This is a genomic window from Shinella sp., from assembly GCF_049651085.1.
Lineage (GTDB): Bacteria > Pseudomonadota > Alphaproteobacteria > Rhizobiales > Rhizobiaceae > Shinella.
Genome location: NZ_JBASBL010000026.1, coordinates 169,887 through 226,342 on the forward strand (window position 1 = coordinate 169,887; position 56,456 = coordinate 226,342).

The window sequence follows — 56,456 nt, forward strand, 5'->3', positions numbered from 1 at the left end:
TGAATCGGCTGCCCTCCTCCACCCTCGTGCGGTCCGCCGGGCTGCTGTTCGCCGGCCTGGCCCTGCTCACCGCCTGCAGCGAGGAAAAACCGGCTGAAAAACAGAAGGCAGAGGCCAGCCGCAAGGCGTCGCAAGCACAGGCGCAGCTTCCGCGCGGCAAGGGGTTCGACTTCTACGTCCTGTCGCTCTCCTGGTCGCCGACCTGGTGCGCAGAAAACGATTCGGCGGGCAGGACACAGCAATGCCGCCGCGGCGAGAACAACGGCTTCATCGTGCATGGCCTCTGGCCGCAGAACGAGCGCGGATACCCGGAATATTGCTCGACGCGCGAGCCGGACCGGGTGCCGGAATCGCTTGGTCGCACCATCCTCGATATCATTCCCTCGATGGGCCTGATCGGCCACCAGTGGCGCAAGCACGGCAGTTGCTCGGGCCTTGGCCAGAGGGATTATTTCGCCGTCACCCGGGCGGCCTTCGAGCGCATCCGCATTCCCGCCGGGCTGGAAGCACAGCGCGGCATGGCCCGCCTGTCACCCGACGCCGTCGAGGAAACCTTCATCGCCGCCAATCCCGGCCTCGACCGCAGGAGCATTGCCGTTACCTGCGAGGACGGGCGGCTCGAGGAGGTCCGCATCTGCATGACGGCGGACCTCTCCTTCCGTGCCTGCCCCGCCGTCGATCGCGCCGCCTGCCGTGCCAAATCCATCGAACAATTGCCCATCCGCTAAACAGGACACAGCCGATGAAGATTTTCTATTCCGCCAACTCGCCCTACTCCACCAAGGTGCGCATGGCCGCGCTCTATGCCGGACTTGCGCCGGAAGAAATCGCGGTCGATACAAGCGCCGACCCCGCCGAACTGCTCGCAGCCAACCCGCTGGGTAAAATTCCTGCGCTCCAGACCGATGACGGCCTTGGCGTTTACGACAGCCGGGCCATCATGAACTATATCGACCGCCAGACACGCGGCTCGCTCTATCCGCGCAATGCGGTCAAGCGTACCGAGGTCGACATTCTGGAGGCGACGGCCGACGGCATTTGCGACAGCCTGCTCTCCATCGTCTACGAGCGCCGCATGCGGCCGGAGGAAAAGGTCTATCAGCCGTGGATCGACCGGCAATGGCAGAAAGTCGAGCGCGCGCTCGATCATCTGGAGGCCAACATGCCGCGCCTCGGCAAGAAGCCCAATGCCGGCCATTTCGCGCTGGCCGCCATGCTGCGCTACATCGAGTTGCGCTTTGCCGGAAAGTGGCAGCGCGGCCGGCCGAAGCTGAAGCGCTACCTGACACGCTTCGAGGCCGTCTTCCCCGAATTCGCCCAGTTCAAGGACTGAGCACAAACAGAAAGGCCGGGCGCAAGCCCGGCCTTCTCAATTGTCCAAACCGTCAGGCTTAGAACTTCACGCCGAGACCGACGCGAACGCTGTGGTCTTCTGCAGCAGCGCGAACGCGGGTGCCGCCGACATCGTAGTTCTTCTTCTGGTAGTCGGTGTAGCGGTATTCGACGCGTGCCGTGATGTTGTTGGTCACGAAGGCTTCCGCACCGACGCCAGCCGTCCAGCCGAGCGCATTGCGATCGTCCTTGGCACCGGCGTTGTTCTTCACTTCGACATTGGCGGCGGCGAGACCGGCCGTGCCGTAGAGAAGAACCGGGTTGAGGTCGATACCGACGCGGCCACGGAGCGAGCCGTTGACGCCCTGCTTGGTGGTCAGGCCGGCGGCGCGGTTGTGGGTGTCGACGCCCGAGTAGTTCAGGTCGGCTTCACCGCCGTAAACCATCTGGCCGTTCTGCATGTTGTAGCCGCCGTAAACGCCGCCGCCGAGGGAGTTGCCCTTGGCGCCGCCCATTTCGCTGCGCTGCCAGCTGGCCGTACCACCGGCATAGCCACCGGCCCAGTTGCCGCTTGCAACCGGCTCGGCATAGTCAGCGGCCGGAGCCTGCGGAATGTCGTCGATTGCGTCGGCAGCGTGTGCGGCCTGGAAAGCAGCGATGGAAACGGTCGAAGCGATGAGGGTAGCGATGAGTGTACGCATGATATTCTCCTATACTAAACGACGCCCTCTTTATGGGAGGCTGTCGGGCGTCGTCATTCCAATTAGTCCCGCCCGGTTGAGGTGGAAATTGAATAAAGATTGAGGAAATGAAAGAGCCAAAATGTGAAATGATTGTGGCAGAGGCGCGGCACAAATTGGATGTGTCTTTTAAGCGACAGGTAATTTGTTAACCATGATTTCACTATCGGCAGATTATCGTAAAATATACTTCAAATTACTCCGGAAGTGCTTTTGCGGTTAAATTTTCCGAAACCATTCTTCAGGGGAGTTTAAGCCTGCGCAGAGATGTCTATATCTGAAGCCGGTTAAACGAATGAATCGGCAGGACGGACTTTCCTTGAAGAAAACCTTGAAGACAGCCCTCGTGACGGGCGGCGCAAAACGCATCGGCAAGGCCATTGTGGAAGATCTCGCGGCCAATGGCTTCGCCGTCGCCATCCATGCAAACGGCTCCATGGAGGAAGCGGAAGCGATCGCCCGCACGCTCAACGGGCGCGGCCTGAAGGCAGCCGCCGTCCATTGCGACCTGGCAGACGGGGCGGCGACGGCGCGGCTGATTGCGGCGGCGAGCGATGCCGTCGGCCCGCTCGACCTCCTCGTCAACAATGCCTCCCTCTTCAAGCCGGACACCGTGGCAGCCTTCGACGATGCGCTCTGGGACCAGCACTTCGCCGTGCATGTGAAAGCACCGTCCATCCTCGCCCGCGATTTCGTGCGCCAGCTTCCCCATGGCGTGGCGGGTTCGATCGTCAACCTTATCGACCAGCGGGTCTGGAACCCGACGCCGCGCTACTATTCCTACACGCTTTCCAAATCGGCGCTGTGGATGGCAACACGCACCATGGCGCAGAGCTTTGCGCCGGGGGTGCGCGTCAACGCCATCGGCCCCGGCCCCTCCCTGCCGAACGAGCGGCAGGACGATGCCGACTTCCAGGCGCAGGTGAAGGGCCTCATCCTGCGGCGCGGCCCGGCGCTTGAGGAATTCGGCCGCACAGTTCGCTTTTTGTTCGACACGCCATCCATTACGGGGCAAATGATAGCGCTCGATGGCGGGCAGCATCTCGCCTGGGAAACACCGGATGTCGCGGAGATCGAGGAATGAACGGCCGGAAGGTAGAGGACGGCGGCGTCCTCTATGACGAGAACGAAACGGACGACGAGGACGAGCTTCAGGAAAGCCCTGTCGGCAGCACCGTCGCGCCCGGCAGCGCCACTCCGGAAATGGACTGGAACGAGGGCGGCGACGTGCCGGAAGGCATCAGCGGCGCCGAACTGATCCAGGTCTTCGTCAAGCGCCTGCCCAACAGCCCGGGCGTCTACCGCATGTTCAATGCGGATGGCGACGTTCTCTATGTCGGCAAGGCGCGCAGCCTGAAAAAGCGCGTGACGAACTATGCGCAGGGTCGCGGCCATTCCAACCGCATCACGCAGATGATTCGCCAGACGGCAAACATGGAATTCGTCACCACGCGCACCGAGACAGAGGCGCTGCTGCTCGAGGCGAACCTCATCAAGCGCCTGCGCCCGCGCTTCAACGTGCTTTTGCGCGACGACAAGTCGTTTCCCTATATCCTCGTGACCGGCGACAGCCGGGCGCCCGCCATATTCAAGCATCGCGGCGCGCGCAGCCGCAAGGGCGAGTATTTCGGCCCCTTCGCGTCTGCCGGCGCGGTCGGGCGCACCATCAATTCGCTGCAGCGGGCCTTCCTGCTGCGCACCTGCACCGACAGCGTATTCGAGACGCGCACGCGGCCGTGCCTGCTCTACCAGATCAAGCGCTGTTCCGCTCCGTGCACCCATGAAATCAGCGACCGGGACTATGCCGAACTGGTGCAGGAGGCGCGCGACTTCCTTTCCGGCAAAAGCCAGAAGGTCAAGGCGCATATGGCCGACGCCATGAATGCCGCCGCGGAAGATCTCGATTTCGAGCGCGCCGCCGTCTATCGCGACCGGCTGGCGGCGCTCAGCCACGTCCAAAGCCACCAGGGCATCAATCCGGCCGGAGTAGAGGAAGCAGACGTCTTCGCCATCCATCACGAGGGCGGCGTTTCCTGCATCCAGGTGTTTTTCTTCCGCACCGGGCAGAACTGGGGCAACCGCGCCTATTTCCCGAAGGCCGATCCGCAATTGACGGGCGCGGAAGTGCTCAACGCGTTCCTTGCCCAGTTCTACGACGACAAGCCCTGTCCGCGGCAGATCCTGCTGTCCGAACCGGTCGAGGAAATCGACCTCCTCTCGCAGGCGCTGTCCGAGCGCTCCAACTACAAGGTCTCGATCGCCGTGCCGCAGCGTGGCGAGAAGAAGGACCTCGTCGACCATGTGGTGGCCAATGCCCGCGAGGCGCATGGCCGCAAGCTGGCCGAAACGGCCTCGCAATCGCGCCTTCTCGAAGGCCTGGCCGCGACCTTCAAGCTTCCTCACGTGCCGCGCCGCATCGAGATCTACGACAACTCGCACATCATGGGCACCAATGCCGTCGGCGGCATGGTGGTGGCGGGGCCGGAAGGCTTCGTGAAGGGGCAGTACCGCAAGTTCAACATCAAATCGACCGACATCACCCCCGGCGACGACTTCGGCATGATGAAGGAAGTGATGACCCGGCGCTTCTCCCGCCTCATCAAGGAAGAAGGCTTGCCGGAGCGCAATGCCAACCAGGGTGCGGAGGCGGCGGACCAGCCCTTCCCCGCTTGGCCCGATGTCATCCTCATCGACGGCGGCCAGGGCCAGATGACGGCGGTGCGGGCGATCCTCGAGGATCTCGGCATTACCGATCAGGTGATCGCCATCGGCGTCGCCAAGGGCGCCGACCGCGAGGCCGGTCGCGAGCGCTTCTTCATGCGGGGCATACCGGATTTCTCGCTGCCGCCGCGCGACCCCGTGCTCTACTTCGTGCAGCGCCTGCGCGACGAGGCCCACCGCTTCGCCATCGGATCGCACCGGGCGCGGCGCAAGAAGGAAATGGTCCGCAACCCGCTCGACGAGATCGGCGGTATCGGCCCGACGAGAAAGCGCGCCCTGCTCCAGCATTTCGGCACCGCCAAGGCTGTCTCGCGCGCGGCGATGGCCGACCTCATGGCCGTCGAGGGCATTTCGGAAAGCGTCGCCCGCGTCGTCTACAACCATTTCCATGACGATGCGGCGGGATAGCCGGACGGTAGGCCGTCGACACAAGCGATCCTGCGGAAAAATCAGCTTTTTTTCGCCTCGAACAGGGGATGAACCGCCTTATTGGCCAGCGCTCCGTAAATTCGCCACCAATTGCCGGAAACAATGGTTGACGGCACCGTCACAAAGACCTCATCTAGCCGCAAAGACAGTCGAGACAGAAAATCCATGGCTTCCCGCGCATACAGCATCCCGAACCTGCTCACTTACGCCCGCATCGTGGCCGTTCCCCTCATCGTGTTCTGCTTTTTCATCGAGGGCCGCCTGCAATCGTCGGACTTCGCGCGCTGGACGGCGTTCGGCCTGTTCGTCGTGGCGTCGATCACCGACTATTTCGACGGCTACCTTGCGCGCATCTGGAACCAGACGTCGAATATCGGCCGCATGCTCGACCCGATCGCCGACAAGCTGCTGGTCGCCTCGGTGCTGCTGCTGATGGCTGCGGACGGCACAATCGCCGGCTGGACCATCTGGGCGGCGATCATCATTCTTTGCCGCGAAATGCTCGTTTCGGGCCTGCGCGAATATCTGGCGGACCTCAAGGTCAGCGTTCCCGTCACGCGCATCGCCAAGTGGAAGACGACGATCCAGATGCTCGCCATCGGCTTCCTGCTGGCCGGCCCCGCCGGCGACAAGGTGCTGCCCTATACGACCGAGATCGGCATCGGCCTGCTCTGGGTCGCGGCAATCATCACCATGTATACCGGCTACGACTATTTCCGCGCTGGCCTGAAGCACATCGTGAACGGATAGGATCATGAAGCTCGTCTATTTCGCCTGGGTGCGCGAGAGGATCGGCAAGGGCGAGGAAGAGATCGACCTGCCCGCCTCCGTAAAGACGGGCGGCGATCTTCTCCGGCACCTGAAGACGCTCGGCGAGGACTACGCCCACGCGCTGGAGCACGAGAACGTCATCCGCATCGCGATCAACCAGGAGCATGTCGAGCACGACGAGTCGATTGCCGGTGCCCGCGAGATCGCCCTCTTTCCGCCGATGACGGGGGGCTGAACGTGGCTCGCGACGCCTCGGCTCCGGTCATCGTTCGCGTCCAGCACGAAGATTTCGACGCTGCGGCCGAGACGGCGCGCCTTACGGCCGGGGGAGCCGCCGCCGGCGCCATCGTGGCCTTCACCGGCCTTTGCCGCGATGAGGGCGGAAAACTTGCCGCGCTGGAGCTCGAACACTATCCGGGCATGGCGGAGGCCGAGATCGGCCGCATCTGCCACGAGGCAGTGCAGCGCTTCTCGCTTCTCGGCGTCACCGCCATCCATCGGGTCGGCAAGATCGCGCCGGGCGACAACATCGTTCTCGTCATCGCCGCCGCGCCGCACCGCCACGCCGCCTTCGACGGCGCATCCTTCGTCATGGATTACCTGAAGACTTCTGCCCCCTTCTGGAAGAAGGAGCACTTTGCCGATGGCCGTACCGGCGGCTGGGTCGACGCCAAGGAAAGCGACGACCGGGCGCGGGACAAGTGGGCGTAGCCTGCGCTACGGCACCAGCCGCTCCCGCCGAAAAATCACCAGCAGCAGCACCAGCGCGGAAAAGATCACCAGATCGCGCCACAGGAAATCGCCATAGGCGCTCCAGAGCGTTTCCGCCAGGCCCATGGCCGCGCCGCCGAGCGCCGATAGCAGCGGCGCCCCTGCCCCGCCGATGGCGGCGATGAATAGCACCTTCACACCGAAGACGAGGCCAGCGCCGAAATCCATGTTGCCGTAATAGGAGACGGCGAGGATGCCGGTCAGGCTGGCGATCAGCGCCGCGCCGGCATAGGCGGATAGATAGACGCCCGCCGCATCGACCCCGCACAGTTCCGCCGCCAACCTGTCCTGCGACACCGCCCGCCAGCGCCTGCCCCAGGCGGAGCGGGCGAGGAAAACGTGGCCGATCGCGACGATGGCCGCCATGGCCAGCGTGTTTGCCAGTTGCAGCACCGTCAGCGCCACCGGAAAGGCGGGGTCGTTCCAGAGGACCACCGGCGTGGAGAGCAGCGGCGGTAGCCAGAGGCTGCGCGTGTCCGAGGCAAGCCGCGCTGTCTCCATCAGCACCAGCACGACACCGAGGGCCGCGACCACGACCGTATTGTCCGAGGAGAAGGCGAGCGGGCGTATGACATGGCGGCCGATCACGAAGCCGGCGCCGACGCTGTAGACAAGCGCGATCACCGCACCGAAGGCGAGCGCCGCCGGCAGCACGAGCCACAGCTGGTTCCAGCCATAGCCGGCGAAGAGCACGAACATCTGCGCTGCGAAGGCAAAAAGCCCGCCGTAGCCGATATCCGCCCGGCGCGTCACAGCAAAGGCGATGGAATAACCGAATGCAAGCGCCGCATAGAGCGCGGCGACCGGCACGGCATTGGCGAGCTGTTGTAGGAAATAGGCCATGGGCGTTCCAAGCGTCCCGCAAATTATAACTGGCAATATTGGATTTACCAGTTAGAATATTTCATGACCTTCTCCTGGACCCCGCATCGATTTTCCGGCGGCGCGCTCGCGCTCGATGTCGCGAATTCGATCGTGCTACGCGCCGATCCCGAACGGCGGATCGACCGCTTCGCCGATGCCTCGGTGATGGACGCCTTTCCGGGTGGCGCAAACCGGCATGGCGCCGAGCGCGCCCTGTTCGGCCCGCTCGAACCGGTGACGAACGACGCGCGCCTGGGGCTGATCGATCTTCGCGAGGCGATCGACCGGCATTTTCGCGCGGAAATTCTGGGGGCGGGAAAACCGGCGCTGCTCGCCGACCTGCTGGAGGCCATCGCGGCGGTGCTGCGCCGCTCCGGCGAACGGCCGCAGGCGCTCGACACCGCCACCGCCCGTTCCGCACTTCTGCTGCTCGCGCGGCCGGAGCCGGACAGGCTGAAGATCTGTCCGAACTGCAATTGGCTGTTCCTCGATCGCAGCCGCAATCGCTCGCGGGCCTGGTGCGACATGGCGGTCTGCGGCAACCGGGTGAAGGCCAGCCGCCACTATCGTCGCAATCGTGAGGACCCCCGGCCATGAAACGGGCGCTGCTTATCCTGCTGCCGCTTGCACTGTTCCTGGCCGCTTGCCAGCGCGAGACGGGGCCCGATCCGCTGAAGCTGACCGGAAAAATGTTCGTCTTCAACTACCGGCTCGCCTACGCGACCTATCTCGTCACCCTGGAACAGACCGAACCATTGCCGGAGGGCTCCGTCGTTAAGGCCGAATTCGAGAACCCGGCCGGCGGTGCGCCGCTGACGCTGGAGCGCAGGATTTTTCCCAACCTGCCGCGCGTGGTGCTGGAGAGCCCGGACATTACCTGCGTAAAGAAGGACCGGCCCTACAAGGTCACGGTCGCGGTCGTCGGCCCGGATGGCAAGCGGCTACAGCTGCTGGAAACGCAGGTGACCTCCAATGTCGACCAGAGCATTCTTCCGGCAAAGCCGCTCGTCGTCGGCCCCGGCTACGACAAGAATCCCGACGTCTTCAAGGACGGCAGGACGCCGGAGCATTTCGAAATGGCGCGCTGCCCGTTCTGACGCCAAAACGAAGAAACCGGAGCCTTTCGGCCCCGGTTCCAGAGTCTTTTCAAAGACTTCCGGCCTCAGCCGGACAATCCGATTCAGCCGACGATTTCGGTGTCGGAGAACCAGTACTTGATTTCCTGGGCAGCGGTTTCCGGAGCGTCCGAACCGTGGACCGAGTTCTCGCCGATGGAGAGAGCGTGGGTCTTGCGGATCGTGCCTTCGTCGGCATTGGCCGGGTTGGTGGCGCCCATGATTTCGCGGTTCTTCAGGATGGCGTTCTCGCCTTCCAGAACCTGGACGATCGTCGGGCCCGAGGTCATGCCTTCAACGAGTTCGCCGAAGAAGGGGCGTTCCTTGTGAACGGCGTAGAAGCCTTCGGCTTCGCGCGTGCTCATCCAGACGCGCTTGGAAGCCACGACGCGGAGGCCCGAATCTTCGAGCATCTTGGTGATCGCGCCGGTCAGGTTGCGCTTCGTCGCGTCCGGCTTGATCATCGAAAAGGTGCGTTCAATCGCCATTTTCCGGTTTTCCTTGGTTTTGCTGTGAAAGTGGCGGTTCAATAACCGCCCGCGTCCCGCAAAACAAGGGGGTGGCGGCGTTTGGCGATCTCAGCGGCAAACTTTCATGCAGCCGTCACATGATGGCCGACCCCGCCGTGCAGGTCGAGGCAGCGGCGGAACCAGAGCGCGACCGCGTCGTCATCCTCCAGCACCCTCGTGCCCGCCGTGGTGCGCAACCATTGCAGCGCACCGAAGACGATGTAGTCCGGGAAAAGCGGCCCCGCGCCGCCGATGAAGGGCTGGACCTTCAGCATGTTGCGCAAGGGCTGGAGCTTTTTCGCAAAGCCCTCGATCTCCGCCCTGCCCGCAGCCGCAATGTCCTCCAGCGAGGCGCCGAGCCTCTCCTCGCGGCTGTGGCGGAAGTACTCCCGGTCCGCGGCCCCGAGAAGATTGTGGATGTCGAGGATCGCAATGCGGGTGACGGCCATATGCAGCGTCGATTGCGACCAGTTCTCGATAAAGCGGGCCATCGCCTTGCCGCCCTCGCCGCCGAACAGCGACGGCCGGTCCGGATAGGTCTCGTCGAGATAGAGCGCGATATCGAAACTGTCGCGGACCAGTTTTTCGCCGTCGCGCAAGAGCGGCACCGTCGCCGTCGCGCCGCCCTCGATGGCCGCGATCGCGGTGAAGCCGACCGGCACCGTCTCGTAGTCCAGCCCCTTGTGGGCGAGCGACATCACCGTCTTCCAGACATGGGGCGAAAACTGGCGGGCCGTGTCGACCCCCGCAAGGGCATAGAGCAGTCGGGTCATGAAAGCCTCGTCGTTCTGGTCGCCCATTGGAGCGCAGGGCGGCCGCGAGTGCAAATCAGATAATTTCATGGGTCGCATTCGTGCAGGCGATGGCAAGCCGTCCTATACTCGCGACATCGAAGGAGAGCCTCCAATGCTCAACCATTACCGCATGTTCGCCGCCTACAATGCCTGGGCCAACCGCGCGCTCTACGAGGAAGTCGGCAAGCTCGACGACGACGCCTATCGCAGGAATCTCGGCGCCTTCTTCGGCTCGCTGCACGGCACGCTGAACCATCTGCTCACCGCCGACCGCATCTGGTTGAAGCGCTTCATCGGCCAAGGCGATGCGCCCCGGAGCCTCGATACCGTCCTCCACGAGGATTTCGCGGACCTCTGGGCCGCGCGACAGGCTGAAGACGCGCGCATCGTGGCCTTCATCGGCTCGCTGACGGAGGAGAGGATCAGGGCGGACATCACCTATAGCCCGCTCACCAATCCGGCGATCGTCACCCACCCGCTCGGCGCGGCGCTGACCCATGTCTTCAACCACCAGACCCACCATCGCGGTCAGTGCCATGCCATGCTGACGGCACTCGGCGGGCCGAGCATCACGCTGGACTTGATCTATTTCGTTCGTACCGAGGGCAAGGAATTCCTATAAATTTTAGGGTGAGTACCATCTTCCTGTTCCTGCAACAGTAGTGATACAGTGAAGGTGTATGGAAGTGCTCGACATCGATTTAGGGGGCTGCTCCGCCCTGTCACCCAGGTGACAGGCACGAGCGATCGGTGATGGGATAGTCGCTGCCATTGGGGCTGACGCCGAACGGCGCATGCCTCGCCCGAAGAGAGGATTTATGATGGCAAGAACGAGCGAAGAGTGGGCAGCCCTGCTCGGCAGTACGCTTTGCAAGATGGCGCGCGTCTACGGCACCGACGCCCCGAACGCCTACCTGCCGGAGGAGTGCTACCCCGTCATCGAAAAGACGCTCGACGTGGCGCTGCAGGAGGCGCGTGCCGAGGGTTATGCCGCCGCCATGCGCGATTTGCAGCAGAACCGTCCTGCCCGCGCCGCCAAGGTGCAGCGCCTGACGGTGATCGGCCAGGTCATGCGGGCGATCCCGCTTGCCCGGCGCATCGCCTGACAAGAACTGCCCACGAGGGTTGGCGGCGGTCGCCAACCCGGCGGGACAAGCGCCTTTGCGCCTGTGGTTGAACCCCTGATTCAGCACACGTAAAATTAACCGCCCGATCCGATAGTTGCACCCGTGACTTCCCAGCGCGCAGGCCGCTTGCGCCGCGCCCGACCGGACGGCGTTTCATGAACAGCAAAGCCACCCCTGCCCGCCAAGACGCCCAACCCGCCGTTTCGCCGATCATGGCGCGCATCGCCCATACCATGGCCAATTTCGGCATCGCCCCCCTGCCGCGCAACTACGAACTGCTGTTCGAGGCATTGAACGGCAATGCGCGCGTCGGTCGCGAGATTGCGGCCCTCGGCAAGGCACCCGAGCAGGCGGCCCTCGATGCGCTTGCGCTGCGCCATTCGTTACCGAGCCACAATGTGCTCGCCGCCGGACAGGCGGCCGGGGAAGCCGTGCGGGTGCTTTCCGAAATATCCAGGGCGTCGGCGGAGAACCACCGCCACCGCGCCGCCGCCATGCAGGAACTGGAGGAGATCGCCGCCCGCATGGACCGAGATCCGGTGCTGGGCCTCTCCGATTTTGCCAGCGATACGGTGCGCCTGCTGTCCCTCGTCCGCGGCATTCTCGGATCGGACAAGGCGACATCCGCGCGGATCGACGATCTTCAGGCCCATCTCGACGGCCTGCGCTCCGGCCTGACCATCAGCCGCGAGGCCTTGACCCATGATCCGGTAACGGGCCTTGCCAACCATGCGGCCCTGCTCGGCCATCTGAAGACCGTCTTCACGGAAGGTTGGAGCGACGGCTCGTCCGCCCTCCTCCTTTTCCGTGTCGAGCAGTTGCGGCAGTTTGCCGAAACCCACCCGGCGGGTGCAGCGGAGAAGACACTGAAGCGGCTCGCCGCCATCTTCCGCCGCTCGGTGAAGAAGGAGGATTTCGTCGCCCGCACCGGCCCGGATCTCTTCTGCCTGCTGCTTTCCAATGTCGACCGCGAGGTCATCGTTGCCATTGCCCGGCGCATTGCCGCCCGTGTCGCGGAAAAACCCTTCCCCTTCATGGATCGCGAGCTTCCCGCCGGTTTCCTGACGCTGACGGCCGGCATCTCCATGAGCGATTCCGCCCAGTCGCCCGTCATGTTCTACGAGCATGCGGAGCAGGCGCTCGGCTATGCGGCGGAGACCGGCATTGCGCTGCGCATCTACTCGGCCGAGGTCTCCGAGCGGGCGGGACGCACCTATCGCGCGGGCAGCGTCGCCTGAACAGGCCCATGCCTTCCGCGTTGGGCTGCCGCCCGGCCCTGTCTTTTTGCTTTGGCCCGATTTCGATCGCAAAACCGCTTCGCACTTTTGCGGGAATTGATCTATAGACCCGGCATGATCACGATTTCCGGCCTCACCGCCCGCATCGCCGGGCGTCTCCTCATCGACAATGCGTCCCTCTCGCTGCCGAGCGGCGTGAAAGTGGGTCTCGTCGGGCGTAACGGCACCGGCAAGTCAACGCTGTTTCGCGTCATCACCGGCCAGCTCGCCTCGGAAGCCGGCAGCATCTCGATGCCGAAGAATGCGCGCATCGGCCAGGTTGCACAGGAAGCACCGGGCACGGATGAACCGCTGATCGAGATCGTGCTTGCCGCCGACAAGGAGCGCGCAGCGCTGATCAGGGAAGCGGAGACCGCGACCGATCCGCACCGCATTGCGGAAATCCAGACGCGCCTCACCGATATCGGCGCCCATTCGGCGGAAGCGCGCGCGGCCAGCATTCTTGCCGGTCTCGGCTTCGATCATGAGGCGCAGCAGCGCCCGGCCAAGAGCTTTTCCGGCGGCTGGCGCATGCGCGTGGCGCTGGCCTCCGTGCTCTTCTCCGAGCCGGACCTGCTGCTGCTCGACGAGCCGACCAACTATCTCGACCTCGAAGGCACGCTGTGGCTGGAGGAGTATGTCCGGCGCTACCCGCACACCGTCATCATCATCAGCCACGATCGCGACCTCCTGAACACTGCCGTCAACGCCATCGTGCATCTCGACCAGCAGAAGCTCACCTTCTATCGCGGCTCCTACGACCAGTTCGAGCGCCAGAAGGCGGAAGCCGACGAATTGCAGATGAAGGCGAAAGCCAAGAACGAGGCGGCGCGAAAGCATCTGCAAAGCTTCATCGACCGCTTCAAGGCGAAGGCCACCAAGGCCAAACAGGCGCAGAGCCGCGTCAAGGCGCTGGAGCGCATGGGCACGGTGGCGGCCGTTGTCGAGACGCATGTCCAGCCGATCACCTTCCCCGAGCCGGAAAAACAGCCTGCATCGCCGATCGTGGCGATCGAAGGCGGCGCGGTCGGCTACACGCCAGGACAGCCGATCCTCAAGCAGATCAATCTGCGGATCGACAATGACGACCGCATCGCCCTGCTGGGTTCGAACGGCAACGGCAAATCGACCTTTGCGAAATTCATTTCCGGCCGGCTGGAGGCCGAGAGCGGCGCGGTAAAGCGCGCGCCGGGCCTCAAGATCGGCTTTTTCGCCCAGCACCAGATGGACGACCTCATTCCCGGGCAGTCGCCCGTCGAGCATGTGCGCCGGTTGATGCCGGAGGCGCCGGAAGCCAAGGTGCGCGCCCGCGTCGCGCAGATGGGGCTTGCGACGGAAAAGATGTCGACCGCCGCCAAGGACCTTTCCGGCGGCGAGAAGGCCCGTCTCCTGATGGGGCTTGCCGCCTTCGATGCACCGAACCTGCTGATCCTCGACGAGCCGACCAACCACCTCGACATCGACAGTCGCCGCGCGCTCATCGAGGCGCTGAACGACTATAACGGCGCCGTCATCCTGATCTCGCACGACCGCCACCTCATCGAGGCGACGGTCGACCGGCTCTGGCTCGTCAACAATGGCACGGTCAAGACCTTCGACGGCGACATGGAGGAGTACCGCAGCCTCATCGTCCAGTCCGGCAAGAAGGAAGACAAGTCCGCTTCCGCCGGGGGCGAAACCAACAAGGCGGAACTACGCAAGGCCAATGCCGACCGTCGCGCCCAATACGCGCCGCTCAAGAAAAAGATCAATGAAATCGAGTCCCTGACGGCGAAACTGCAGAAGCAGATTCAATTGCTTGATACGGAACTTGCGAACCCCGTTCTCTATGAGAAGACCCCGGCCAAGGCCACCGAGAAGGCCAAGCTGCGCGCGACTACGGTCGACAAGCTGAACGAGGCCGAGGAACAGTGGCTGGAACTGTCTGCCGAATATGAAGAGGCGATGGCGGGCTAACGAATTTCGGCCCCCCGCCGACTTTACCAGTGCCGGTGCAACGCCGCGGCCGACGACGACATTCCCCCTAGACGAAAGTTGCATAGGGCGCGCTGCGCGTTCGTGCGCTCGCCGCTTGTATGCGCCTTTCCGTCATGATTAGCTTCCGCTTGATGACACGAGAGCGGGGGAAATCCGCCGTTCGCCATTGGGAGGAAACTATGGATCGTCGTTCATTCATCAAGAAAGCCGGAGTGGCTGGCGTCGGCGGTGCGGCAGCCACGGTGCTTGCGGCTCCGGCACTCGCGCAGAGCAATCCGAAGATCAACTGGCGTCTCGCCTCCTCGTTCCCCAAATCGCTCGACACGATCTACGGCGGCGCGGAAGTCCTGTCGAAATACGTCTCCGAAGCGACGGACGGCAACTTCCAGATCCAGGTTTTCGCCGCCGGTGAACTGGTCCCCGGCCTCCAGGCCGCCGACGCGGCATCCGCCGGCACCGTGGAAGCCGCCCATACCGTCTCCTATTACTACTGGGGCAAGGACCCCGTCTGGGCGCTCGGCGCGGCCGTGCCATTCGCGCTTAACGCGCGCGGCATGAACGCCTGGCAGTACCATGGCGGCGGCATCGACCTCTTCAACGAATTTCTGGCCACGCAGGGCCTCATCGGCTTTCCCAGCGGCAATACCGGCGTTCAGATGGGCGGCTGGTTCCGCAAGGAAATCAAGACCGTCGCCGACATGCAGGGCCTGAAGATGCGCATCGGCGGCTTTGCCGGCAAGGTCGTCGAAAGGCTCGGCGTCGTGCCGCAGCAGATCGCCGGCGGCGACATCTACCCCTCGCTCGAAAAGGGCACGATTGACGCCGCCGAATGGGTCGGCCCCTATGACGACGAGAAGCTCGGCTTCTACAAGGTTGCGCCCTACTACTATTACCCCGGCTGGTGGGAAGGCGGCCCGACGGTGCATGCCATGTTCAACAAGGCGGCTTTCGAAGGCCTGCCGAAGACCTATCAGTCGCTGCTGCGCACGGCCTGCCAGGCGACCGACGGAGACATGCTGTCGAAATACGACTACCTGAACCCTTCCGCCATCAAGCGCCTTGTCGCTGCTGGCGCGAAGCTGAGCCCTTTCAGCCAGGAGATCCTGTCGGCCTGCTTCGATTCCGCCAACGAGGTCTATGCCGAAATGGAAGAGACGAACCCGACCTTCAAGAAGATCTGGGACTCGATCAAGGCGTTCCGCGGCGAGTACTACCTCAACGCGCAGATCGCCGAATACAACTACGATACGTTCATGATGATCCAGCAGCGCGGCAACAAGCTGTAAGCGCTGACGCAGGCGGAAACAGGAAACCCCGGGGCAGCGATGCTCCGGGGTTTTTCTTTGCCTGAAAACCACAACGGAAAGGGGGCCGGTTTGCGCCGGCCCCCTTTGTGGTTGTTCCGGAAGTTTCTCAGTTGAAGGACGGCGGGCTGGAAAGGTCCGTTGCCGGTTTCTTGGCACCGCCCTCGGCCGGTTTCTGATCGCCGCCGCCCTCCAGCGGGTTGCCGGCGGGAAGCTGCAGACCACCAGGCAGGCCGAGGCCACCGTCATTGTCCGGCAGGGTCAGCCCCGTGCCGAAGCCGGGCACCTCGATCTTGATCGTCGCGGGATCGATGCCGGTGCCCTCGCCCTTGTAGTGCATGACCATGCCGGGGAAGAGGATGGTCAACGCCACCATGACGATCTGGATGCCGACAAAAGGCACCGCCCCCCAATAGATCTGCCCTGTCGTCACCGGCTGGGTGACCTTGCCGGTCACCTTGTCGAGATAGGGCACCTTGGCGGCGACCGAGCGCAGGTAGAACAGTGCAAAGCCGAAGGGCGGATGCATGAAGCTCGTCTGCATGTTGATGCCGAGCAGCACGCCGAACCAGATGAGGTCGATGCCGAGCTTGTCGGCGGCGGGCGCGAGCAGCGGCACGATGATGAAGGCGAGTTCGAAGAAATCGAGGAAGAACGCCAGGAAGAACACCAGCACGTTCACCGCGATCAGGAAGCCCGTCTCGCCGCCGGGCATGGAGACAAGCAGGTGCTCGACCCACAGGTGCCCGTTGACGCCGTAGAAGGTGAGCGAGAAAACCCGTGCGCCGATGAGGATGAACAGCACGAAGGCCGAAAGGCGCGTCGTGGCGGTCAGCGCCGAACGGACCACCTCCATGCTGAGCCGCCCCTTGGCCGCCGCCATGGCCAGCGCGCCGACCGCGCCCATCGCGCCGCCTTCCGTCGGCGTCGCAATGCCGAGGAAGATCGTGCCGAGCACGAGGAAGATCAGCGCCAGCGGCGGGATCAGCACGATGATGACCTGCTGGGCAAGTCGCGACATCATGTTGATGTTGAACGCCTTGTCGGCCAGCGCCACGACATAGATGAAGACGACGCCGACGGTTGCGCCGAGGATATCGGCATTCTCGCCATGCGCCGGATAGAGGTAGATGTGGGCTGCATAGGCAAAGCCCGCCGCCACGATCAGCGCGAGAGCGAGCGATGTCACGCCCGAGCCAAGCGAACGCGCCTCCAGCGGCAGCGCCGGCATGGAATCCCGCTTCAGGAAGGTCATGAGCAGGATGTACAGCATGTACAGGCCCGTCAGCACGAGGCCGGGGATGAGCGCGCCGGCATACATGTCGCCGACCGAGCGGCCGAGCTGATCGGCCAGGACGATCAGCACGAGCGATGGCGGGATGATCTGGGCAAGCGTGCCGGAGGCCGCGATGACGCCGGAAGCGACGCGCCGGTCATAGCCGTAGCGCAGCATGATCGGCAGCGAGATGAGGCCCATGGCGATGACCGAGGCAGCGACGACGCCGGTGGTGGCCGCCAGGAGCGCGCCGACGAAGATGACCGCATAGGCCAGCCCGCCGCGGATCGGCCCGAAGAGCTGGCCGATCGTATCGAGCAGGTCTTCCGCCATGCCGGACTTTTCAAGCACGATCCCCATGAAGGTGAAGAACGGGATCGCAAGAAGCGTGTCGTTCGACATCACCCCCCAGAGCCGTTCCGGCATCGCGTTGAGGAGCGGCCAGGAAAGGTTGATCGAATCCGATAGCGGCGCAAGTTCCACGCCGATGACGAAGAAGAGCAGGCCGTTCGCCGCAAGCGAGAATGCCACCGGGTAGCCGAGCAGCAGGAACACGATCAGCGACATGAACATGATCGGCGCGAGGTTGTCCGCGATGAACTCGATCATGCGCCCTTCTCCTCGGCAGGGGCCGTGTCGAGCGGGGTATGGGTCGGCGTGTAGGGTGTCGGATCCTCCATGTCGCCGCGCATGACGGCGATCTTCTTGATGATCTCCGAAACACCCTGGAAGGCAAGAAGAAGGAAGCCCGCCAGCAGGATGGCCTTGGCCGGCCAGACGATCAGCCCCCCGGCGCTGGAGGAGCCCTCGCCCGAGCGATAGGACATCAAGACGTAGGGCACGAGGAAATAGACCATCAGCAGGACGAAGGGCATCAGGAACAGGCAATGGCCGAGGAGGTCGATCCAGTGCTGCACCCGGCGGGAAAACCTGCCGTAGACGACGTCGATGCGGATGTGTTCGTTCTGCGCCAGCGTATAGGCGGCGGCAAGCATGAAGGCTCCGCCGAAGAGATACCATTGAGCCTCGAGCCAGGCATTGGACGATGTGTTGAATACCTTCCGGACGACGGCATTTCCGGCGCTGACGAGCACGGCGACGAGGATAAGCCAGCCAACGGCCTTTCCGATATTCTGCGTGATCACGTCAATGAGCCGGCTGAAAACCAGCAGCGTCTTCATGAGAAATCCTCCCCGCCCGGCGTGTTATTGGTTTGGTGCCAAGCATGATCAGAGTGCCGATTTCAGGGCTCGTTTCAAGAAAAAAGGCCGGATTTCGCTGCCTTGGAAGTCGTACTAGACGAAAGACGAATACGGCTTTTGCACCGCTGCACAAACGGTAGGCAGTCTGGGCGACCGCACGGTCTTGCTCCCGTCGAAGGTTCTGATAAAACATCCCCAAATCATCATACAAATGAGGGCGGAGCCATGTCCCCGATCAATCTCGCAATCGTCGGCGTCGGCAAAATCGTGCGCGACCAGCATCTTCCGGCCGTCGCAAGGAACAGTGACTACAAGCTGATCGCCGCGGCCAGCCGGCACGGAACGGTGGACGGCATCGAGAATTTCAAATCGATCGACGAGATGCTTGCCGCCGTGCCGGCAATCGAGGCCGTTTCGCTCTGCATGCCCCCGCAGTACCGCTATGAGGCCGCCGAGAAGGCGCTTTCCGCCGGAAAGCACGTCTTCCTCGAAAAGCCGCCGGGCGCGACGCTTTCAGAAGTCGCCGACCTCGAAGCGCTCGCCGCCGCCAAGGGGCTCTCGCTCTTTGCATCCTGGCATTCGCGCTATGCGCCGGCCGTCGAAGCGGCAAGGAGCTTCCTTGCCGGCACGACGATCCGCTCCATGCAGGTGATCTGGAAAGAGGATGTGCGCCACTGGCACCCCAACCAGGAATGGATCTGGCAGGCCGGCGGCCTCGGCGTCTTCGATCCGGGCATCAATGCCCTGTCCATCGTCACCCACATCCTGCCGCGGCCGGTCTTCATCACCGCCGCCACGCTGGAATTCCCGGAGAATCGCGACGCGCCGATCGCCGCCTCGATCACCTTCACCGATGCCGGGGGCCTCGATCTTTCGGCCGAATTCGACTGGCGCCAGACGGGCAAGCAGAGCTGGGACATCGTTGCGCGGACCGAAGCGGGCGAGATGGTGCTTTCCGAGGGTGGCGCCAAGCTCTCCATCGACGGCAAGCTGGTGCATGATGAGCCGGAACAGGAATATCCGATGCTTTACAAGCGATTTGCCGGGATCATCAAGGCGGGCCAGTCCGACGTCGACCTCGCGCCGCTGCGCCATGTCGCCGACGCCTTCATGCTCGGCCGCCGCAAGTTCGTCGAGGCGTTCCACGACTGAGGGTGCCGGCTGGAAGGCCCCTCATCCGCCCTGCCGGGCGCCTTCGCCCACAAGCGGGGCGAAGGAGATAGGCCGGTGCCGGCAACTACGCCTTCTTCGTCCAGCGCCCGTCGCCGTTCTGCTGCCAATAGGTAAGCTGGTGCCCCTCGCCCTTCAGACGCTTCCAGTGCTCGCGTGCCGTCTCGACTTCGGCCTGGTCATAGCCGTCGAACATGAAGATGACGCGATCATAGCCATCGAGCGGCGGCGGCGCGGCGCCGGCGACGATGAAGCGCACCGTCGCGGCGTTCGGGTTGTCGGGCGTCACCGTCAGCAACACCGGCTGCTCGGCGGGAAAGGCCTGCTCGTCCGTGCCATGCGGCACGAAACTTTCCTCGCGAAAAGTCCACAGATGCGTGTCGAGCGCATCGCGCCGCTCCGCGTCGCCAGCCTGCACGACGACGCGCCAGCCGCGCTCCAGACTCTTGTCGAGCAGAGGCGGCAGCGCATCTTCGAGCTTTGATTCCGTCAGATGGTAGAAGAGGACTTCGCTCACTCTTCCATCACCCTTCGTAGTTCGCGCGCACCAGTTCGTCGAGCAGGCGCACGCCGAAGCCGGAGCCCCAGGACTGGTTGATCTCGTCGGCCGGCGAGCCCATTGCGGTGCCGGCAATATCGAGATGCGCCCAGGGCGTGTCCTTGACGAAGCGCTGCAGGAACTGCGCGGCGGTGATCGAGCCCGCGTAGCGGCCGCCGGTGTTCTTCATGTCGGCGAACTTGCTGTCGATCATCTTGTCGTATTCACGGCCGAGCGGCATGCGCCACAGGCGTTCATTGGTCGAAAGGCCGGCGGAGGTAAGGCGCGCGGCAAGCGTGTCGTCGTTGGAGAACAGGCCCGCGTGATGGCTGCCGAGCGCGACCATGATCGCGCCGGTCAGCGTGGCGAGGTTGATCATGAACTGCGGCTTGAAGGTCTCGTTGCAGTACCACAACGCATCGCACAGCACGAGGCGGCCTTCGGCATCCGTATTGATGACCTCGATCGTCTGTCCGGACATCGACTTGACGATATCGCCGGGGCGCTGCGCATTGCCGTCGGGCATGTTTTCCACAAGGCCGAGAATGCCGACGACATTCGCCTTCGCCTTGCGGGCGGCCAGCGTGTGCATGAGGCCGATGACGGCGGCCGCGCCGCCCATGTCGCCCTTCATGTCCTCCATGCCGCCGGCTGGCTTGATGGAAATGCCGCCCGTGTCGAAGACGACGCCCTTGCCGATAAAGGCGATCGGGCTGTCCTTCTCCTTGCCGCCCTTCCAGTGCATGACCGCAAGGCGCGGCGGACGAACGGAACCCTGCGACACGCCGAGAAGCGCGCCCATGCCGAGCTTCTTCATCTCGCGCTCGGTGAGGATGGTCACGTCGACACCGAGCTTTTCGAGCGCCTTGGCCTTTTCGGCGAACTCCACCGGGCCGAGCACGTTGGCGGGCTCGTTGACGAGGTTGCGCGCGAGAATCACGCCCTGCGCGACCGCGTCGGAAACATCGTTCGCCTTCTTGGCGGCGCTCGCAACGGAAGTGACCATCGTCACCTTCACGGCCCTGCCGTTCTTCGCTTCGTCATCCTCGGCCTTCTTGGTCTTGTAAAGGTCGAAGCTGTAGGCGCCGAGCTGCATGCCCAGCGTAAAATCGGCGGCGTTCTTCGCCATGACGGTGAGGCCCGGCGCATCGAGATAGATCGTCGCCTTTTCCGCGCCGCCGACCCTTGCGGCAGCGGCGCCGCCGGCCTTCAGCCAGTCATGGGCCGTCAACTTCTCTGCATCGCCGAGGCCGAGCACCATGATGCGGTCGACCGGCGCGCCATGCGGGGCCAGGATATCGAGATTTTTCAGCGCCCTGCCGGTGAATTTCGCAACGTCCGCCGCGCGGCTGACGACGCCCTCCGGATCGACCTCGCCAAGCCCAGCCGCCTGCCCGCCGGAAATCTGGAGAAGGATTGCAAGACCGCCCGAGGCGCGCGCCGTCTTTGCGAAACTGATATCGAATCTGGAAGCCATGATTTACTCCGCATATAAGCCGCTGGGGGACCGGGCGGCCTCTCGTTCGGCCGGAAGGCCGCTAGTCGCGTCAATTCCTTGTCGCTTTTGCCGCGCTTGGCAAGATGTATGCGCTTCTTTAGAGAACGTTAGCCATGCTTGTTCGTCATAAATTTTCTATCCGGGCGGAGACTCTCCGCTATGGCGTCAGCCTCAAGAAAGCTTATATGCCCATGGCGGTTCCGATGGTCATCATGACACCCAGCAGGAGCCGTTTGTCGGAAACGCGGACAAAACGATGAAACTGATCGAGCGCTATATCCTGCGGCGGGCGTCGCTCATGTTCGTCGCCACGCTTTTGCCCTTGCTCGGCATCGTCTGGGTCACGCAGGCCCTCACCAGCATCAACCTCGTCACCGACAGCGGCCAGTCGATCTTCGCCTTCATGAAGCTCGCCACGCTCATCCTGCCATCCGTCATCCCGATCATCCTGCCCTTCGCGCTGGTCATCGGCGTGTCGCAGACGCTGACCGTCATGAATGCCGATTCGGAGCTGACGGTTCTGAACTCGGCCGGCAGCTCGCGCACGACGATCATCCGCCCGATCATGATTCTCGCCGTCGCGATGAGCCTCGTCTCCTTCGCCGTCGACAATTTCGTCGAGCCCTATTCCCGCATGGCCGTGCGCAAGATGATCGCGACGGCCCATGCCGACATGCTTTCGGCCGTCGTGCAGGAAAACACCTTCCGCAAGATCACCGACGACCTCTATGTGCAGGTGGCGGAACGGCGCAGCAACGGCGTTCTGCATGGTCTCTTCGTCGCCGATACGCGCGATCCGCGCTTCGAGATGGTCTACTATGCCCGCGAGGGCGCGGTGGACGAGAACTCCTCGGCGCTGGTGATGAAGGACGGCGAGGTGCACCGCAAGCTGCCGGACGGCAACGTCTCCATCATCAAGTTCGAATCCTACGCATTCGACCTTGCCGACCTCACCCAGAGCACCGGCACGTCGAACATCCGGGCCAAGGACCGCGACCTGCCCTATCTCTTCAATCCCGATCCCGAAGACCCGCAATACAAGCACAATCCGGGGTCCTTCACTGCCGAGCTGCACCGGCGTTTCAGCGACTGGATGTTCCCCATCGTCTTCGGCCTGATCGCCCTCGTCGTCAGCGGCGACGCGCGTTCCCACCGGGAGGCGCGCATGCATCCGATGATCACTGCGCTGCTGAGCGCCCTCTTCGTGCGCTGGGCGAGCTTCTATGCCTCGAACAGCGCAGAAGACTCCCTCTATTTCATCCCGATCATGTACCTGATCCCGATCCTTACGGCAGCGCTCGCCATCCGGTATCTCGCGCGCAACAAGAGCCTCGAGATACCCGCAACGCTCAGCGACCGTGTCAACGAGTTGCGCGACAGACTGCTTGCGCGCTTCACCAGACCCAACCCGGCCTCGACCGGCGGGAGCGACAAGCCATGATCCGCACGCTCGGCCTCTACTTCTTCCGCCGCTACGTCGTCACCACGATCTGGTTCCTGCTTGGTATCTTCGCGCTGGTCTTCATCATCGACTTTTCGGAGATGTCCAACCGGGCCGGAGCCCTGCCCGGCTATACGCTTTCCACCGGCCTTCTCGTGACGGCGCTGCGCATCCCGACGATCCTGATGCAGACGGTGCCCTTCGTCGCACTGTTTGCCGGCATGGCGGCCCTTATCTCGCTCAACCGGCGCTACGAACTGGTCGTGACGCGCGCCGCCGGCATTTCCGTCTGGCAGTTCCTGCGCCCCTTCGTCATAGGCTCGTTCCTGTTCGGCGTGCTTTCCGTGCTGACGCTCAATCCGCTTGCGGCATGGGGCAGCCAGAAGGCGCAGGAATTCGAAGCATCCTGGGGCGCCACCAATTCCGCACGCGCGAACAATGCCGTTCCGTGGCTCCGCCAGATCTACGACAAGGACGAGGCGATCATCGGTGCGAAGGCCGTTCTCGACAACGGAACGCGGCTGCTCAATGTGTCCGTCATCCACTTCGATTCCGACAGCCGGATCGTGCTGCGCCAGGACGCCGACTCGGCCACTTTGGAAGATGGTTACTGGCTTCTTAAGAACGTGCACGAGACACGCAGCGGCGAATTGCCGGTCCGTCTCGATGAGGTACAGCTTCGTACCAATCTGAAACGGGAATTCGTTTCCGAAAGCCTGGAAAAGCCTGAAAGCATTGCCTTTTTCGACATCGGCCGGAAGATCGAAGTGGCAAAATCCTTCGGTTTCCCGACGAACGCCATGGAAACGCAGCTCCATTCCATGCTTTCGCTGCCACTCCTCCTGGTTGCCATGACCCTGATCGCAGCCTGTGTATCGTTAAAATTTAGTAGGTTTAATCAATCGCGTGCGGTGATTCTGGGTGGAATACTTTCAGGCTTCATGCTTTATGTCGTCACCGTGCTTGTGAAGGCATTCGGAAGCAGCGGTGTTGTTCCTCCGTTCGTTGCGGCCTGGCTCCCAGTGGTCGTCGCGATGTCGTTGGGTGCGACTATTCTTCTGCATCAGGAGGACGGCTAGTGGCGGTAGGCGCCCGCAAAAAGAATCGGTGGTTAAGAGCCGCCCTGCTTGCAGGTGCGGCCGTATGCGCCCTCATGCCCGCTTCGTCCGTAACGGTTTACGCGCAGATGTCGGATCTTGCGACGACGCAGCCGAACATCCCGGACGACGCCAAGCTGCTGCTCGCCTCGAACGAGCTCATCTATAACAACGACAATGACACGGTCCTCGCGCGAGGCGCCGTGCAGATCAATTATGCCGGCTACAAGCTGGTCGCCCGCGAGGTCGAATACGACCAGAAGACGGGTCGGCTGAAGGCACGCGGCAATATCGAACTCATCGAACCGACCGGCAACCGCATCTACGGCGACGAGATGGACCTGTCGGACAACTTCGCCAACGGGTTCATCAATGCGCTGCGCATAGAAACCACCGACCTCACCAAACTGGCGGCGACCAGCGGCGAGCGCGTCAACGGCGAAGAAATGGTCCTCAACCACGCCGTCTACACCGCCTGCACGCCCTGCGCCACGAACCCGACCCATCGCGGGCTGTGGGAGGTCAAGGCCGAGCGCGTCGTGCAGAACGGGCGTACGAAAACGATCCGCCTCGAGCGCGCGCGCTTCGAGATGTTCGGCAAGCCGATCGCCTATATTCCGGTGCTCGAAGTGCCGGACCACACCGTCAAGCGCAAGACCGGCTTCCTCTTCCCGCAGTTCCGCTACACCCAGAAGCTGGGCTTCGGACTGACGACGCCCTATTACATCGCGATCGCGCCGGACATGGACGCGACGCTGTCGCCGACGATCCTCACCAATCAGGGCTTCCTCATGGAAGCCGAGTTCCGCAAGCGGTTCCACAACGGCGCCGTGACGCTGCGCGCTGCCGGCATCAGGCAGATGAACTCCGACGTATTCACGCCGAACACGTCCGACTGGCAGGAAGACGGTTTCCGCGGCATGGTCGCCTCGACCGGCAGCTTCCAGATCAATCCGCGATGGGCGTTCGGCTGGAACGTCATGTCGCAGACCGACAACAACTTCGCGCGCACCTATGAAATCAGGGGCTTCGAGAGCGACACCTTCGCCAATCAGGGCTACCTGTCCGGCCTCAGCCGCCGCAACAGCTTCGATCTGCGTGCCTTCTATTTCGACGTCCAGGACGCCGACCCGCTGGATCAGGCAGAGCGCAAGCAGGCGATCGCCCAGACGCTCGATCACGAATATATCGTGCCGCAGCCGGTGCTTGGCGGTGAACTGAGCGTTACGACCAACATTACAAACATCGACCGCGACCTCGCCGACACCTTCACGACGGTGAACGGCGTGAACCGTTTCCCCGGTCTCGAAGGCGGCATGACCCGGTTGACGAGCGAACTGGAATGGAAACGCCAGTTCGTCGTGCCGGGCGGCCTGGTGCTGACCCCCCTGCTCGCCGCACGCGGCGATATCCACCGCCTCGACATGCGCCCGCCTGGCGCAGGCTATGCCGGCACATACGAAACCGGCGACAGCGCGACCCGCACCATGCTGACGGCTGGCCTGGAGGCGCGCTACCCGATCCTCGCGACGACGGACTACAGCACGCATCTCTTCGAGCCGATCGCGCAGATCTATGCGCGTCCCGACGAAGACCTTGCCGGCCGCCTGCCGAACGAGGATGCCCAGAGCTTCGTCTTCGACGCCACCAATCTCTTCGAGCGTGACAAGTTCTCCGGCTTCGACCGGACCGAAGGCGGCACGCGCGCCAATCTCGGCCTGCGCTATACCGGGACTTTCGACAATGGCGTGCGCCTTCGCAGCATTGTCGGCCAGTCCTTCCAGCTTGGCGGCGTGAACTCCTTCGCGTCCCCCGACCTCGTGAATGCCGGCGCCAATTCGGGCCTTGAGACGGATGCCTCGGACTATGTCGGCATGGCCGGCGTCGATCTGCCGAGCGGCATCTCGTTCTCGACCAGCGCCCGTCTCGACAAGGACGATTTCTCGGTGCGCCGCTCGGATACGTCGCTGCGCTTCGACGGCATCCGTTTCGAGACCGAGATCACCTATACGCGCATCGCCGCGCAGCCGCTCTACGGCCTTACGGACACTGCAAGCGAGGTTCAGGGCGCTGCCGCGTTCAAGTTCCACGACTACTGGTCGGTCTTCGGCTCGGTAACCTACGACATCGGCAATCATATCATTTCGCGCAACGGCCTCGGCGTTTCCTATGACGACCGCGATACGGTCTTCTCGCTCGTCTACGAGCAGACGCGCGACAAATCGAGCACCGCTGCGAACGACTGGTCGATCGGTGCGCGCCTGATGTTCCGCACGATCGGCGACATTCAGGTCGGCGATACGACGCTCGCCGGTTTCTGACGGCCCCCAGACTGCTCTTGTCATCGTTTGGCCGCATGTATTATGCACATCCGGGAGAAGGTTTTCTCCCGGATGTGCACATGACTGGCGCGACACGGCAAGCGGGAGGGCATAAAATGGGTTTTGGAAGAGGGACTGGCATGATGGGCAGACAATCTCTGGTGCGTTCCATGATGATGGGCGTCGCGCTCGCCGCAGCCGTGACGATCACCGCCCCGGCAGGCACCGCGCAGGCCGCAAGCTCGGTCGTCGCGGTCGTCAACAACACCGCGATCACCTCCGGTGACCTGGAGCGCCGCGTCAACTTCCTGAAGCTTCAGCGCTCGAAGGGAAATCTTCGCAGCCTCGCCCGCGAACAGCTGATCGACGATACGCTGAAGCGCGATGAAATTCTGCGTATCCGCGCATCCGTCAGCATGGCCGAAGTCGATGCCGCCTATGCGCGATTTGCGGCTTCCAACAAGATGTCGCCGGAACAGCTCGGCAAGGTCCTGAACCAGGCCGGCGTCGGCTCCGACCATTTCAAGCAGTTCATCGCCCTGCAGATGAGCTGGCCGCGCGTCGTCAATGCCCGCTTCGGCCGCGCCAACAACGGCAAGTCCCTCGTCGAGCGCATGCAGGAAAATGGCGGCAAGAAGCCGGTGACCACCGAGTACTTCCTCAAGCAGGTCATTTTCGTCGTGCCGGAAAAGCGCCGCAACGCCATCCTCGGCAAGCGCAAGGCGGAGGCGGAAGCCTCCCGCTCGAAATTCCCCGGCTGCGATCAGGCCAAGGCCTTCGCCGCAACGATGCATGACGTCTCGATCCGCGACCTCGGCCGCGTGCTGGCGCCGGAAATGCCCGCAGACTGGAAGCCGCTGGTCGAGAAGTCGAACGGCCAGACCACCGGCACGCGCGTCACCGAACGCGGCGTCGAATATCTCGCAATCTGCATGAAGCGTGAAGTCAACGACGACGTGGCGGCCGAAATGGTCTTCCGCGCCGAGGATCTCGCCAAGGCGAAGACCGGCGAAGACGACGCGAACAGCAAGAAATACGTCGCCGAGCTGCGCAAGAAGGCAACGATCACCGAACGCTGATTTCCAGCGCTCCGATACCGGGGCGCCTTCAAACCCGCTGGAGCATGTTCCCTTCGGAAAAGGCTCCAGCCCTTTGTTTCCACGCAATACCGGCTGCAGGATCGCTGCACATTCCTGCCGGAATTGCGCTCGTGGCAGGGTCCCCCATGACGACGATGAACATTCCTCCGCTGGCGCTCACCATGGGCGATCCGGCGGGGATAGGACCCGATATCACCCTCGCCCTCTGGGCGGCCCGCGAGAGCCTTTCGCTCCCTCCTTTCCTCTTCATCGGCGATGCGGCAGTCCTGCGGGATCGCGCTGCGGTGCTGGGCCTGGATATCGCCGTCGCTGCTGCCGGGCCGGAAACGGCTGGCGCCCTCTTCCATGAGGCAATCCCGGTGCTCTCCAGCGACTGCGCCGCGCCTGTCACACCGGGTGCACCCGACCCGCGCAACGCCGCCGCCATCACCGGCGCAATCGAGACGGCCGTCGCCCTGACCATCGCCGGACGAACTTCAGCCGTCGTGACGAACCCCATCGCCAAGGCAGTGCTCTACGACGCCGGCTTCGGCTTTCCCGGCCATACGGAATTCCTTGCCGATCTCGCAGCGAAAGCGACCGGCCAGCCGTCGCTTCTCCCCGTCATGCTGCTCGCTGGGCCGAAACTGCGCACCGTTCCCGTGACGATCCACATTCCGCTGAAGGACGTTCCGGCGGCGCTGACCGAAGACCTCATCGTCGAAACCGCTGTCATCACCGAGCGGGACCTGCGCCAGCGCTTCGGCATTGCCCGGCCGCGCCTCGCCATTGCCGGGCTCAACCCGCATGCGGGCGAAGGCGGCGCACTGGGGCTGGAGGACGAGGCCATCGTGCGCCCGGCCGTCGAGCGGCTCAGGGCGGCAGGCATGGCTGTCGTGGGCCCGCTTCCGGCCGATACGATGTTCCACGATGCGGCGCGCGCGACCTATGACGTGGCGCTCTGCATGTATCACGACCAGGCGCTGATCCCGGCCAAGGCCCTTGGCTTCGACGATTCCGTCAATGCGACGCTCGGCCTGCCCTTCATCCGCACCTCGCCGGACCACGGCACGGCCTTTGCCATCGCCGGCAAGGGTATCGCCAAGCCGGACAGCCTGCTCGCCGCGCTGCGGCTTGCCCGGGAGTTGGCCGCACACGAACGAACAGAAAGGGAGGTTGCGTGATGGCAGCGCTCGATGGACTTCCCCCGCTTCGCGACGTCATCCAGCGGCATGGACTGGACGCCAAGAAGTCGCTCGGCCAGAATTTCCTGCTCGACCTAAACCTCACCCAGAAGATCGCCCGCACCGCCGGCCCTATCGAGAACCACACGGTGATCGAGGTCGGACCAGGCCCCGGCGGCCTGACGCGCGCCATCCTTGCCCTCGGCGCCAAGCATGTGATCGCCATCGAGCGCGACGCGCGCTGCCTGCCCGCGCTGGCGGAGATCGCCGATCACTATCCGGGCCGCCTGACGGTCATCGAAGGCGATGCGCTGAAGACGGATTTCGAGGCGCTGGCGCCCGGCGAGCCGACGCGCATCATCGCCAACCTCCCCTACAATGTCGGCACGCAGCTCCTCGTCAACTGGCTCTTGCCCAAGGCCTGGCCGCCCTTCTGGGATTCGCTGACGCTGATGTTCCAGCGCGAGGTGGGCCTACGCATCGTTGCACAGGAGGATGACGATCACTACGGCCGGCTCGGCGTGCTCTGCGGGTGGCGCACGCAGGCCAGCATGGCCTTCGACGTGCCGCCGCAGGCCTTCACGCCGCCGCCGAAGGTGACGTCGTCCGTCGTGCATCTGGAACCGATCGCCAGGCCGCTGGCCTGTGACGCAAGCGCCCTGGAGCGCGTCACCCACGCCGCTTTCGGCCAGCGCCGCAAGATGCTGCGTCAGAGCGTGAAATCGCTTGGCGGTGAGGCATTGCTGGCGCGCGCAGACATCGACCCGCAGCGACGGGCCGAAACGCTGAGCGTGGAAGAGTTTGTGCGGCTGGCGAACACGCTCTGAAGCCCTGAAGGACACCCCTCATCGGGCCTGCCGCCGGTAGGAGGGCGAACCCCGAATGAGGGTCCGCCGTAGCGCCGCGCCTCAGAGCGCCGGCTTCTCCGTCACCAGTTGGGTCACGAACTCGAAAAGCCCATGCCGCCGGTCACGCCGCAGGCGTTCGGCCTTCACGATGCTCTGCACGGCATCGAAGGCGACGGAGAGGTCATCGTTGAGGATGACGTAGTCGTATTCCCGCCAATGCTCGATCTCGGCCCGGGAGTTCGCCAGGCGCGTCTGGATGACCTCTTCGGTATCCTCCGCCCGGCGATGCAGGCGCGACTGCAGCTCGGTCATCGAGGGCGGCAGGATGAAAATCGACACGACGTCGGCCGGCATCTTCTCCTGAAGCTGCTGGGCGCCCTGCCAGTCGATGTCGAAGAGCATGTCGCGGCCGGCGGACATCGCCAATTCCACCGGCTCGCGCGGCGTGCCGTAGAAATTGCCGTGCACCTCGGCCCATTCGAGCAGCGCATCGCCGTCGCGCAGGCGCTCGAATTCCTTGTGGTTGATGAAATGGTAGTGGCGGCCGGCGATCTCGCTGGCGCGCCGCTGGCGTGTCGTGACACTCACCGACAGGCTGAGACCGGGATCGGCTTCCAGAAGGTTGCGGGCGATGGTCGACTTTCCGGCGCCGGACGGCGAGGAGATGACGAGCATGAGCCCGCGACGCTCGATGTTGATCTGCTTCGAATGGTCGGCCATGGCCTACTCCAAATTCTGGACCTGTTCCCTGAACTGGTCGATGACCACCTTCAGTTCGATGCCTGCAGCCGTTACAGCAGCAGCGTTCGACTTGGAACAGATCGTATTCGATTCCCTGTTAAATTCCTGTGCGAGAAAATCGAGCTTGCGGCCGATGGGGCCGCCCTGGGCGATCAGCTCGCGCGCCGCCGCCACATGCGCCTTCAGCCGGTCGATCTCCTCGCGCAGATCCGCCTTGGTGGCGATAAGCGCCGCTTCCTGATGCAGCCGGTCGCGATCGAGCGCCGTCGCGCCCTGCATCAGCATGGCGACCTGCGCGGAAAGCCGCTCGGCTATCGCTGCGACGCTGCGCGACGGATCGGCCTCGACCGCCTCCGTCAGCGCCTCGATGCGCGCGACCTGGCCGAGCAGGACCGCGGCAAGCGCGTCCCCCTCCTTGCGCCGCATATCGGCAAGACAGCGGACCGCCTCGGCAAAACCGGCGCGGATATCGCCGTCGCGCGCCGTGCGCTCCGTCTCGCTCTCTTCCGCCTCACGGAAATCGACGATGCCGCGCACCGACAGCAGCGTGTCGAGCTTCAGCGGCGCGGGGTCCACGACGCCGGTCAGTTGCTCGCGCAGGGCCAGAACGGCAGCGAGCGCCCCCTGGTTCACCACCGCCTCGACCTGCGCCTCGCTGACGCTGGTGGCAAGTCCGATCTGCAGATTGCCGCGCGAAAAGGCCTCGCCCGCAAGGCGGCGCATATCCGCCTCCAGCGCCTCGAAGCCGGGTGGCAGCCGCAGCCGCAGGTCCAGCCCCTTGCCGTTGACCGAGCGCAGTTCCCAAGCCCAGCGCGTGCGCCCGCTGGTTCCCTCGACCCGCGAAAAGCCGGTCATCGATTGCAATGTCATGTCAGCCTCCAAAGGCGCCTCGCCTTGCCACGGCAAGAGCCGGGAACGGGCAGCCGGATGCGCGCGGCACGCGCGCCATCATCCGCATTAAAATGAAGCAGTTTCACGGGGTTGGAAACGGGCAAGCGTGCGCGAGACGCCGCGATCCACATCAAAGGTGATATCCCCGAACAAAACGGCCCCGGACGAAAGCGCCGGGGCCGGGTTCAGATCGGGTATATCCGGTTACGGGGACTTGCCGGCTTCCGCCTCCTTGGCGGCCGCGGCCTTTTCCGCTTCCAGCTTGCGCCAGCGGCGGACATTCTGGTTGTGCTCGTCCAGCGTCTCGGCGAAGACGTGGCCGCCCGTGCCGTCGGCAACGAAATAGAGATCCGGGGTGCGGGACGGGTTTGCGACCGCCTCAAGCGCTGCGCGGCCCGGATTGGCGATCGGCGTCGGCGGCAATCCCTTGATGATATAGGTGTTGAAGGGCGTCTGCTTTTCGAGGTCCGACTGGTAGATCGGGCGCTCCGCCGGCTTACCGTCGCCGCCGAAGATACCGTAGATGATCGTCGGGTCGGACTGGAGGCGCATGCCCTTGTCGAGCCGGTTCAGGAAGACCGAGGCGACGCGCGGGCGCTCGTCGGCGCGGCCCGTTTCCTTCTCGACGATAGAGGCGAGCGTCACGAACTCCTCGCGCGTGGCGATCGGCAGCTTGTCGTCACGCCGCTCCCAGATCTGGTCGATCAGCGACTTCTGCGCATCCAGCATCTGGTGGAGGATATCGGCGCGCTTGGTGCCGCGCGAGAACTTGTAGGTATCCGGCATCAGCGAGCCTTCGACCGGCAGGTCCGTCGGCAGGTCGCCTTCGAGCACCGGATCGTCGCCAAGGCGCTTGAACACCTGCTTGACCGTGAGCCCTTCCGGTACGGAAACGCTGTAGAGGATCGACTTGCCGGATTTCAGGAGCTCCATGATCTCGCGCATGGAGGCGCCGGCCTTGATCTCGTACTCGCCGGCCTTCAGCGTGTCGCCGTCGAGATAGACGCGCGACAGCACGCGGAAGACGCGGCCATCCGTGATGACGTCGTTGCGCTCGAGGTTGGCGGCAATCTCATTGGTTCCCGCGCCGTTCCGAACGATGAAGTTCGTATTGGCCGTCAGCGGGCCCTGCTCTTCATAGCTCTTCACGCCGTAGTAGAAGATACCGACGCCGATCAGCGAGGCGAAGACCACCACGGTCATGACGAAATTCAGGAAGATGACGATCTGGCTGCGCGCCTTGCGCGAGCGACGACGGCTCGGCGGGGCCGGCACCTGTTCGGGCCGCAGGGCCTCATTGGCGGATTTGGGAATGATGCGCGACTGGCCGGATGCCTCGCCGCGGCCAAACTGCGTCTCGCCGGAATCGTTCGTGTCGCTCACGGACTGTCCTCATGGTTCTGGAGCGGTTCGCTTCCCTTGGAATACGAACGCTTCAATCTTGTTTCCGCAATTCCGGACGCAGACGGCTGCGCAATCTGCCGGATTTGCTTCGACACTGCTCGACGTCTTGCAACAGAGCAATGCGGCAAAAGCAGGATGGACCTGCCCTTCTCTTTCGGATGTGCAACGCGCCGGGACGAAAGCCCTGGATCAGCCGTAACGCTTGAGAACCAGCGATGCATTCGTTCCGCCGAAACCGAACGAATTGGACAACGCGACATTTATCTCGCGCTTGCGGGCCTTGTGCGGCACCAGGTCGATCGCCGTCTCGACGTCTGGATTGTCGAGGTTCAGCGTCGGCGGCGCGATATTGTCACGGATAGCCAGCGCCGTGAAGATCGCCTCTACCGCACCGGCGGCCCCCAGCAGATGGCCGATGGCCGACTTGGTGGACGACATGGAGATCCGCGATGCCGCATCGCCGACGAGGCGCTCGACGGCGCCAAGCTCGATCGTGTCGGCCATGGTGGAGGTGCCGTGCGCGTTGATGTAGTCGAGTTCGCTCGCCGGAATGCCGGCGCGCTTCAGCGCCATCGTCATGCAGCGGAAGGCGCCATCGCCATCCTCGGACGGTGCGGTGATGTGGAAAGCATCGCCGGACAGGCCGTAACCAACCACTTCGGCATAGATCTTCGCACCGCGCGCCTTGGCGTGTTCCAGCTCTTCCAGCACCACGACGCCAGCGCCCTCGCCCATGACGAAGCCGTCACGGTCGCGGTCATAGGGGCGCGATGCGGCGACCGGATCGTCGTTGCGGGCGGTCGACAGCGCCTTGCAGGCGGCAAAGCCCGCAAGCGAAATACGGCAGATCGGGGATTCTGCACCACCCGCCACCATGACATCGGCATCACCGAGGCCGATCAGACGGCTTGCATCGCCGATCGCATGCGCGCCGGTCGAACAGGCCGTGACGACGGAATGATTGGGGCCGCGCAGCTTGTGCTTGATCGAAACATGGCCCGAAGCAAGGTTGATCAGGCGGCCGGGAATGAAGAAGGGCGAAATACGACGCGGGCCCTTGTCGCGCAGAACGTAGCCGGCCTCGACGATGCCATCGAGACCACCGATGCCCGAACCGATGAGCACGCCGGTAGCGATCTGGTCGTCGTCGGTCTTGGGGTGCCATCCGGCATCGGCAAGCGCCATGTCGGCAGCCGCGACCGCATAGGCGATGAACGGATCAACCTTGCGCTGTTCCTTGGGTTCCATCCACTGGTCGGGATCATAGGTGCCGTTGGTGCCATCGCCGAGCGGAATGGAGCAGGCAATCTTTGCGGGGAGGTCATCGACCTCAAAGGTGGTTACCCTGGCGGCGCCGCTGCGGCCTTCCAGGAGACGGCTCCACGTTACTTCGGTGCCACAGCCAAGCGGTGATACCATGCCGGTACCAGTGATAACGACACGCCTCATCGTCCACCCTTTGTATTCTCGTATCCGTTGCCTCGTAGAGAGGGGCGGCCTCCCTGAAGAGACCGGGACGGGCCGCCCGAAGGCGGCCCGCCGGCAGTCGCTTCAGATCAGGCCTGGGCCTTCTCGATGAACTTGACAGCGTCGCCGACCGTCAGGATCGAGTCAGCGGCATCGTCCGGGATCTCGACGCCGAACTCTTCTTCGAACGCCATGACCAGTTCGACGGTGTCGAGCGAGTCCGCGCCAAGATCATCGATGAAGCTTGCGCCTTCGCTGACCTTTTCGGCATCGACGCCCAGATGATCAATGACAATTTTCTTTACGCGTTCTGCGATATCGCTCATGTCGGATTCCTCGACCTTTGTTTTTGATCGGCGCCTGTCACGGCACCGGGCACTCAACACGCCCGATGTGCTTCAAGAACACATCCGGCAATCTCTTCAACCGGCAACGCGGCATAGGCGATACTGTTTCGTATCGCCTGATCGCTCAGGCATTTGCCGGTCGACTGCTGGCAGTCATGGCCCGATTAACACGGTTTATGTCTGCCGCAAAGTCCGAAAATGGCCGGTGCACCAGCGGTCAACATGCTATTCATGCCGCTCCGCGGGGTGCTTCGCCCATCATCAGATCATCGCCATGCCGCCGTTCACATGCAGCGTCTGGCCCGTCATGTAGGATGCTTCCGACGAGGCGAGGTAGGCGACGGCCGACGCAACTTCCGCGCCGGTGCCCATGCGCTTCATGGGAATGGCCCCCATGATCGCTTCCTTCTGCTTGTCGTTCAGCTTGCCCGTCATCGCGCTTTCGATGAATCCGGGCGCAACGCAGTTGACGGTCACGTTGCGGGTGGCGATTTCCTGCGCCAGCGACTTGGTGAAGCCGATCATGCCGGCCTTGGTCGCGCAATAGTTCGCCTGGCCCGGATTTCCGGTGACGCCGACGACCGAGGTGATGTTGATGATACGGCCGTAGCGGCGGCGCATCATGGGATGGGTCAGTTCGCGCGTCAGGCGGAAGACGGCCGTCAGGTTCACTTCGAGAACCGCATCCCAGTCGTCGTCGCTCATGCGCACGAACAGGCCGTCCTTGGTGATGCCTGCATTGTTGACGAGAATGTCGACGCCGCCGAGTTCGGCTTCCGCCTTCTCGCCGAGCGCCTTCACTTCGGCGCGGTCGGAAAGGTTGGCGGGGAAGATCTGGACGCGTTCGCCGAGGTCGTTTGCGAGCGCTTCGAGCTTCTCGACGCGCGTGCCGTGCAGGCCGACGATGGCGCCCTGGGCATGGAGGATGCGGGCGATCTCCTCGCCGATGCCGCCGGATGCGCCGGTAACGAGAGCCTTGCGGCCGGAAAGATCAAGCATGGTGCCGTTCCTTTAAAGAGAGATCAGCCGATGAGCGCTGCAAGCGCGCTGTCGATATCGGCGGGAGTGTTGATGGCGATTCCGGTGACGGACTTGTCGATGCGGCGCGCAAGGCCGGTCAGGACCTTGCCCGAGCCGACTTCATAAAGCGTGGTCACGTCGTTCTTGCCGAACCATTCGATCGTCTCGCGCCAGCGCACCTGGCCGGTGACCTGCTCGACGAGCAGGCGCATGATTTCCTGCGGGTCGCTGACCGGGGCGGCGCGCACATTGGCGATAACCGGCACGACCGGGGCCTTCGCCTCGACAGCGGCAAGCGCTTCGCGCATGGCATCGGCGGCAGGCGCCATCAGAGTGGAATGGAAGGGGGCGGAAACCGAAAGCATCAGCGCGCGCTTGGCGCCCTTTTCCGTCGCGAGCCGTGCCGCCTCCTCGACCGCCGGCTTGGAGCCGGAGATGACGAGCTGGCCGCCGCCATTGTCGTTGGCGATCTGGCAGGAGCCGCCGGCGGCGGCCTGCGCGCAGATGGCTTCCACGTCAGCCTGCTCCAGGCCGATGATCGCCGCCATCGCGCCCTCGCCGACCGGAACGGCCGACTGCATGGCGTTGCCGCGAATGCGCAGAAGCCGCGCGGTATCGGCCAGCGAGAAGGTGCCCGCGGCGCAGAGCGCCGAATATTCGCCGAGCGAGTGGCCGGCGACATAGGAAACCTGATCCTTCAGCGACAGGCCCCGCGCTTCCAGCACGCGCATGACGGCGATGGAAACGGCCATCAGCGCCGGCTGGGCGTTTGCCGTCAGCGTCAGCGTCTCTTCCGGTCCCTCGAACATGATGGTCGAAAGCTTCTGGCCGAGGGCTTCATCGACTTCCGCGAAAACGGCGCGCGCTTCCGGGAAGGCTTCTGCGAGATCCTTGCCCATGCCGACGGCCTGGCTGCCCTGGCCGGGGAAGGTGAATGCTACGCTCATAGGGGTTTCTCCCGTCTTCTGTTTCCTTTTCCATTCACATTCCGGCCTCGCAAGTCAAGGCGTGCAGGCACCCTCGCCCCTGCCCGGCCCATGCTTTCCAAGGCCTTCACACAGGGAATCGCGGTTTACCGGCTTGCACTTCGCGCAGGCCAGCATACATTCGCGCCGTTTTCACAGACAGGATTTTCTCTCCCATGAAATACAATCCGCTCGGCAGGACCGGCATCAGCGTGTCTGAAATCTGCCTCGGCACCATGACCTGGGGTTCGCAGAACAGCGAGCAGGAAGCGCATGACCAGCTCGACTACGCCGTTTCCCGGGGCGTGAACTTCATCGACACGGCCGAACTCTATCCGACCACGCCGCTCTCCCCCGAAACCTATGGCGACACCGAGCGCTTCATCGGCTCCTGGATGAAAGCACGCGGCAACCGTGACAAGATCGTGCTCGCCTCCAAGGTCGCCGGCCCCGGCCGTCCTTATATACGCGGCGGCGAGCCGATGAACCGCGCCGCCATTCTGGCCGCGGCCGACGCCAGCCTTTCGCGCCTGAAGACCGACTATCTCGACCTCTACCAGCTGCATTGGCCTAACCGCGGACATTATCACTTCCGCAACGCCTGGAGCTACGACCCGTCGCAACAGGACCGCGAGCAGGTTGCCGCCGACCTGCTGGAGGCCCTCGAAGCCGTCGGCGACCTCGTGAAGGCTGGCAAAGTGCGGGCGCTCGGCCTTTCCAACGACACGGCCTGGGGCACGATGCGCATGCTGCAACTCGCCGGCGAGAAGGGCCTGCCGCGCATCGCATCGATCCAGAACGAGTACAACCTGCTCTACCGGACCCATGACCTCGACCTTGCGGAACTGTCGCACCACGAGGATGTCGGCCTGCTCGCCTATTCGCCGCTGGCTGCGGGCCTTCTCACCGGCAAGTATCTCGACGGCGCACGGCCGGAAGGCTCGCGCATGACGAAGACCGGCGATCTCGGCGGCCGCTACCAGCCGCTGCAGGAGCCGGCGGTGCGGGCCTATGTGGACCTGGCGAAGGAACACGGGCTCGATCCGGCCCAGATGGCCCTCGCCTTCTGTCTGTCACGGCCCTTCACGGCCTCCGCCATCATCGGAGCAACGTCGATGGAACAGCTGAAGACGGATATTGCCGCCGCCGACATCACGCTCTCGCCGGAGGTGATGAGCGGCATCCGGCGCCTCCACCGTCTCTACCCAGCGACGATCTGAAGGATAGAAGAAACCCGCCGCTTCCGGCGGGTTTCTCTTTTGCCCCATGCGGCAAGGTTACGGTGTGGTGGTGGTTGCGCCACCGCCTTCAGCCGGCTGGCCGCTGTTCGGCTGGCTTTCCAGCGGCTGCGTACCGCCGGTGGCGCCGCCAGTCGTGCCCGTGCCGCCTGTCGTGCCGGTGCCGCCGGCCGGTGCGGTGTCCTGCGTGCCGATTGCCGAGGTATTCGCCGCCGGATCGACATTGTCGCCGGGCGCTCCGCTGCCGAGGAAGTAGAAGATGCCGACTGCGACGAGAACGGCGAGAATCACGGCGATGGCCCAGCTTCCCGTGCCTCCGGCGTTGCTCTGCTTGACGACAGTCTGGCCGCGATCACCCACCGGCCGCGTTACGGGATCCTCCGGGGGACGATTGACAAGGTTCGGGTCTTGCATTTCGGTCACTCCATATGGTTGAATCGGCTGAACAACGCCTTGTTCACGCTTTTGTTCCCGCCCCGTTCGGGCACGCAGCAGGACGCTTTCCGCCCGAGCCCTTGCGTTCGCGCCAAAAATCCGTATAAGCGCGCTGTTCAACACACCCGGTCAATCGGCTGGTGGCTGAACGGAGGGCCGGCGATCCTTGCGATTTGCCGTTTGGAGCCAAGGGTTCCAGCCTCCCGTGTCTCCGCTCTCGACCGTCTGGATTAACGCTTTTCTTGCTTCGGGCTCCGGCCCTTGAGAACTGTCGTTGAGGCTTGGCGCCGGTTTCGGGTGTAAACGCAAGAAAGGCAAAGCCACATGGCTCTTTACGAACATGTATTCCTGGCCCGCCAGGACGTGTCCGCCCAGCAGCTCGACGCTCTCGTCGAACAGTACAAGGGTGTGATCGAAGCTCACGGCGGCACTGTCGGCCGGGTCGAAAACTGGGGCCTCAAGTCCCTGACCTACCGCATCAAGAAGAACCGCAAGGCGCATTACGCGCTGATGGACATCGAAGCCTCGGGCGCCGCCATCCACGAGATGGAACGCCAGATGCGCATCAACGAAGACATCCTTCGTTACATGACCGTCGCCGTCGAAGCCCACGAAGAAGGCCCGTCCGCGATGATGCAGAAGCGCGACCGCGACGACCGTCCGCGCCGCGATGGCGACGACCGCGGCCCGCGCCGTGACTTCGGCGATCGTGGCCCGCGCCGCGACTTCGGCGACCGCCCGCCGCGTGGCGACCGTCCGGCCCGCGAAGACCGCGCGTAATCGAAGCAGAAGGAGACTAAGACAATGGCTGATACTTCCTCCGCTCCGGCACGCCGTCCGTTCCACCGCCGCCGCAAGACCTGCCCCTTCTCGGGCGCAAACGCTCCGAAGATCGACTACAAGGACGTCCGTCTTCTGTCGCGTTACATCTCCGAGCGCGGCAAGATCGTTCCGTCCCGCATCACGGCCGTTTCCCAGAAGAAGCAGCGCGAACTCGCCAAGGCGATCAAGCGCGCCCGCTTCCTCGGCCTGCTGCCCTACGTCGTAGCGTAATGACGTGACCTGACGGCCTGACTCGACGTTCAGACCGCCAAGCTTGACTGCGGGGAAGACGGCACACGCCGCCTTCCCCTTTCCCTTCCGCGTTGGGCGCGGATCGGAGCCGCCGGCTTTTTACAAGGCCAAAACCCATGTTGGGGAGACGATCCTGAATCAGTTTGTCAGGAAACTCCTCTAACTGTCTGACCGGACAGGACAGCGAAACGTGAAGAACCTGACGCCGACCTCTATTGCGACCGGACTGATTGCCGGTGTGACCGCCGCTCTGCTTTCGCTGAGCGCGAACGCACAGTCGTCGCTGGCCATCGTGCTCTACGCCGCGTCCGCCCTTCCCATTCTGATCGCCGGCCTCGGCTGGGGCAATGCGAGCGCCTTCATCGCCGTCCTCGCGGGCGGCGTGACCGCTTCGGCCCTCGTCTCCTCACATTTCGCCGCACTGATCGTCATCATCACGCTGATCCCGGCCGGCTGGCTGAGCAACCTCGCCAACCTCGCCCGCCCCGCCTCCGAACTCGGCGGCCCCGACGACGCACTCGCCTGGTATCCGCTGTCTAATATTCTCGCCCATCTCGCCGTCATGGTGACGCTGGGCATGATCGCCGTCGGCGCGATCGTCGGCTATGACAGCGCCATGGCTGGCAAGCTCGTTGACATCGTCATCGAGACGCTGAAGGCGCAGGAGCCGCTCTACAATCCGGATGCGGCCGCCGTCGCACAGCTGAAGTCCGTCTTCGCGCTTGCCCTGCCGCTGGTCCAGGGCGCGCTCTGGGTCTTCCTCCTGTTTGCGGCCTACTATATCGCCAGCTTCATCGTGCGCCTTTCCGGCCGCGGCCTGCGCCCGCGCGAGGATATGCCCTCGACACTGCGCATGCACCGCAATGCGATCTTTTTCTTCCTCGCCGGCCTCGTTCTCGCCTTCCTGGGCGGCGTTCCGGCGATCATCGGCGCGCTCGTCTGCGGCACCTTCGGGGCCGGGTTCGTGCTTGCCGGCTTCGCGAGCCTGCATTTCAGGACGCGGGGCAAGCCTTGGCGGCCCTTTGCCCTGTGGTTCGCCTATGTCTCGGTATTGCTCTTCACGATACCGATCTTCGTCATCCTCGTCCTCGGCCTGATGGACACGCGGCGCACCATCGCGCTGACACCCTCCGGCCCGGCAGAGAAGAAAAACCAGAATATCTGAACGTAAGAAAGGAACTCTAAAATGGACGTCATTCTCCTCGAACGCATCGCCAAGCTTGGCCAGATGGGCGAAACCGTAAAGGTTCGCGACGGCTTTGCCCGTAACTACCTTCTGCCGCTCGGCAAGGCGCTGCGCGCCAACGAAGCCAACAAGAAGCGCTTTGAAGCCGAGCGTTCGACGCTCGAAGCCCGTAACCTCGAGCGCAAGTCGGAAGCCCAGGCTGTTGCCGACAAGCTCGACGGCAAGTCCTTCATCATCGTCCGCTCCGCTGGCGAAACCGGCCAGCTCTACGGTTCGGTCGCTGCCCGTGACATCCTCGAGACGCTGGCTGCCGAAGGCTTCAACGTCGGCCGCAACCAGGTCGAGCTCAACACGCCGATCAAGGCAATCGGCCTGCACAAGGTCGTTCTGCACCTGCACGCCGAAGTCGAGATCACCATCGAAGTCAACGTTGCCCGTTCGACCGATGAAGCCGAACGCCAGTCGAAGGGCGAGAGCCTGACCTCGGCCGACGCCATCTACGGCGTTGACGAAGACGCCCTGAAGCCGGAAGATTTCTTCGATCCGGACGCCGATGGCGTAGAAGACGACGCCTGATACCAAGCGACGGGCCGGCTCTGCCGGCCCGTTTCTTTTGCGGGGGCTAAAAAGCACCGCTTGAAATCCCGCGTTTTTCATCGATATTTATACTTCGTTAAACTGGATTGGCGGTCGGGCCGCTTCCCAGGCCGGTTTCCGACCGAGACCCGTTCCGCCAGGCTTTAAGCGCGACGGAGTTTTAGCGAATGAAGTTCATTGTTCAGGCTCTCGTTTCCCGCCTCGTCGAGACCGGAAATCTGAAAATCACCTATCCGGACGGCAGCAACCAGGTCTTCGGCGACGGTACCGGCAATCCCGTCCACATGCGCATCAACACCAGGAAAGCCCTCTGGGGCCTTGCCGTCGATCCCGCCTACTATCTCGGCCACCACTATGGCACCGGGCAGATCGACATCGTCGAAGGCGACATATACGGCCTGCTGAAGACCATCTTCACCGGCAATCCAGATTTCAACTACTACGACACCGGCTGGAACCGCCTTCTCGAACGGCTGCGCTATCTCTTCCGCTGGGCACGCGAGAAGAACAGCATCGTGCGCTCGCGCCGGAACGTGCAGCACCACTACGATCTGACCGGCGCATTCTACGATCTGTTCCTGGATCAGGACCGGCAATATTCGTGCGCCTATTTCGAGCGGCCGGGTCAATCCCTCGACGACGCGCAACTCGCCAAGCGGCGTCACATCGCCGCCAAGCTCAACATCAATCGGCCCGGCCAGCGCGTTCTCGATATCGGCAGCGGCTGGGGCGGCATGGCGCTCTATCTTGCGCGCCAGCTCGGCGCCAAGGTGACAGGGGTCACGCTTTCCAACGAGCAGCATGCGCTTTCCGTGAAACGCGCGGCCGAGGCCGGGCTGTCGGACGAGGTGACGTTCCTGCTGGAGGACTACCGTAACACCCAAGGCCCCTTCGACCGCATTGTCTCCGTCGGCATGTTCGAACATGTCGGCCGGCCGAACTACCTTACCTTCTTCAGGAAGAGCGCCGCCCTCCTCGAGCGCGACGGCGTCATGCTGCTGCATACGATCGGCCGCACGGACCAGCCCTCCGCCAACAATCCGTTCATCGAGAAATACATCTTCCCGGGCGGCTACATCCCTGCCCTTTCCGAGGTGATGCAGGCGGTGGAAAAGAGCGGCCTTGCAGTGACGGATGTGGAAATCCTGCGCCTGCACTACGCCGAGACGCTGCGCCACTGGCGGGAGCGCTTCATGGCCAGACGCGAGGAGGCCAAGGCGCTCTATGACGAAAAATTCTGCCGGATCTGGGAGTTCTATCTTGCCGCGTCGGAAAGCGCCTTCCGCTGGCAGAACCTTGTCGTCTTCCAGCTCCAGCTTTCCCACGATCAGCAGGCCGTGCCGCTGACCCGCGAGTATATCGGACGCGGCGAGGATTGCCTGCGCGGCCATGAGGCAAACCCGAAGGGCGACCGGCGCGGCGCACGCCAGTACCCGCAGGCGACCTCGCTCTGAGATTCGCCCGGCAAGTCAACCGAAAGACGGCGAGCCCGTTGCAATCTGGGCTTGCTGTGTTCCCGCCGCCTGTGGAAAAGTCTAAGATCGGGTCTAATGGACGGGGCGAGTCGGAAGGCCTTGACCCTACGCTCCAAAGAACCCAAACCACCGGGCTTCAAGAAACAGGGACGGGAGATTCGGGACGATGAACGATGCCGTGCGCAAACTGAACCATCCGGGTCGCGACACGACGGAAACGCATCACCGCGAGGCGCCGAACAACGTCGAGGCAGAACAGGCGCTGCTGGGCGCGATCCTGGTCAACAACGACGCCTATTACCGCGTATCGGACTTCCTGAAGCCCATTCACTTCCACGAGCCGCTGCACCGCAAGATCTACGAACTTGCCGGCGACACGATCCGCATGGGCAAGGTCGCCACCACGATCACGCTGAAGAGCCATCTCCAGCAGTTCGACGGCAAGATCGGCGACCTGACAATGCCGCAATATCTGGCGCGCCTTGCGTCGGAGGCCGTGACGATCATCAACGCGGAAGACTATGGCCGCGCAATCTACGACCTGGCGCTGCGCCGCTCGCTGATCACCATCGGCGAGGACATGGTCAATATCGCCTATGACGCGCCGCTGGACATGCCGCCGCAAAACCAGATCGAGGATGCGGAACGTCGCCTCTTCGAACTGGCCGAGACCGGGCGCTACGACGGCGGTTTCCAGGCCTTCAACGACGCGGTAGCGCTGGCCATCGACATGGCCGGCCAGGCCTTCGAGCGCGACGGCAGCCTCTCGGGCATTTCGACCGGCATTCATTCGCTCGATGGCCGCATGGGCGGTCTCCAGCGCTCGGACTTGATCGTGCTCGCCGGGCGTCCCGGCATGGGCAAGACCTCGCTGGCCACCAACATCGCCTACAACATCGCCGCCTCCTACGAGCCGGAGATCCAGGCGGACGGCTCGTACAAGGCCAGGAACGGCGGCGTCGTCGGCTTCTACTCGCTCGAAATGTCCTCCGAGCAGCTGGCCACCCGTATCATTTCCGAGCAGACCGAGGTCTCCTCCTCGAAAATTCGCCGCGGTGACATTTCCGAGGCCGACTTCGAAAAGCTCGTCGCCTGCAGCCAGATGATGCAGAAGGTGCCGCTCTTTATCGACCAGACCGGTGGTATCTCGATCGCCCAGCTTTCCGCGCGTGCGCGCCGCCTCAAGCGCCAGCGCGGCCTCGATTGCCTCGTGGTGGACTATATCCAGCTCATGACCGGCTCGGGAAAATCGAGCGACAACCGCGTACAGGAAATCACCCAGATCACCACGGGCCTGAAAGCGCTCGGCAAGGAACTGAACGTGCCGATCATCGCGCTCTCCCAGCTCTCCCGTCAGGTGGAAAGCCGCGAAGACAAGCGTCCGCAGCTCTCCGACCTTCGCGAATCGGGCTCGATCGAGCAGGACGCCGACGTGGTGCTCTTCGTGTTCCGCGAGGAATACTACGTGAAGAACCTCGAGCCGCGCGACGAGTTCGATCCGAAATACGAAGAGTGGAAGATGAAGTTCGAAGCCGTGAAGGGCACCGCGGACGTCATCATCGCCAAGCAGCGTCACGGACCGACTGGCACGGTAAAGCTCGCCTTCCAGTCGGAATACACCCGCTTTACCGATCTGGCGGATCCGTCCTTCACCCAGTACGAACACTGAGGCGAAAGCCGGCCCCGTCGGGGCCGGCCGCCCCTACTTCTTCTGGAAGGCCGGGGCCTTGCAGAAACCGGCAATGATGGAGAGCGCGCGCCGCGCGCGCGACTTCTGCTCCGGGTCCATCATCGGCAGATCGAGCCGGTCGGGACAGTCTTCCTCCGAGGACGCGCCGACGCCTTCAAGCGACAGCCGGCTCGAACAGAAGAGCCCCTCGCCCGTCAGGACGACCTGCTCCGCCTCCGGCGCATCGATAGAGACAGGATCGGTTTCGGCGATCATGTCATCGACGGAGCCATAGGCGGTGACGGAAGTGACGCGGCCGAGATCGATGAGGCCGAGGGTCAGCGTCGCCCACTTCCCCGGAAACTGCAGGGAGGAGATCGTGCGGGCGCGGCACGGCGCGCCGGAAACCTCCAGCCGCGTCACCAGCCGCGGCGCGTTGGGGTTGTCGACGATGGAATAGTAGATGTCCGCGCTCTTCGCCCGCTCCGGCTCCGCCCCGTCCTGCGCAAGCCCCAGCAGAACGGCATGCGCCTCCCGCATTTCACCATCCGTCGGCACGTCCGTTGCGGCAGCGCTCGCGTGACAGGCACATACGATCGCCATCGCTCCGATGCTCGTTGCTATCCCGTGCGCCATGGCATTCCCCTTTTTTTCGGCGCACCATAGGGGCGGCCTTTCCCGGCGGCAATGCAGCCGGAGGGCATATTGCCGCCATGGTCCACAGGCTGTATTCAAAGCCATGAGCCAGCACCACACGCATACACGCCCTGCCCTTCCCGTCGCCGGTGAGGATCATGCCCGGCTGACGATCGATCTTTCGGCGCTTGCCGACAACTGGCGCGCCATGGCCCGGCGCTCCGGCGCCGCCCGCACGGCGGCGGTGTTGAAGGCGGACGCTTACGGCATCGGGCTCGAGCCGGCCGCCCGGACCTTCTATCAGGCGGGCGCGCGCGATTTCTTCATCGCCACGCCGGCCGAGGGCGCAGCGCTGCGCGCCATCCTGCCGGACGCCCGCATCTTCGTGCTTTCCGGCATGTGGGCCGGCTCGGAGCGACTGTTTTTCGAGTTCGACCTCGTGCCGGTCATCGTCTCGGAGGAACAGCTCGTCGTCTTCATGACGGCCGTTTCGGACGGCGGCGACCTGCCCTGCGTGCTGCACGTCGATACCGGCATGAGCCGGCTGGGGCTGCGGGTCGAGGATGCTCTGGCGCTGGCCAATGATACCGCGCGGCCCGCCAGCTTCTCGCCCATCATGCTGCTCAGCCATCTTGCCTGCGCCGACGATCCCGCCAACCCGCTCAACCGCAAGCAGCTCCAGCGCTTCCGCAGCGTCGTGCAGGCTTTCGACGATATCGACGCGACGCTTGCAAATTCGGCCGGCATCTTTCTCGGCGAGGAATATCACTTCACCCTCACCCGCCCCGGCATCGCGCTCTATGGCGGCCGCTCAGTCAGCAGCCAACCCAACCCGATGAAGCCGGTCGTTACCGCCGAGGCGCGCATACTTCAGGTGCGCGAGGCGAAAGCCGGCGAGAGCGTCAGCTACGGCGCCACGGTCCTTGCCCGCGACACCCGCATCGCCGTCGCCGCCATCGGCTATGCGGACGGCTACATGCGTGGCCTTTCGGGTGCCGGTGTGCCGCTGCGCGCGGCCGGCATTGCGGGCGCGAATGCCGTGCTGCACGGCCGCACCGTGCCGCTCATCGGCCGCGTCACCATGGACCTCTCCCATTTCGACGTCACGGACCTGCCGCCCGGCAGCGTGCGCGCCGGCGACTTCATCGAGCTCTTCGGCCGCAACATGCCGATCGACGATGTCGCGCGCGCCGGCGGCACGATCGACTACGAGCTTCTGACCAGCCTCGGCCACCGGTACGAGCGGCGTTACGAGGCCGTGAAAAAATAGGACACGTTCCCGTTTTGTGCTAGTGCCTTCAGGATCGATTCCTGAAGCGGTTTTCCGCCCGGGATTGCAACATTAGACAAGCGTCCCGGAAAGCGAGACCCAATGGCAAAAGCCCGCACCCAATTCATCTGCCAGAACTGTGGCACCGCGCATTCTCGCTGGGTCGGCAAGTGCGAAGGTTGCGGCGAATGGAACACCGTCGTCGAGGAAGATCCGATGGGCGGCATCGGCTCGGGTCCGGGCAAGGTGCCGAAGAAGGGCCGTCCGGTCGCGCTGACCGCGCTGTCGGGCGAGATCGAGGAAGCACCGCGCATCCATACCGGCATCGATGAACTCGACCGGGCGACCGGCGGCGGCTTCGTGCGCGGCTCGGCCGTGCTGATCGGCGGGGATCCGGGCATCGGCAAGTCGACGCTCCTGATGCAGGCCGCCGCCGCCCTCTCCCGCCGGGGCCATCGCATCATCTACGTCTCGGGCGAGGAAGCGGTGGCGCAGGTACGCCTGCGCGCGCAGCGCCTGCATGCCGCCGAGACCGACGTGCTGCTCGCCGCCGAAACCAATGTCGAGGACATTCTGGCCACCATCGGCGAAGGCAAGCGCCCGGACCTGGTGATCATCGATTCGATCCAGACCCTGTGGAGCGATACGGCGGATGCAGCGCCCGGCACGGTCACGCAGGTGCGCACCGGCGTGCAGGCGATGATCCGCTTCGCCAAGCAGACGGGCGCCGCAATGGTGCTCGTCGGCCATGTCACCAAGGAGGGCCAGATCGCCGGCCCCCGCGTCGTCGAGCACATGGTGGACGCCGTGCTCTATTTCGAGGGCGATCGCGGTCACCACTACCGCATCCTGCGCACCGTCAAAAACCGCTTCGGTCCGACCGACGAGATCGGCGTCTTCGAAATGTCCGACAAGGGGCTGCGGGAGGTCTCCAACCCGTCCGAACTCTTCCTCGGCGAGCGCAACGCGAAAGCGCCCGGCGCTGCCGTCTTTGCCGGCATGGAAGGCACGCGGCCGGTGCTGGTCGAAGTGCAGGCGCTCGTCGCCCCCACCTCACTCGGCACGCCGCGCCGTGCGGTGATCGGCTGGGATTCGGCCCGGCTCTCGATGATCCTCGCTGTGCTGGAGGCCCATTGCGGCGTGCGGCTCGGCCAGCACGACGTCTATCTCAATGTGGCGGGCGGCTACCGCATCTCGGAACCGGCGGCTGACCTTGCCGTCGCCTCCGCACTCGTTTCATCGCTCGCCGGTCTTGCCCTTCCGGCCGATTGCGTCTATTTCGGCGAAGTCAGCCTGTCGGGCGCCATTCGCCCGGTGGCGCACACCGCCCAGCGCCTCAAGGAGGCGGAAAAACTGGGTTTTTCGCAGGCCGTATTGCCCGCCGGTTCCGCCGATCTGCCCAAGGGCAATGGCAGCCGCCTGAGCGAGATCGAAAGCCTGCCGGATCTGGTGGCGCGCATTGCCGGATCGAAAAGCGCCCTGAAGCGGGAGGACGAGGACGTCTGATGCCTCCGGCAAACGGCAAAGCCCTGTGGGAAACATGTGTCGAACCGGGACGGCGAGGACGTCTTTCGCTAATGCATAATTCCCTGGATCGGAATCGGTCCAGGACAAGATCAAGCAGCAGCTTTCTGTTGCTACAGCGTTCTTTGCGCCTCATGAATGACGCACGATGCTGTAGTGTGCGCCCCACACCGGGACGTGGGGCCGACGACATTTCGGGTTTGGAGTAGGACGAACATGCCCATCACAATTCTCGACGGTATCGTCATCGGCGTCGCGCTGTTCTCGGCCGTGCTGGCGATGGTGCGCGGTTTCTCGCGCGAAGTGCTTTCCGTCGCAAGCTGGGTGGGTGCCGCCGCAGCCGCCTACTTCCTCTATCCGGTGCTTGTCCCCTATGCGAAGGACTACACCACCAGCGACACGGTCGCGATGGTCGGCTCGGCCGCCGCCGTCTTCCTCGTCGCGCTCATCGTGATCTCCTTCATCACCATGCGCATGGCGGATTTCATCATCGACAGCCGCATCGGCGCCCTCGACCGGACGCTCGGCTTCCTGTTCGGCGCCGCGCGCGGCATCCTGCTCGTCGTCGTCGCCATGCTGTTCTTCAACTGGCTCGTCGCACCGCAGCAGCAGCCGGGCTGGGTCACCACCGCAAAATCGAAGCCCCTCCTCGACAATCTAGGCTCGCGCCTGGTGGCGTTGCTGCCGGAAGACGCCGATGCGACGATCCTCGATCGCCTGCGTGGCAAGCCGGCCGAAGGCGAAGGCGCCTCGACGGAAGATCCGGACGCCGCCTCGGGCGGTGCGAGCGAAACGCCCGCAGAAGAGATTCCGGCCACGAACGGATGAATTGATCAGGGGAGCCGCCGCGGCCAGGATTTGACCAAGGCAGGCTCCTCGTTTTTTTGGTAGGATAAGACAATCGCCACTGACGCTTCCGGGCTTCGGTGGCAAATGCTTTCGGCAATTCCCATATGGGCGTGGCCGACGGCAACAAACCCAAGACCCCGTGCAACCTCCTACGGTCCCGAGCAAAGGCTTGCAGCAATGAGCGACTTCCAGTTTCCCGTTCGCCACGACGACGATCTCGACGGCGACACGCTTCACGAAGAGTGCGGGGTCTTCGGCATCCTCGGCCATCCGGAAGCCGCCACGCTGACGGCGCTTGGCCTGCATGCGCTTCAGCATCGCGGCCAGGAAGCGGCGGGTATCGTCTGCTTCGACGGCAAGCAGTTCCATACCGAAAAGCACATGGGCCTTGTCGGCGACCACTACACGAACCCGGCGACGCTGGCCAAGCTGCCCGGCGACATGGCGATCGGCCATACCCGCTACTCCACCACCGGGGAAGTGGCGCTGCGCAATGTACAGCCGCTCTTTGCCGAGCTGGAAGTCGGCGGCATCGCCGTCGCCCATAACGGCAACTTCACCAACGGCCTGACGCTTCGCCGCCAGCTCATTGCCGGCGGTGCGATCTGTCAGTCGACCTCCGATACGGAAGTCGTGCTGCACCTCATCGCCCGTTCGCGCTACACCAACACCACCGACCGCTTCATCGACGCCATCCGCCAGATGGAGGGCGGCTATTCGATGGTCGGCATCACCCGCACCAAGCTGATCGCCGCCCGCGACCCCACCGGCATCCGTCCGCTCGTCATGGGTGAACTCGACGGCAAGCCGATATTCTGCTCGGAAACCTGCGCCCTCGACATCATCGGTGCGAAGTTCATCCGCGACGTCGAGAATGGTGAGGTCGTCATCTGTGAAATCCAGCCGGACGGCTCGATCACCACGGAATCGCGCAAGTCCGGCAATCCGCTGCCGGAGCGTCTCTGCCTGTTCGAATATGTCTACTTCGCCCGTCCCGATTCGGTGGTCGGCGGCCGCAGCGTCTATGTCGCGCGCAAGAACATGGGCATGAACCTTGCCAAGGAGCATCCGGTCGAGGGCGACGTCGTCGTGCCGGTTCCGGACGGCGGCACGCCCGCTGCCCTCGGCTATGCGCAGCAGAGCGGCATTCCGTTCGAATACGGCATCATCCGCAACCACTATGTCGGCCGCACCTTCATCGAGCCGACGCAGCAGATCCGCGCCTTCGGCGTCAAACTGAAGCATTCGGCCAACCGCGCGATGATCGACGGCAAGCGCGTGATCCTCGTGGATGATTCGATCGTGCGCGGCACAACGTCGCTGAAGATCGTGCAGATGATCCGCGATGCAGGCGCCAGGGAAGTGCATATCCGCGTTGCCAGCCCGATGATCTTCTACCCGGACTTCTACGGCATCGACACGCCTGACCGGGACAAGCTGCTCGCCAACCAGTACAACGATGTCAAGGCGATGGCGGCGTATATCGGCGCGGATTCGCTGGAGTTCCTTTCCATCGACGGCCTCTACCGCGCTGTCGGCGGCGAGGACCGCAACCCGGCCCGTCCGCAGTTCACCGACCATTACTTCACCGGCGACTATCCGACGCGCCTCCTTGACAAGGAAGGCGAGACGATGGGACGGAAGGTCTCGGTAATGGCAAGCAACGGATAAATGACAGCAGCATGAGCATCGACCTGAAAGACCGCATCGCGCTGGTCACCGGCGCGTCGCGCGGGATCGGCTATTTCACTGCCCTCGAACTTGCGAAAGCCGGCGCGCATGTCGTCGCCTGCGCCCGCACCGTCGGAGGTCTTGAGGAGCTCGACGATGCGATCAAGGAAGTTGGCGGCACCGCGACGCTGGTGCCCTTCGACCTTTCCGACATGGCAGCGATCGACAAGCTCGGCGGCTCGATCTTCGAGCGTTGGGGCAAGCTCGACATCCTCGTCGCCAATGCGGGCATCCTCGGCACGATCTCGCCGATCGGCCATGTCGAGGCGAAGGTCTTTGAACGGGTCATGGCTATCAACGTCACAGCGACATGGCGCCTCATCCGCTCGGTCGAACCGCTGCTGCTGAAGTCCGATGCCGGCCGCGCCGTCATCCTGTCCTCCAGCGCCGCGCACAAGTGCAAGCCCTTCTGGGGGCCCTACTCGGCCTCCAAGGCCGCCGTCGAGGCGCTTGCCCGCACCTGGGCCGGCGAAACGCAGCGCACTGCGCTGCGCATCACCTCGCTCGATCCCGGCGCCACACGTACTGCCATGCGCGCGCAGGCCATTCCGGGCGAAGACCCCTCGACCATCCAGCATCCGCTGGAAGTGGCAAAGACCGTCCTGTCGCTCGTCGCACCGGATTTTGCCGAGACCGGCAAGCTGTTCGACATGCGCAAGGGCCGCCTCCTGGATTACCGCCTGCCGGATTGATGCGGCAGGTTTCCGCCTTGCGTGGCGACGTCCGCCACCCACTCCCCGTCATGGTCGGGTTCGCCCGACCATCCACCCTTCCCTGACGGGCAATTCCACTACTCCCCTACTGTCGTCACCACCACCGAAAGTCCGGGGGCGAGATTTTTTGCAAGGTCCTGCCCGTCGTCGATGGCAATGCGCACGGGGATGCGCTGGGCGACCTTGGTGAAATTGCCGGTGGCGTTGTCCGGCCTGATCACGCTGAATTCGGAGCCGGCGGCTGGCGAGAACCGCTCGACATGGCCTTTCAGCGTCGCGTGCTTGAAGGCGTCGACCGTCACTTCGACCTTCTGGCCGGGCTTGATATAGGCGAGCTGCGTTTCCTTGAAATTGGCGATCACCCAGGTTTCGTGCGGAACCACGGCCATGAGCTGCGTGCCGGCGGCGACATACTGGCCGAGTTTCACGCCCACCTCACCCACGACGCCGTCGCGCGGGGCGGTGATGACGGTGTTGGAAAGGTCGATCTTCGCAAGCTCCACCGACGCCTCGGCACCCGCCACCGCCGCGCGCAGGGAATCGCGGCTGACGATGATCGTCTGGTGGTCCTGTCTCGACACTTCAAGGTTGGCCAGCGCCTGCGAGACCGCCGCTTCCGCCTGGTCGAGCGTGCTGCGGCTCTGTTCGCGATCGCTCTGGGTGGCGATGCCCTTGTCGGACAGCTCTTCGACGCGATTCCAGCTCTCCTGCGCCCGGCGCTCGGCCGCCCTGGCGCTGGAAAGTGCGGCGTCGCTCGCGCCGATGCGTGCCTTGGCGGCATTTTCCTGCTGCACCGAATTGGCGAGCGCGGCCTTCTGGCTGGCGAGCGTGGCATTGGCCTGCTCGACCTTCTGGCGGTAGATGCGATCATCGAGACGGGCGAGCACCTGGCCGGCTTCGACGGTCTCGTAGTCCATCACCGGAACATCAGTGACGTAACCGGCCAGCTGCGGGCTGATCAGGGTCACGTAACCGCGCACATAGGCATTGTCCGTCGTCTGGATGTCGCTCGCAAAGGGCGGCAGCTGCCAGGCATAGAGCACCGCGCCGATGCCGGCGATGCCGACGACGACGGCGAGGCTGGTGGCGGTGTTGCGGATATATTTCTTCATTTCGGTCAACCTTCAACGGCCGCCTGCTCGCCGGAGCGGGCGCGGGCCTCTCTGATACGAATGTAGAGCATGTGGATGGCGAGCATCGCCGCGGCCGCGAGCGCCAGAACGGCAATGAGGAAGAACGCGTCGTTGTGCGCCAGCACGTTCGCCTCGCGCGTCACCTGCTGGCCGAGCAGCACGACGCCCTCCGCCTTCAGCAGGGCCGGATCGGTGATCGTATGGCCATAGGCGGCGGAAAGCTGCGAGACGCGGGCGGCGACCAGCGGATCGGTCAGGGTCAGCGACTGGGCAAGGATGTTCGAGTGGAATTTTTCGCGCAGCGTGATGACCGAGCCGAAAAGCGCGGAACCCGCCAGCCCGCCGAGGCTCTGCGTCACCAGGAACACCACGATGAAGCTGAGGATATATTGCGGCCCCTTGCGCAGCGCCATGGTGAAGCCGGAGGCGATGGCGGGCGGCAGGAAGAGGCTTCCCCCGGCGGCGATCATCGCCTGGCTGAAATACATCTGTTCGGGCCGCGTCAGGTTGCTCGCCCGGCTGTCCAGCCATGCACCGGCAGCAACCAGCATCAGCGCCACCATGTGGATGCCGGGCTCCCGGCTGGGCTTCATGATCACCGCACAGAGCAGCCCGCCCGCCAATGTTGCGAGCGCGACGATGCCGTAGAGCCCCGTCAGCTGGTCGTTCTGTAGCCCCATGATCTGGAAGAAATTTCCCGCAACCGCCGTCTGCTCCGCCAGCAGCAGGCGGAACAGGACCAGCACGCCGGCAAAATGCAGCATCTCGCGGCTGACGAGCCAGCGCAGGTCGATAAGCGGCTTTTCACGGTTGAGTTCCAGCACCGCGGCAATGGTCAGCGCACCGATCATGACCACCAGCAATTCGCCGATCCACCGGGCTTCCATCCACCAATAGGACCGGCCGGTGACGAGGATGACCGCGCCGGCGCCGAAGCCGATGGCGATGAAGAGATAGCTGACGATATCGAGCTTCTCGATGACCTTCGCCCGCGGCGGCGGCGCCAGCGGCAAAAGATAGATCGCCGCGAAGGAAAGCATGGACAGCGCCAATTCGAGATGAAGCAGCGCCCTCACCCCGCCGAGGTCGATGAGCCCCGGCGAAACGAGGCGCGTCAGCGGAGCCGCAAGGCCGATATTGGTAAGCGCAAGCGAGATGCCGACCGTCAGCTTGCGCGCCGGCGAGAAGGCTTCCAGCATGTAAAGGAAGCCGAGCGAGGAGAGCGGCGCTGCGGCAATCCCCGCGAAGAAGCGCAGCACGATCGCCGAATGAAGATCTGTGATGAAGATGTGCCCGACCGACACGAGCAGGAAGACCGCAATGCCGAGTTCGGCGAAGGGGCGCAGGCCATACTGGTTGCGGATCTTGATCAGCGCGAGCGACAGCGAAGCGTTCGGCGCCATATAGGCCGCCATCAGCCACACCGCTTCGCTGCTCGTGGCGCCGAACGGGCCCTGAAGCTGCGGAATGTTGGCCGCGACGAGGTTCATGCCGAAACCCTGCGTCATGGCAAGCAGGGTGGAGGCCGCCATATAGGCGGCGGCGCGGCCTGGTGCCATCGCAGGCGGAGCCGGCGGCGGCGCTGCCGGCTCCGCCTGCGATGGTTCGGCTAGGTCGTCCTCCGTTCCGCGCGCATCGGAAGCAGCGCTCATGCGTCGACGCTCTCCCGACAGCTATTGGCGATATTTTCCGACATGGCGGCGAAGACCTTGACCGTCGTCGACATCTCGCCGGCCGAAATGCTCTTCAGCACGTCGGCGCGCAGCGATCGTGCGAGGTCCAGAACCTCTTCCGCGACCTTCGCGCCATAGGTCGTCATGACGATCTTCTTGGCGCGGCGATCGCCTTCCACGGACTGGCGCTGGATGAAGCCCTGCTTCTCCATGCCGTCGAGCAGGCGCACGAGCGTTGGCGTCTCGATATCGAGTTCGTCGGCGAGTTCGCGCTGGTTGAGTTGCGCTCCACGCCCCAGAATGAGGAGCGCGCGGGCGCGCGGCAGCGTCAGTCCCCTCTCCTTCACCCGGGCGTCGAACAAGGCGCGCATCTTGCGTTGCACGCGGGAAAGATCGTCGAGAAGGCGCTCGCGCGGATCGGTGGTACTCATCTTGCTCGTCCGTACACTATTAGCTTGCTATCTATTTGCTCGCTAGTTAGTCGACCGGCACTAAAAAATCAAGCCCCGCCCACGCTGGGTGGACGGGGCTTCGATGAAGCTCACGCGGATGTGATGCTAGCGCTATTGCCCGTCAGTCTCTTCGGGAAACTCGCTCGCGCCATGCGTCGTCGGGGCGGTCCAGCCGCCATACTTGCGCTTCCAGGAGCGCGCGCCGAACGGCAGGGTCGCCAGATAGGCGACCACCGTCACCACCATGGTTTCCCAGGTAAAGCTCATCAGCGTCGCGACATAGATGACCACGAGCAGGATCGCGGGGAGAACGAGATCGCGGCGGATGCGGCTTCCCTCGGACTTGCCGGACCAGACCGGCAGACGACTTACCAGCAGGAAACCGATCAGCACCGTATAGCCCGAGGCCAGATAGCCGAAGAGCGGGCTCGGCGCGACACCCAGGAAGCCAAGATAGACCGGCAGCAGGACAAGCATGGCCCCGGCCGGCGCCGGCACGCCGACGAAATATTCCGACTGCCACGTCGCCTTGGTCTCGCGCTCGGCCATGACGTTGAACCGGGCAAGGCGCAGGCCGGCGGCAATCGCGTAGATCAGCGCCGCGATCCAGCCGAAGGAACGCGCCTGGTCGAGGATGAAGACGTAGAGCACGAGAGCCGGCGCCACGCCGAAATTGACTATATCGGCGAGCGAATCCATCTGCCCGCCGAATTTCGAGGTTGCCTTCAGGAGACGGGCGACGCGCCCGTCGATGCCATCGAGGAAGGCGGCCAGCAACACCATGCCGACGGCAAGTTCATAACGGTTCTCGAAGGCGAGCCTTATGCCCGTGAGGCCCGCACAGATGGCGAGAACCGTAATGACATTCGGGATGACGATGCGCAGCGGAATTTCCCGCAGGCGCGGGCCGCGCGCCTCGTCGTTCGGGCCATTCGGCTCATAGGGGGGAAACGGTGTGTCCATTTCTTTCGCTTTGTTCTCTCTCGTCTGTGACAGCCGCTAGAGGGCTCGAAAAGCCGGCACGGCAAATGCTCGCTCGCGCGGGCGATCAGCCCCGGCGGCTGATGACCGGGCCCTTGGCCGAGCCGAATTCCGCCAGCACCGTCTCGCCGGCAATCGCCGTCTGGCCGAGACTGACGCGCGGCTGCACGCCTTCCGGCAGGAAGACGTCGAGGCGCGAACCGAAACGAATGAGGCCGAAGCGTTCGCCCGTTTCCAGATTGTCGTTCATCGAGGTCCAGCACAGGATGCGGCGGGCGACGAGGCCGGCGATCTGCACGACGCCGATCGGACCATGCACGCTCTCGATGACCAGGCCGTTGCGCTCGTTCTCCTGGCTCGCCTTGTCGAGGTCGGCATTGAGGAATTTACCCGCGCGATAGGCGACGCGCGAAACGCGGCCACGCATCGGCGCGCGGTTCACGTGGCAATTGAAGACGTTCATGAAGACCGAGATGCGCAGCATCGGCTGGTCGCCGAGTTCCAGTTCGGCCGGCGGCGTCACCATGGCGATGGCCGAGACGCGGCCATCGGCCGGGCTGATGACGAGGTCGTCGTCCTGCGGCGTCAGGCGCTCGGGATCACGGAAGAAATAGGCGCACCAGGCCGTCAGGATGAAGCCGATCCACATCAGTGGCTCCCACAGGAGGCCAAGAAGCAGCGACACCACGAAGAAGACGGCCACGAACTTCCAGCCCTCCCGATGAATCGGCACCAGGGTGCTGCGTATCGTATCGACCAAACTCATCTTCCGACATCTCCTGACTGTTTCACGCCATCGACCTAGCGTGAAAAACGAACGGGAGCAATGCAGCGCGGCGAATAGCCCCCAGCCGACACCGGCCTTTGCCCCCGGTTCGCCGGCTGTTTCAGCAGGCCCGCCAAGACCTCGATGCCTGGCGATCACGCGATATTGACAGGTCCCGACCAACAAAGGCACTCTTCCGGCGCTACTGTAGCGCGCATCGGCGAGACCGAAGGGTAATGCCCACCGTCGATGAGCACCCGTAGCTGCGCTCGGATTTGGAGCCTCAGCCGTGAGCAACTCGACCGAAAAGACCAGCGAGAAGCCCGTCCTCACCGGCGCGGAACCGGTGCTTTACGTGACCGACTTTTCCGCCTCGCTCGCCTTTTTCACCGAAAAGCTCGGCTTTGCGCCCGACTTCACTTATGGCGATCCGCCGTTCTACGGCGTCGTGGTGCGTGACCGAGCACGGCTCTGCCTGCGGCTCGTGCACGAGCCCGTCTTCGTCGGAAGCATTCGCCGGCGCGAAGAATTGCTGTCGGCCTCGATCACCCTCGACAGCGCGGCCGCACTCAAAGAGCTTTTTCTCGACTACCAGGCGGCGGGCGTACCGTTCCACCTGCCTCTGACGACCCGGCCCTGGGGCGCGCGCAACTTCATCCTGCTCGATCCGGACGGCAACCTGATCCTCTTTGCCAGCCCCGGCGACTGATCATTCCCCCGCCGGAGCACCGCGCACGATGATGCCGAGTTCGTCGCTCTCGCGCACCTGCTTCAGCCGCTCCTCGGCCTGTACGGCCTCGCGCTGGCGGTTCCACATCGAGGCATAGAGACCGT

Annotated in this window: 57 protein-coding genes (2 of these 57 cut by a window edge); 34 read left to right on the forward strand and 23 right to left on the reverse strand. The window is 63.9% G+C overall.

All coding sequences use genetic code 11. From position 1 onward, the window contains the following. Both WA950_RS16820 and WA950_RS16825 read left to right on the forward strand, forming a co-directional pair. Positions 1-728 carry the 3' portion of a ribonuclease T2 family protein gene (locus WA950_RS16820; protein WP_424552863.1) on the forward strand. The gene continues 1 nt to the left of window position 1, outside the view, so the window shows 728 of its 729 coding nt (coding positions 2-729); only part of the start codon is in view: it crosses the left edge, with 2 bases visible at positions 1-2; its stop codon occupies positions 726-728. A 14-nt stretch (positions 729-742) separates the two neighbouring features. Beyond that, entirely contained in the window at positions 743-1,333 is a 591-nt protein-coding gene (locus tag WA950_RS16825) for a glutathione S-transferase (RefSeq protein ID WP_424552864.1), read from the forward strand. 58 nt (positions 1,334-1,391) lie between these two features. Here WA950_RS16825 and WA950_RS16830 read toward each other — a convergent pair whose 3' ends face one another. Beyond that, positions 1,392-2,033 carry an outer membrane protein gene (locus tag WA950_RS16830; RefSeq protein WP_424552865.1) on the reverse strand — a complete coding sequence of 214 codons (642 nt, stop codon included), beginning with the start codon at positions 2,031-2,033 and terminating at the stop codon, positions 1,392-1,394. 358 nt (positions 2,034-2,391) lie between these two features. Between WA950_RS16830 and WA950_RS16835 the strand changes: the two genes are divergently transcribed. The 5 genes from WA950_RS16835 (at position 2,392) to WA950_RS16855 (ending at position 6,704) form a co-directional block, all read left to right on the forward strand. Next, positions 2,392-3,156 carry an SDR family oxidoreductase gene (locus WA950_RS16835; protein WP_424552866.1) on the forward strand — a complete coding sequence of 255 codons (765 nt, stop codon included), beginning with the start codon at positions 2,392-2,394 and terminating at the stop codon, positions 3,154-3,156. Beyond that, on the forward strand, positions 3,153-5,201 hold the full coding sequence (gene uvrC, locus WA950_RS16840; RefSeq protein WP_424552867.1) for an excinuclease ABC subunit UvrC: 2,049 nt from the start codon (positions 3,153-3,155) through the stop codon (positions 5,199-5,201). The genes WA950_RS16835 and uvrC overlap by 4 nt, the downstream gene beginning before the upstream one ends. 186 nt (positions 5,202-5,387) lie before the next feature. Then, a complete protein-coding gene (pgsA, locus tag WA950_RS16845) occupies positions 5,388-5,972 on the forward strand; it encodes a CDP-diacylglycerol--glycerol-3-phosphate 3-phosphatidyltransferase (RefSeq protein ID WP_424552868.1) in 585 nt (194 codons plus the stop codon). A gap of 1 nt (position 5,973) precedes the next feature. After that, on the forward strand, positions 5,974-6,228 hold the full coding sequence (gene moaD / locus WA950_RS16850) for a molybdopterin converting factor subunit 1 (protein WP_424552974.1): 255 nt from the start codon (positions 5,974-5,976) through the stop codon (positions 6,226-6,228). A 2-nt stretch (positions 6,229-6,230) separates the two neighbouring features. After that, positions 6,231-6,704, forward strand: coding sequence for a molybdenum cofactor biosynthesis protein MoaE (locus WA950_RS16855; protein WP_424552869.1), 474 nt, complete (start codon positions 6,231-6,233; stop codon positions 6,702-6,704). 6 nt (positions 6,705-6,710) lie between these two features. Here WA950_RS16855 and WA950_RS16860 read toward each other — a convergent pair whose 3' ends face one another. Then, positions 6,711-7,607 (reverse strand): branched-chain amino acid ABC transporter permease, encoded by an 897-nt coding sequence (locus tag WA950_RS16860; RefSeq protein WP_424552870.1) that lies wholly within the window; start codon positions 7,605-7,607, stop codon positions 6,711-6,713. A 63-nt stretch (positions 7,608-7,670) separates the two neighbouring features. Between WA950_RS16860 and WA950_RS16865 the strand changes: the two genes are divergently transcribed. Then, the gene (locus WA950_RS16865; RefSeq protein ID WP_424552871.1) at positions 7,671-8,225 is read left to right on the forward strand and encodes a CGNR zinc finger domain-containing protein; all 555 of its coding nucleotides are present in this window, start codon (positions 7,671-7,673) and stop codon (positions 8,223-8,225) included. Then, entirely contained in the window at positions 8,222-8,725 is a 504-nt protein-coding gene (locus WA950_RS16870) for a hypothetical protein (protein ID WP_424552872.1), read from the forward strand. The genes WA950_RS16865 and WA950_RS16870 overlap by 4 nt, the downstream gene beginning before the upstream one ends. 83 nt (positions 8,726-8,808) lie before the next feature. On the opposite strand, the gene ndk is transcribed toward WA950_RS16870, so the two are convergent. Together ndk and WA950_RS16880 are read right to left on the reverse strand one after the other, a co-directional pair. Beyond that, entirely contained in the window at positions 8,809-9,231 is a 423-nt protein-coding gene (gene ndk / locus WA950_RS16875; RefSeq protein WP_424552873.1) for a nucleoside-diphosphate kinase, read from the reverse strand. A 104-nt stretch (positions 9,232-9,335) separates the two neighbouring features. Beyond that, positions 9,336-10,025 carry a glutathione S-transferase family protein gene (locus tag WA950_RS16880; RefSeq protein WP_424552874.1) on the reverse strand — a complete coding sequence of 230 codons (690 nt, stop codon included), beginning with the start codon at positions 10,023-10,025 and terminating at the stop codon, positions 9,336-9,338. Between the two features lie 133 nt (positions 10,026-10,158). Here WA950_RS16880 and WA950_RS16885 point away from each other — a divergent pair, with 133 nt between their 5' ends. From WA950_RS16885 to WA950_RS16905, 5 genes are all read left to right on the forward strand, one after another. Further along, positions 10,159-10,668: a DinB family protein gene (locus WA950_RS16885; protein ID WP_424552875.1), complete on the forward strand. Its 510-nt coding sequence runs from the start codon at positions 10,159-10,161 to the stop codon at positions 10,666-10,668. A gap of 199 nt (positions 10,669-10,867) precedes the next feature. After that, a complete protein-coding gene (locus WA950_RS16890) occupies positions 10,868-11,152 on the forward strand; it encodes a hypothetical protein (RefSeq protein ID WP_424552876.1) in 285 nt (94 codons plus the stop codon). A gap of 176 nt (positions 11,153-11,328) precedes the next feature. Then, entirely contained in the window at positions 11,329-12,411 is a 1,083-nt protein-coding gene (locus tag WA950_RS16895) for a GGDEF domain-containing protein (protein ID WP_424552877.1), read from the forward strand. A gap of 114 nt (positions 12,412-12,525) precedes the next feature. Further along, positions 12,526-14,406: an ABC-F family ATP-binding cassette domain-containing protein gene (locus WA950_RS16900; RefSeq protein ID WP_424552878.1), complete on the forward strand. Its 1,881-nt coding sequence runs from the start codon at positions 12,526-12,528 to the stop codon at positions 14,404-14,406. A gap of 200 nt (positions 14,407-14,606) precedes the next feature. Further along, positions 14,607-15,713 (forward strand): TRAP transporter substrate-binding protein, encoded by a 1,107-nt coding sequence (locus WA950_RS16905; protein WP_424552879.1) that lies wholly within the window; start codon positions 14,607-14,609, stop codon positions 15,711-15,713. A gap of 127 nt (positions 15,714-15,840) precedes the next feature. On the opposite strand, the gene WA950_RS16910 is transcribed toward WA950_RS16905, so the two are convergent. Further along, positions 15,841-17,616, reverse strand: a complete 1,776-nt coding sequence (locus WA950_RS16910; RefSeq protein WP_424552880.1) for a TRAP transporter large permease — start codon at positions 17,614-17,616, stop codon at positions 15,841-15,843. Further along, entirely contained in the window at positions 17,613-18,188 is a 576-nt protein-coding gene (locus tag WA950_RS16915; protein ID WP_424552881.1) for a TRAP transporter small permease subunit, read from the reverse strand. Before WA950_RS16915 ends, WA950_RS16910 begins: the two co-directional genes overlap by 4 nt. A gap of 246 nt (positions 18,189-18,434) precedes the next feature. On the opposite strand from WA950_RS16915, the gene WA950_RS16920 reads away from it, so the two are divergent. Continuing rightward, positions 18,435-19,361 (forward strand): Gfo/Idh/MocA family protein, encoded by a 927-nt coding sequence (locus WA950_RS16920; RefSeq protein WP_424552882.1) that lies wholly within the window; start codon positions 18,435-18,437, stop codon positions 19,359-19,361. A gap of 85 nt (positions 19,362-19,446) precedes the next feature. Here the strand turns inward: WA950_RS16920 and WA950_RS16925 are convergent, their stop codons facing one another. Continuing rightward, on the reverse strand, positions 19,447-19,896 hold the full coding sequence (locus WA950_RS16925; protein ID WP_424552883.1) for a DNA polymerase III subunit chi: 450 nt from the start codon (positions 19,894-19,896) through the stop codon (positions 19,447-19,449). 7 nt (positions 19,897-19,903) lie between these two features. After that, complete coding sequence (locus WA950_RS16930) at positions 19,904-21,394, reverse strand: leucyl aminopeptidase (RefSeq protein ID WP_424552884.1); 1,491 nt, start codon at positions 21,392-21,394, stop codon at positions 19,904-19,906. A gap of 277 nt (positions 21,395-21,671) precedes the next feature. Between WA950_RS16930 and lptF the strand changes: the two genes are divergently transcribed. The 6 genes from lptF (at position 21,672) to rsmA (ending at position 29,364) form a co-directional block, all read left to right on the forward strand. After that, on the forward strand, positions 21,672-22,856 hold the full coding sequence (gene lptF, locus WA950_RS16935) for an LPS export ABC transporter permease LptF (protein WP_424552885.1): 1,185 nt from the start codon (positions 21,672-21,674) through the stop codon (positions 22,854-22,856). Next, positions 22,853-23,935 carry an LPS export ABC transporter permease LptG gene (gene lptG / locus WA950_RS16940; RefSeq protein ID WP_424552886.1) on the forward strand — a complete coding sequence of 361 codons (1,083 nt, stop codon included), beginning with the start codon at positions 22,853-22,855 and terminating at the stop codon, positions 23,933-23,935. Before lptF ends, lptG begins: the two co-directional genes overlap by 4 nt. Then, a complete protein-coding gene (locus tag WA950_RS16945) occupies positions 23,935-26,274 on the forward strand; it encodes an LPS-assembly protein LptD (RefSeq protein WP_424552887.1) in 2,340 nt (779 codons plus the stop codon). Before lptG ends, WA950_RS16945 begins: the two co-directional genes overlap by 1 nt. 140 nt (positions 26,275-26,414) lie before the next feature. Next, positions 26,415-27,353: a peptidylprolyl isomerase gene (locus WA950_RS16950; RefSeq protein WP_424552888.1), complete on the forward strand. Its 939-nt coding sequence runs from the start codon at positions 26,415-26,417 to the stop codon at positions 27,351-27,353. A gap of 146 nt (positions 27,354-27,499) precedes the next feature. Next, a complete protein-coding gene (gene pdxA / locus WA950_RS16955) occupies positions 27,500-28,537 on the forward strand; it encodes a 4-hydroxythreonine-4-phosphate dehydrogenase PdxA (protein ID WP_424552889.1) in 1,038 nt (345 codons plus the stop codon). Further along, complete coding sequence (rsmA, locus tag WA950_RS16960; protein WP_424552890.1) at positions 28,537-29,364, forward strand: 16S rRNA (adenine(1518)-N(6)/adenine(1519)-N(6))-dimethyltransferase RsmA; 828 nt, start codon at positions 28,537-28,539, stop codon at positions 29,362-29,364. The genes pdxA and rsmA overlap by 1 nt, the downstream gene beginning before the upstream one ends. Before the next feature lie 81 nt (positions 29,365-29,445). Here rsmA and gmk read toward each other — a convergent pair whose 3' ends face one another. The 7 genes from gmk to fabD form a co-directional block, all read right to left on the reverse strand. Beyond that, positions 29,446-30,105: a guanylate kinase gene (gmk, locus tag WA950_RS16965; RefSeq protein ID WP_424552891.1), complete on the reverse strand. Its 660-nt coding sequence runs from the start codon at positions 30,103-30,105 to the stop codon at positions 29,446-29,448. Between the two features lie 3 nt (positions 30,106-30,108). Beyond that, on the reverse strand, positions 30,109-30,996 hold the full coding sequence (locus tag WA950_RS16970; RefSeq protein ID WP_424552892.1) for a YicC/YloC family endoribonuclease: 888 nt from the start codon (positions 30,994-30,996) through the stop codon (positions 30,109-30,111). A gap of 225 nt (positions 30,997-31,221) precedes the next feature. Next, positions 31,222-32,400 carry an endolytic transglycosylase MltG gene (gene mltG / locus WA950_RS16975; protein ID WP_424552893.1) on the reverse strand — a complete coding sequence of 393 codons (1,179 nt, stop codon included), beginning with the start codon at positions 32,398-32,400 and terminating at the stop codon, positions 31,222-31,224. 210 nt (positions 32,401-32,610) lie between these two features. Further along, positions 32,611-33,870 (reverse strand): beta-ketoacyl-ACP synthase II, encoded by a 1,260-nt coding sequence (fabF, locus tag WA950_RS16980; protein ID WP_424552894.1) that lies wholly within the window; start codon positions 33,868-33,870, stop codon positions 32,611-32,613. Positions 33,871-33,977: 107 nt separating this feature from the next. Then, positions 33,978-34,214, reverse strand: a complete 237-nt coding sequence (locus WA950_RS16985) for an acyl carrier protein (RefSeq protein WP_003531676.1) — start codon at positions 34,212-34,214, stop codon at positions 33,978-33,980. A gap of 282 nt (positions 34,215-34,496) precedes the next feature. Next, positions 34,497-35,234: a 3-oxoacyl-[acyl-carrier-protein] reductase gene (gene fabG / locus WA950_RS16990; protein WP_424552895.1), complete on the reverse strand. Its 738-nt coding sequence runs from the start codon at positions 35,232-35,234 to the stop codon at positions 34,497-34,499. A 23-nt stretch (positions 35,235-35,257) separates the two neighbouring features. Then, positions 35,258-36,202, reverse strand: coding sequence for an ACP S-malonyltransferase (fabD, locus tag WA950_RS16995; protein WP_424552896.1), 945 nt, complete (start codon positions 36,200-36,202; stop codon positions 35,258-35,260). A 194-nt stretch (positions 36,203-36,396) separates the two neighbouring features. Between fabD and WA950_RS17000 the strand changes: the two genes are divergently transcribed. Continuing rightward, entirely contained in the window at positions 36,397-37,440 is a 1,044-nt protein-coding gene (locus WA950_RS17000; RefSeq protein ID WP_424552897.1) for an aldo/keto reductase, read from the forward strand. Positions 37,441-37,497: 57 nt separating this feature from the next. On the opposite strand, the gene WA950_RS17005 is transcribed toward WA950_RS17000, so the two are convergent. Further along, positions 37,498-37,872 carry a hypothetical protein gene (locus WA950_RS17005; protein ID WP_424552898.1) on the reverse strand — a complete coding sequence of 125 codons (375 nt, stop codon included), beginning with the start codon at positions 37,870-37,872 and terminating at the stop codon, positions 37,498-37,500. A gap of 345 nt (positions 37,873-38,217) precedes the next feature. On the opposite strand from WA950_RS17005, the gene rpsF reads away from it, so the two are divergent. From rpsF to WA950_RS17035, 6 genes are all read left to right on the forward strand, one after another. After that, on the forward strand, positions 38,218-38,673 hold the full coding sequence (rpsF, locus tag WA950_RS17010; protein WP_424552899.1) for a 30S ribosomal protein S6: 456 nt from the start codon (positions 38,218-38,220) through the stop codon (positions 38,671-38,673). A 24-nt stretch (positions 38,674-38,697) separates the two neighbouring features. After that, positions 38,698-38,946 carry a 30S ribosomal protein S18 gene (gene rpsR, locus WA950_RS17015; protein WP_069059269.1) on the forward strand — a complete coding sequence of 83 codons (249 nt, stop codon included), beginning with the start codon at positions 38,698-38,700 and terminating at the stop codon, positions 38,944-38,946. A 211-nt stretch (positions 38,947-39,157) separates the two neighbouring features. Next, the gene (locus tag WA950_RS17020; RefSeq protein ID WP_424552900.1) at positions 39,158-40,132 is read left to right on the forward strand and encodes a DUF2232 domain-containing protein; all 975 of its coding nucleotides are present in this window, start codon (positions 39,158-39,160) and stop codon (positions 40,130-40,132) included. Positions 40,133-40,153: 21 nt separating this feature from the next. Beyond that, the gene (gene rplI / locus WA950_RS17025; RefSeq protein ID WP_424552901.1) at positions 40,154-40,729 is read left to right on the forward strand and encodes a 50S ribosomal protein L9; all 576 of its coding nucleotides are present in this window, start codon (positions 40,154-40,156) and stop codon (positions 40,727-40,729) included. Between the two features lie 188 nt (positions 40,730-40,917). Beyond that, positions 40,918-42,204: a class I SAM-dependent methyltransferase gene (locus tag WA950_RS17030; RefSeq protein ID WP_424552902.1), complete on the forward strand. Its 1,287-nt coding sequence runs from the start codon at positions 40,918-40,920 to the stop codon at positions 42,202-42,204. Positions 42,205-42,391: 187 nt separating this feature from the next. Then, a complete protein-coding gene (locus tag WA950_RS17035) occupies positions 42,392-43,894 on the forward strand; it encodes a replicative DNA helicase (protein ID WP_424552903.1) in 1,503 nt (500 codons plus the stop codon). A 33-nt stretch (positions 43,895-43,927) separates the two neighbouring features. Here the strand turns inward: WA950_RS17035 and WA950_RS17040 are convergent, their stop codons facing one another. After that, the gene (locus WA950_RS17040; protein ID WP_424552904.1) at positions 43,928-44,530 is read right to left on the reverse strand and encodes a hypothetical protein; all 603 of its coding nucleotides are present in this window, start codon (positions 44,528-44,530) and stop codon (positions 43,928-43,930) included. A 103-nt stretch (positions 44,531-44,633) separates the two neighbouring features. Here WA950_RS17040 and alr point away from each other — a divergent pair, with 103 nt between their 5' ends. The 5 genes from alr (at position 44,634) to WA950_RS17065 (ending at position 50,596) form a co-directional block, all read left to right on the forward strand. Further along, a complete protein-coding gene (gene alr / locus WA950_RS17045; protein WP_424552905.1) occupies positions 44,634-45,800 on the forward strand; it encodes an alanine racemase in 1,167 nt (388 codons plus the stop codon). 102 nt (positions 45,801-45,902) lie between these two features. Further along, positions 45,903-47,306 (forward strand): DNA repair protein RadA, encoded by a 1,404-nt coding sequence (gene radA, locus WA950_RS17050; RefSeq protein ID WP_424552906.1) that lies wholly within the window; start codon positions 45,903-45,905, stop codon positions 47,304-47,306. Between the two features lie 234 nt (positions 47,307-47,540). After that, positions 47,541-48,152: a CvpA family protein gene (locus WA950_RS17055; RefSeq protein ID WP_424552907.1), complete on the forward strand. Its 612-nt coding sequence runs from the start codon at positions 47,541-47,543 to the stop codon at positions 48,150-48,152. A gap of 198 nt (positions 48,153-48,350) precedes the next feature. Continuing rightward, positions 48,351-49,844, forward strand: coding sequence for an amidophosphoribosyltransferase (gene purF / locus WA950_RS17060; protein ID WP_424552908.1), 1,494 nt, complete (start codon positions 48,351-48,353; stop codon positions 49,842-49,844). A gap of 11 nt (positions 49,845-49,855) precedes the next feature. Beyond that, the gene (locus tag WA950_RS17065) at positions 49,856-50,596 is read left to right on the forward strand and encodes an SDR family NAD(P)-dependent oxidoreductase (RefSeq protein ID WP_424552909.1); all 741 of its coding nucleotides are present in this window, start codon (positions 49,856-49,858) and stop codon (positions 50,594-50,596) included. 98 nt (positions 50,597-50,694) lie between these two features. Here the strand turns inward: WA950_RS17065 and WA950_RS17070 are convergent, their stop codons facing one another. From WA950_RS17070 to WA950_RS17090, 5 genes are all read right to left on the reverse strand, one after another. Continuing rightward, positions 50,695-51,729 (reverse strand): HlyD family secretion protein, encoded by a 1,035-nt coding sequence (locus WA950_RS17070; RefSeq protein ID WP_424552910.1) that lies wholly within the window; start codon positions 51,727-51,729, stop codon positions 50,695-50,697. 5 nt (positions 51,730-51,734) lie between these two features. Further along, the gene (locus WA950_RS17075) at positions 51,735-53,309 is read right to left on the reverse strand and encodes an MFS transporter (RefSeq protein ID WP_424552975.1); all 1,575 of its coding nucleotides are present in this window, start codon (positions 53,307-53,309) and stop codon (positions 51,735-51,737) included. A gap of 89 nt (positions 53,310-53,398) precedes the next feature. After that, the gene (locus WA950_RS17080; protein ID WP_424552911.1) at positions 53,399-53,854 is read right to left on the reverse strand and encodes a MarR family winged helix-turn-helix transcriptional regulator; all 456 of its coding nucleotides are present in this window, start codon (positions 53,852-53,854) and stop codon (positions 53,399-53,401) included. 132 nt (positions 53,855-53,986) lie between these two features. Beyond that, positions 53,987-54,838 (reverse strand): CDP-diacylglycerol--serine O-phosphatidyltransferase, encoded by an 852-nt coding sequence (gene pssA, locus WA950_RS17085; protein ID WP_424552912.1) that lies wholly within the window; start codon positions 54,836-54,838, stop codon positions 53,987-53,989. Positions 54,839-54,923: 85 nt separating this feature from the next. Beyond that, positions 54,924-55,955, reverse strand: a complete 1,032-nt coding sequence (locus WA950_RS17090) for a phosphatidylserine decarboxylase (protein WP_424552913.1) — start codon at positions 55,953-55,955, stop codon at positions 54,924-54,926. On the opposite strand from WA950_RS17090, the gene WA950_RS17095 reads away from it, so the two are divergent. Beyond that, entirely contained in the window at positions 55,912-56,331 is a 420-nt protein-coding gene (locus WA950_RS17095; protein ID WP_424552914.1) for a VOC family protein, read from the forward strand. The genes WA950_RS17090 and WA950_RS17095 overlap by 44 nt on opposite strands. Here the strand turns inward: WA950_RS17095 and WA950_RS17100 are convergent, their stop codons facing one another. Further along, positions 56,332-56,456: the 3' portion of an ABCB family ABC transporter ATP-binding protein/permease gene (locus tag WA950_RS17100; protein WP_424552976.1), read on the reverse strand. The gene runs 1,765 nt beyond the window's last position; the window shows 125 of its 1,890 coding nt (coding positions 1,766-1,890); the start codon falls outside the window, past its right edge; the stop codon is at positions 56,332-56,334. It abuts the gene before it with no gap.

Coding starts and splice junctions, on each gene's coding strand:
- WA950_RS16825 (WP_424552864.1), top strand. CDS start 743: ATGAAGATTTTCTATTCCGCCAACTCGCCCTACTCCACCAAGGTGCGC.
- WA950_RS16830 (WP_424552865.1), bottom strand. CDS start 2,033: ATGCGTACACTCATCGCTACCCTCATCGCTTCGACCGTTTCCATCGCT.
- uvrC (WP_424552867.1), top strand. CDS start 3,153: ATGAACGGCCGGAAGGTAGAGGACGGCGGCGTCCTCTATGACGAGAAC.
- pgsA (WP_424552868.1), top strand. CDS start 5,388: ATGGCTTCCCGCGCATACAGCATCCCGAACCTGCTCACTTACGCCCGC.
- WA950_RS16860 (WP_424552870.1), bottom strand. CDS start 7,607: ATGGCCTATTTCCTACAACAGCTCGCCAATGCCGTGCCGGTCGCCGCG.
- WA950_RS16865 (WP_424552871.1), top strand. CDS start 7,671: ATGACCTTCTCCTGGACCCCGCATCGATTTTCCGGCGGCGCGCTCGCG.
- WA950_RS16870 (WP_424552872.1), top strand. CDS start 8,222: ATGAAACGGGCGCTGCTTATCCTGCTGCCGCTTGCACTGTTCCTGGCC.
- ndk (WP_424552873.1), bottom strand. CDS start 9,231: ATGGCGATTGAACGCACCTTTTCGATGATCAAGCCGGACGCGACGAAG.
- WA950_RS16880 (WP_424552874.1), bottom strand. CDS start 10,025: ATGACCCGACTGCTCTATGCCCTTGCGGGGGTCGACACGGCCCGCCAG.
- WA950_RS16885 (WP_424552875.1), top strand. CDS start 10,159: ATGCTCAACCATTACCGCATGTTCGCCGCCTACAATGCCTGGGCCAAC.
- WA950_RS16890 (WP_424552876.1), top strand. CDS start 10,868: ATGGCAAGAACGAGCGAAGAGTGGGCAGCCCTGCTCGGCAGTACGCTT.
- WA950_RS16895 (WP_424552877.1), top strand. CDS start 11,329: ATGAACAGCAAAGCCACCCCTGCCCGCCAAGACGCCCAACCCGCCGTT.
- WA950_RS16900 (WP_424552878.1), top strand. CDS start 12,526: ATGATCACGATTTCCGGCCTCACCGCCCGCATCGCCGGGCGTCTCCTC.
- WA950_RS16905 (WP_424552879.1), top strand. CDS start 14,607: ATGGATCGTCGTTCATTCATCAAGAAAGCCGGAGTGGCTGGCGTCGGC.
- WA950_RS16910 (WP_424552880.1), bottom strand. CDS start 17,616: ATGATCGAGTTCATCGCGGACAACCTCGCGCCGATCATGTTCATGTCG.
- WA950_RS16915 (WP_424552881.1), bottom strand. CDS start 18,188: ATGAAGACGCTGCTGGTTTTCAGCCGGCTCATTGACGTGATCACGCAG.
- WA950_RS16920 (WP_424552882.1), top strand. CDS start 18,435: ATGTCCCCGATCAATCTCGCAATCGTCGGCGTCGGCAAAATCGTGCGC.
- WA950_RS16930 (WP_424552884.1), bottom strand. CDS start 21,394: ATGGCTTCCAGATTCGATATCAGTTTCGCAAAGACGGCGCGCGCCTCG.
- lptF (WP_424552885.1), top strand. CDS start 21,672: ATGAAACTGATCGAGCGCTATATCCTGCGGCGGGCGTCGCTCATGTTC.
- lptG (WP_424552886.1), top strand. CDS start 22,853: ATGATCCGCACGCTCGGCCTCTACTTCTTCCGCCGCTACGTCGTCACC.
- WA950_RS16950 (WP_424552888.1), top strand. CDS start 26,415: ATGATGGGCAGACAATCTCTGGTGCGTTCCATGATGATGGGCGTCGCG.
- pdxA (WP_424552889.1), top strand. CDS start 27,500: ATGACGACGATGAACATTCCTCCGCTGGCGCTCACCATGGGCGATCCG.
- rsmA (WP_424552890.1), top strand. CDS start 28,537: ATGGCAGCGCTCGATGGACTTCCCCCGCTTCGCGACGTCATCCAGCGG.
- gmk (WP_424552891.1), bottom strand. CDS start 30,105: ATGGCCGACCATTCGAAGCAGATCAACATCGAGCGTCGCGGGCTCATG.
- WA950_RS16970 (WP_424552892.1), bottom strand. CDS start 30,996: ATGACATTGCAATCGATGACCGGCTTTTCGCGGGTCGAGGGAACCAGC.
- fabF (WP_424552894.1), bottom strand. CDS start 33,870: ATGAGGCGTGTCGTTATCACTGGTACCGGCATGGTATCACCGCTTGGC.
- WA950_RS16985 (WP_003531676.1), bottom strand. CDS start 34,214: ATGAGCGATATCGCAGAACGCGTAAAGAAAATTGTCATTGATCATCTG.
- fabG (WP_424552895.1), bottom strand. CDS start 35,234: ATGCTTGATCTTTCCGGCCGCAAGGCTCTCGTTACCGGCGCATCCGGC.
- fabD (WP_424552896.1), bottom strand. CDS start 36,202: ATGAGCGTAGCATTCACCTTCCCCGGCCAGGGCAGCCAGGCCGTCGGC.
- WA950_RS17000 (WP_424552897.1), top strand. CDS start 36,397: ATGAAATACAATCCGCTCGGCAGGACCGGCATCAGCGTGTCTGAAATC.
- WA950_RS17005 (WP_424552898.1), bottom strand. CDS start 37,872: ATGCAAGACCCGAACCTTGTCAATCGTCCCCCGGAGGATCCCGTAACG.
- rpsF (WP_424552899.1), top strand. CDS start 38,218: ATGGCTCTTTACGAACATGTATTCCTGGCCCGCCAGGACGTGTCCGCC.
- rpsR (WP_069059269.1), top strand. CDS start 38,698: ATGGCTGATACTTCCTCCGCTCCGGCACGCCGTCCGTTCCACCGCCGC.
- rplI (WP_424552901.1), top strand. CDS start 40,154: ATGGACGTCATTCTCCTCGAACGCATCGCCAAGCTTGGCCAGATGGGC.
- WA950_RS17030 (WP_424552902.1), top strand. CDS start 40,918: ATGAAGTTCATTGTTCAGGCTCTCGTTTCCCGCCTCGTCGAGACCGGA.
- WA950_RS17035 (WP_424552903.1), top strand. CDS start 42,392: ATGAACGATGCCGTGCGCAAACTGAACCATCCGGGTCGCGACACGACG.
- WA950_RS17040 (WP_424552904.1), bottom strand. CDS start 44,530: ATGGCGCACGGGATAGCAACGAGCATCGGAGCGATGGCGATCGTATGT.
- alr (WP_424552905.1), top strand. CDS start 44,634: ATGAGCCAGCACCACACGCATACACGCCCTGCCCTTCCCGTCGCCGGT.
- radA (WP_424552906.1), top strand. CDS start 45,903: ATGGCAAAAGCCCGCACCCAATTCATCTGCCAGAACTGTGGCACCGCG.
- WA950_RS17055 (WP_424552907.1), top strand. CDS start 47,541: ATGCCCATCACAATTCTCGACGGTATCGTCATCGGCGTCGCGCTGTTC.
- purF (WP_424552908.1), top strand. CDS start 48,351: ATGAGCGACTTCCAGTTTCCCGTTCGCCACGACGACGATCTCGACGGC.
- WA950_RS17065 (WP_424552909.1), top strand. CDS start 49,856: ATGAGCATCGACCTGAAAGACCGCATCGCGCTGGTCACCGGCGCGTCG.
- WA950_RS17070 (WP_424552910.1), bottom strand. CDS start 51,729: ATGAAGAAATATATCCGCAACACCGCCACCAGCCTCGCCGTCGTCGTC.
- WA950_RS17075 (WP_424552975.1), bottom strand. CDS start 53,309: ATGGCACCAGGCCGCGCCGCCGCCTATATGGCGGCCTCCACCCTGCTT.
- WA950_RS17080 (WP_424552911.1), bottom strand. CDS start 53,854: ATGAGTACCACCGATCCGCGCGAGCGCCTTCTCGACGATCTTTCCCGC.
- pssA (WP_424552912.1), bottom strand. CDS start 54,838: ATGGACACACCGTTTCCCCCCTATGAGCCGAATGGCCCGAACGACGAG.